At 42.3% G+C, this 57,671-nt stretch carries 43 protein-coding genes (2 of these 43 cut by a window edge); 28 read left to right on the top strand and 15 right to left on the bottom strand.

Going from position 1 to position 57,671, the window contains the following annotated elements; all coding sequences use genetic code 11:
* From FHS86_RS08225 to FHS86_RS08215, 3 genes are all read left to right on the top strand, one after another.
* Positions 1-1,273: the 3' portion of a Do family serine endopeptidase gene (locus FHS86_RS08225; RefSeq protein WP_429412519.1), read on the top strand. Its footprint begins 161 nt before the window's first position; 1,273 of the gene's 1,434 nt are visible here — the last part of the coding sequence; its start codon lies off the left edge, out of view; the stop codon is at positions 1,271-1,273.
* A gap of 88 nt (positions 1,274-1,361) precedes the next feature.
* On the top strand, positions 1,362-2,222 hold the full coding sequence (locus FHS86_RS08220) for a sigma-70 family RNA polymerase sigma factor (protein ID WP_429412518.1): 861 nt from the start codon (positions 1,362-1,364) through the stop codon (positions 2,220-2,222).
* Between the two features lie 174 nt (positions 2,223-2,396).
* Entirely contained in the window at positions 2,397-3,119 is a 723-nt protein-coding gene (locus tag FHS86_RS08215; RefSeq protein WP_429412517.1) for a nucleotidyltransferase family protein, read from the top strand.
* Positions 3,120-3,132: 13 nt separating this feature from the next.
* Here the strand turns inward: FHS86_RS08215 and FHS86_RS08210 are convergent, their stop codons facing one another.
* Both FHS86_RS08210 and FHS86_RS08205 read right to left on the bottom strand, forming a co-directional pair.
* On the bottom strand, positions 3,133-3,975 hold the full coding sequence (locus FHS86_RS08210) for an HAD hydrolase family protein (RefSeq protein ID WP_429412516.1): 843 nt from the start codon (positions 3,973-3,975) through the stop codon (positions 3,133-3,135).
* A 59-nt stretch (positions 3,976-4,034) separates the two neighbouring features.
* Positions 4,035-4,691, bottom strand: a complete 657-nt coding sequence (locus tag FHS86_RS08205; protein ID WP_429412515.1) for an MOSC domain-containing protein — start codon at positions 4,689-4,691, stop codon at positions 4,035-4,037.
* Between the two features lie 207 nt (positions 4,692-4,898).
* Here FHS86_RS08205 and FHS86_RS08200 point away from each other — a divergent pair, with 207 nt between their 5' ends.
* The 3 genes from FHS86_RS08200 to FHS86_RS08190 all read left to right on the top strand — a co-directional run bounded on the left by FHS86_RS08200 (position 4,899) and on the right by FHS86_RS08190 (position 9,332).
* Positions 4,899-5,291 (top strand): phosphoribosyl-AMP cyclohydrolase, encoded by a 393-nt coding sequence (locus FHS86_RS08200; RefSeq protein WP_429412514.1) that lies wholly within the window; start codon positions 4,899-4,901, stop codon positions 5,289-5,291.
* Positions 5,292-5,329: 38 nt separating this feature from the next.
* Positions 5,330-7,417: a type IA DNA topoisomerase gene (locus tag FHS86_RS08195; protein ID WP_429412513.1), complete on the top strand. Its 2,088-nt coding sequence runs from the start codon at positions 5,330-5,332 to the stop codon at positions 7,415-7,417.
* Between the two features lie 124 nt (positions 7,418-7,541).
* A complete protein-coding gene (locus tag FHS86_RS08190; RefSeq protein WP_429412512.1) occupies positions 7,542-9,332 on the top strand; it encodes a cation:proton antiporter in 1,791 nt (596 codons plus the stop codon).
* Positions 9,333-9,372: 40 nt separating this feature from the next.
* On the opposite strand, the gene FHS86_RS08185 is transcribed toward FHS86_RS08190, so the two are convergent.
* Positions 9,373-11,478 (bottom strand): S9 family peptidase, encoded by a 2,106-nt coding sequence (locus FHS86_RS08185; RefSeq protein WP_429412510.1) that lies wholly within the window; start codon positions 11,476-11,478, stop codon positions 9,373-9,375.
* A gap of 168 nt (positions 11,479-11,646) precedes the next feature.
* Positions 11,647-12,978 (bottom strand): Omp85 family outer membrane protein, encoded by a 1,332-nt coding sequence (gene omp85, locus FHS86_RS08180; RefSeq protein WP_429412509.1) that lies wholly within the window; start codon positions 12,976-12,978, stop codon positions 11,647-11,649.
* 189 nt (positions 12,979-13,167) lie between these two features.
* Between omp85 and FHS86_RS08175 the strand changes: the two genes are divergently transcribed.
* From FHS86_RS08175 to FHS86_RS08155, 5 genes are all read left to right on the top strand, one after another.
* On the top strand, positions 13,168-17,466 hold the full coding sequence (locus FHS86_RS08175) for a hypothetical protein (protein ID WP_429412508.1): 4,299 nt from the start codon (positions 13,168-13,170) through the stop codon (positions 17,464-17,466).
* An 80-nt stretch (positions 17,467-17,546) separates the two neighbouring features.
* Positions 17,547-18,122 (top strand): rubrerythrin, encoded by a 576-nt coding sequence (rbr, locus tag FHS86_RS08170; protein ID WP_429412507.1) that lies wholly within the window; start codon positions 17,547-17,549, stop codon positions 18,120-18,122.
* 251 nt (positions 18,123-18,373) lie between these two features.
* Positions 18,374-21,106, top strand: coding sequence for a 2-oxoglutarate dehydrogenase E1 component (locus tag FHS86_RS08165; RefSeq protein WP_429412506.1), 2,733 nt, complete (start codon positions 18,374-18,376; stop codon positions 21,104-21,106).
* A 20-nt stretch (positions 21,107-21,126) separates the two neighbouring features.
* Entirely contained in the window at positions 21,127-22,389 is a 1,263-nt protein-coding gene (gene odhB / locus FHS86_RS08160; protein WP_429412505.1) for a 2-oxoglutarate dehydrogenase complex dihydrolipoyllysine-residue succinyltransferase, read from the top strand.
* A gap of 86 nt (positions 22,390-22,475) precedes the next feature.
* Positions 22,476-23,633, top strand: coding sequence for an Lnb N-terminal periplasmic domain-containing protein (locus FHS86_RS08155; protein WP_429412504.1), 1,158 nt, complete (start codon positions 22,476-22,478; stop codon positions 23,631-23,633).
* A 97-nt stretch (positions 23,634-23,730) separates the two neighbouring features.
* Here the strand turns inward: FHS86_RS08155 and FHS86_RS08150 are convergent, their stop codons facing one another.
* The 4 genes from FHS86_RS08150 to FHS86_RS08135 form a co-directional block, all read right to left on the bottom strand.
* The gene (locus FHS86_RS08150) at positions 23,731-24,495 is read right to left on the bottom strand and encodes a FecR family protein (protein WP_429412502.1); all 765 of its coding nucleotides are present in this window, start codon (positions 24,493-24,495) and stop codon (positions 23,731-23,733) included.
* A 218-nt stretch (positions 24,496-24,713) separates the two neighbouring features.
* Positions 24,714-27,386, bottom strand: a complete 2,673-nt coding sequence (locus FHS86_RS08145) for a TonB-dependent receptor plug domain-containing protein (RefSeq protein ID WP_429412501.1) — start codon at positions 27,384-27,386, stop codon at positions 24,714-24,716.
* On the bottom strand, positions 27,361-28,233 hold the full coding sequence (locus FHS86_RS08140) for a FecR family protein (protein WP_429412500.1): 873 nt from the start codon (positions 28,231-28,233) through the stop codon (positions 27,361-27,363). The genes FHS86_RS08145 and FHS86_RS08140 overlap by 26 nt, the downstream gene beginning before the upstream one ends.
* Positions 28,234-28,239: 6 nt before the next feature.
* Positions 28,240-28,746, bottom strand: coding sequence for an RNA polymerase sigma factor (locus tag FHS86_RS08135; protein ID WP_429412499.1), 507 nt, complete (start codon positions 28,744-28,746; stop codon positions 28,240-28,242).
* A 365-nt stretch (positions 28,747-29,111) separates the two neighbouring features.
* Between FHS86_RS08135 and FHS86_RS08130 the strand changes: the two genes are divergently transcribed.
* Both FHS86_RS08130 and FHS86_RS08125 read left to right on the top strand, forming a co-directional pair.
* The gene (locus FHS86_RS08130) at positions 29,112-30,026 is read left to right on the top strand and encodes a Rossmann-fold NAD(P)-binding domain-containing protein (RefSeq protein WP_429412498.1); all 915 of its coding nucleotides are present in this window, start codon (positions 29,112-29,114) and stop codon (positions 30,024-30,026) included.
* A 118-nt stretch (positions 30,027-30,144) separates the two neighbouring features.
* A complete protein-coding gene (locus FHS86_RS08125; RefSeq protein ID WP_429412497.1) occupies positions 30,145-32,247 on the top strand; it encodes a M3 family metallopeptidase in 2,103 nt (700 codons plus the stop codon).
* A gap of 52 nt (positions 32,248-32,299) precedes the next feature.
* On the opposite strand, the gene FHS86_RS08120 is transcribed toward FHS86_RS08125, so the two are convergent.
* From FHS86_RS08120 to FHS86_RS08110, 3 genes are all read right to left on the bottom strand, one after another.
* Positions 32,300-33,517, bottom strand: coding sequence for a cation:proton antiporter domain-containing protein (locus FHS86_RS08120; RefSeq protein WP_429412496.1), 1,218 nt, complete (start codon positions 33,515-33,517; stop codon positions 32,300-32,302).
* Between the two features lie 76 nt (positions 33,518-33,593).
* Positions 33,594-34,679: a butyrate kinase gene (gene buk / locus FHS86_RS08115; protein WP_429412495.1), complete on the bottom strand. Its 1,086-nt coding sequence runs from the start codon at positions 34,677-34,679 to the stop codon at positions 33,594-33,596.
* Between the two features lie 16 nt (positions 34,680-34,695).
* Positions 34,696-35,619 (bottom strand): phosphate acyltransferase, encoded by a 924-nt coding sequence (locus tag FHS86_RS08110; RefSeq protein ID WP_429412494.1) that lies wholly within the window; start codon positions 35,617-35,619, stop codon positions 34,696-34,698.
* Between the two features lie 248 nt (positions 35,620-35,867).
* Between FHS86_RS08110 and FHS86_RS08105 the strand changes: the two genes are divergently transcribed.
* Both FHS86_RS08105 and FHS86_RS08100 read left to right on the top strand, forming a co-directional pair.
* Positions 35,868-36,518, top strand: coding sequence for a TatD family hydrolase (locus tag FHS86_RS08105; protein WP_429412493.1), 651 nt, complete (start codon positions 35,868-35,870; stop codon positions 36,516-36,518).
* 1 nt (position 36,519) lies between these two features.
* Positions 36,520-37,242 carry a tRNA threonylcarbamoyladenosine dehydratase gene (locus FHS86_RS08100; RefSeq protein WP_429412492.1) on the top strand — a complete coding sequence of 241 codons (723 nt, stop codon included), beginning with the start codon at positions 36,520-36,522 and terminating at the stop codon, positions 37,240-37,242.
* On the opposite strand, the gene FHS86_RS08095 is transcribed toward FHS86_RS08100, so the two are convergent.
* Positions 37,226-39,142, bottom strand: coding sequence for an OmpA family protein (locus FHS86_RS08095; protein ID WP_429412491.1), 1,917 nt, complete (start codon positions 39,140-39,142; stop codon positions 37,226-37,228). The genes FHS86_RS08100 and FHS86_RS08095 overlap by 17 nt on opposite strands.
* Before the next feature lie 11 nt (positions 39,143-39,153).
* On the bottom strand, positions 39,154-41,025 hold the full coding sequence (locus tag FHS86_RS08090; RefSeq protein ID WP_429412490.1) for an alpha-amylase family protein: 1,872 nt from the start codon (positions 41,023-41,025) through the stop codon (positions 39,154-39,156).
* Positions 41,026-41,393: 368 nt separating this feature from the next.
* Here FHS86_RS08090 and FHS86_RS08085 point away from each other — a divergent pair, with 368 nt between their 5' ends.
* The 8 genes from FHS86_RS08085 (at position 41,394) to FHS86_RS08050 (ending at position 48,976) form a co-directional block, all read left to right on the top strand.
* Positions 41,394-42,095, top strand: coding sequence for a hypothetical protein (locus FHS86_RS08085; RefSeq protein WP_429412489.1), 702 nt, complete (start codon positions 41,394-41,396; stop codon positions 42,093-42,095).
* Positions 42,096-42,502: 407 nt separating this feature from the next.
* Complete coding sequence (locus FHS86_RS08080; protein ID WP_429412488.1) at positions 42,503-43,090, top strand: RNA polymerase sigma factor; 588 nt, start codon at positions 42,503-42,505, stop codon at positions 43,088-43,090.
* Positions 43,080-44,555, top strand: coding sequence for a tetratricopeptide repeat protein (locus FHS86_RS08075; RefSeq protein ID WP_429412487.1), 1,476 nt, complete (start codon positions 43,080-43,082; stop codon positions 44,553-44,555). The genes FHS86_RS08080 and FHS86_RS08075 overlap by 11 nt, the downstream gene beginning before the upstream one ends.
* 276 nt (positions 44,556-44,831) lie before the next feature.
* Complete coding sequence (locus FHS86_RS08070) at positions 44,832-45,329, top strand: peptidylprolyl isomerase (protein WP_429412486.1); 498 nt, start codon at positions 44,832-44,834, stop codon at positions 45,327-45,329.
* 108 nt (positions 45,330-45,437) lie between these two features.
* Positions 45,438-45,911 (top strand): ATP-dependent zinc protease family protein, encoded by a 474-nt coding sequence (locus tag FHS86_RS08065; RefSeq protein WP_429412485.1) that lies wholly within the window; start codon positions 45,438-45,440, stop codon positions 45,909-45,911.
* A 22-nt stretch (positions 45,912-45,933) separates the two neighbouring features.
* Positions 45,934-46,809, top strand: coding sequence for a 30S ribosomal protein S6--L-glutamate ligase (rimK, locus tag FHS86_RS08060; protein ID WP_429412484.1), 876 nt, complete (start codon positions 45,934-45,936; stop codon positions 46,807-46,809).
* A gap of 33 nt (positions 46,810-46,842) precedes the next feature.
* Entirely contained in the window at positions 46,843-47,796 is a 954-nt protein-coding gene (locus FHS86_RS08055) for a succinylglutamate desuccinylase/aspartoacylase family protein (RefSeq protein WP_429412483.1), read from the top strand.
* Positions 47,797-47,875: 79 nt separating this feature from the next.
* A complete protein-coding gene (locus FHS86_RS08050) occupies positions 47,876-48,976 on the top strand; it encodes an SGNH/GDSL hydrolase family protein (RefSeq protein ID WP_429412482.1) in 1,101 nt (366 codons plus the stop codon).
* On the opposite strand, the gene FHS86_RS08045 is transcribed toward FHS86_RS08050, so the two are convergent.
* Positions 48,966-49,934 (bottom strand): TIGR01212 family radical SAM protein, encoded by a 969-nt coding sequence (locus FHS86_RS08045; protein ID WP_429412481.1) that lies wholly within the window; start codon positions 49,932-49,934, stop codon positions 48,966-48,968. The genes FHS86_RS08050 and FHS86_RS08045 overlap by 11 nt on opposite strands.
* 123 nt (positions 49,935-50,057) lie before the next feature.
* Between FHS86_RS08045 and FHS86_RS08040 the strand changes: the two genes are divergently transcribed.
* The 5 genes from FHS86_RS08040 to FHS86_RS08020 all read left to right on the top strand — a co-directional run bounded on the left by FHS86_RS08040 (position 50,058) and on the right by FHS86_RS08020 (position 55,908).
* Positions 50,058-51,539, top strand: a complete 1,482-nt coding sequence (locus FHS86_RS08040) for a DUF4301 family protein (protein WP_429412480.1) — start codon at positions 50,058-50,060, stop codon at positions 51,537-51,539.
* Positions 51,540-51,575: 36 nt separating this feature from the next.
* Positions 51,576-52,991, top strand: coding sequence for a tetratricopeptide repeat protein (locus tag FHS86_RS08035; protein WP_429412479.1), 1,416 nt, complete (start codon positions 51,576-51,578; stop codon positions 52,989-52,991).
* Between the two features lie 68 nt (positions 52,992-53,059).
* Positions 53,060-53,992, top strand: coding sequence for a DUF368 domain-containing protein (locus FHS86_RS08030; RefSeq protein ID WP_429412478.1), 933 nt, complete (start codon positions 53,060-53,062; stop codon positions 53,990-53,992).
* Between the two features lie 82 nt (positions 53,993-54,074).
* Positions 54,075-54,824, top strand: a complete 750-nt coding sequence (locus FHS86_RS08025) for a shikimate dehydrogenase family protein (RefSeq protein WP_429412477.1) — start codon at positions 54,075-54,077, stop codon at positions 54,822-54,824.
* A 295-nt stretch (positions 54,825-55,119) separates the two neighbouring features.
* Complete coding sequence (locus FHS86_RS08020; protein WP_429412475.1) at positions 55,120-55,908, top strand: hypothetical protein; 789 nt, start codon at positions 55,120-55,122, stop codon at positions 55,906-55,908.
* Positions 55,909-55,945: 37 nt separating this feature from the next.
* On the opposite strand, the gene FHS86_RS08015 is transcribed toward FHS86_RS08020, so the two are convergent.
* On the bottom strand, positions 55,946-57,671 hold the 3' portion of the coding sequence (locus FHS86_RS08015) for a CHAT domain-containing protein (RefSeq protein ID WP_429412474.1). It continues 1,094 nt past the right edge of the window; 1,726 of the gene's 2,820 nt are visible here — the last part of the coding sequence; its start codon lies off the right edge, out of view; the stop codon is at positions 55,946-55,948.

Raw genomic sequence — 57,671 nt, 5'->3', positions numbered from 1 at the left:
ACCTGATTTGACACTTGCAGCCGAAAATTCGGTAAAAGCGGTGGTTCACATTCAAACACAGTACCAGAGCCAGGTTTATCAGGGAGGAAATCCTTTTTACGATTTTTTCTTCGGGGATCCCTATCGTCAACAGGAACCTCGTATGCAACAAGCCTCGGGTTCGGGTGTTATCATTTCAGACGATGGCTATATCGTAACCAACAACCATGTAATTGAACGTTCAGAGCAGATCACCATCATCATGAATGACAAACGCGAGTACAAAGCCAGCCTGATAGGTACCGATCCATCGACCGACATTGCCCTGCTTAAAATTGACGAAAAAAATCTTCCGGCTGTTCGCTGGGGCGATTCTGATGCGCTTAAGCTGGGTGAATGGGTACTGGCCGTGGGAAATCCTTTTAATCTGACATCGACTGTGACAGCAGGTATCGTAAGTGCCAAATCGAGGGGCATTGGAATTATTAGCGGACAGTTGCCCATTGAATCGTTTATTCAAACCGACGCAGCTGTAAATCCCGGAAACAGCGGAGGTGCCTTGGTAAACACCCGTGGTGAACTGATAGGTATCAACACCGCCATTGCTTCACGCACCGGTTCTTACAGTGGTTATTCATTTGCTGTACCGGTAAGCATTGTTCGCAAGGTCGTTGACGACTTAAAAGAATTTGGAGAGGTACAGCGTGCCCTGCTTGGTGTTTCAATACAAACAGTCAATGCCGAACTGGCCAAGGAATTTGACCTTGATCAGATTGACGGTGTTTTTGTTGGCGGCCTTGCTGAAGACGGAGCAGCCATGGAGGCAGGCATTAAGGAAAACGACGTAATTATAGCAATTAACAACATAAAGGTCAGCACGGTAAGTGAGCTACAGGAGCAAATCAGCAAACACCGCCCAGGAGATAAAGTAGAAGTTTTAATAAAAAGAGACAATAAAGAGAAACTTTTAACAGCCACCCTGCGTAACATGAAAGGCGGTACAGGAGTGATAAAAAGCAGCCTGACCGTTTTGGGTGCCGAATTGGCCGAAGCCGATCGGGAAACACTCGAAAAACTGAACATCGAAAACGGTTTGATTGTTACTGATCTACTGGATGGAAAACTCAAAAATGCCGGCATTAAAAAAGGATTCATTATTACCCATGTAAACAAGCGTAAGGTGAATAGCATTGATGACATAAAAAACGTGATCAAGATGTCACGCGGCGGAGTACTCATCGAAGGCATCTATCCCAATGGAGAAGAAGCATATTACGTTTTCGGTCTTGATTAAAAAATGATCTTTTGCATTGCGCGCTGCACAAAGGTTTGAATAAGTTAGTTGAAAATTATATATTTGCGCGTTTTTTCAAAAGGAATACATGAGACAGCTAAAGATTACAAAATCAATTACTAATCGCGAAAGTGCTTCGTTGGATAAGTACTTACAAGAAATTGGTAAAGAAGAACTTATTACTGTTGAAGAAGAGGTTGAGTTGGCCCAGCGGATCAAAAAAGGTGATCACGCAGCCCTTGAAAAGCTCACCAGAGCCAACCTCCGTTTCGTAGTATCGGTTGCCAAACAGTATCAGAACCAGGGCCTGAGCCTTCCCGACCTCATTAATGAGGGCAATTTAGGTCTGATCAAAGCAGCTGAAAAGTTTGACGAAACCCGCGGTTTTAAGTTCATTTCTTACGCTGTATGGTGGATTCGTCAGTCAATTCTGCAGGCACTGGCAGAACAGTCGCGTATCGTGCGCCTTCCATTGAACCAGGTGGGTTCGTTGAACAAGATCAACAAGGCATTCTCTAAATTCGAACAGGAGCACGAACGCAAACCTTCGCCTGAAGAGTTGGCCGAGAGTCTGGATCTGCCTGCCGACAAGGTAGCAGATACCCTGAAAGTTTCGGGTCGCCACATATCAGTTGATGCACCATTTGTTGATGGTGAAGACAACAGCCTGCTTGATGTGCTGCCCAATACTGATTCACCCAATGCCGACAAATCGCTGATCAACGAATCGCTCTCACGGGAGATCGATCGTGCGCTGGCTACCTTAACCGAAAGGGAAAGCGACATTATCAGACTCTTTTTCGGCATCGGATGTCAGGACATGACCCTCGAGGAAATTGGCGAACGATTTGGACTAACCCGTGAAAGGGTGCGTCAGATCAAGGAAAAAGCCATACGTCGCCTGCGTCATACTTCGCGTAGTAAATTGCTGAAAACGTATCTTGGATAAGCCAATCTGAAGATAAAACTGAACCGCCTTCGAATACAAACCGAAGGCGGTTTTTTATTGCCCGCATTCTCAATCGTAGGGCAAATACACTAATTCGGCCAATTATAATTATTTTAGCCAATAAAAATGAAATTCCACTTCGGTGTAAAGCAATAACTCAAACAATAACAGCACATGAAAGCCATGATTTTTGCAGCGGGGCTGGGAACCCGGCTAAAACCACTCACCAATTACTGCCCGAAAGCGCTCGTAAAACTCAATGGTCAGACCTTGTTGTGGCATGCAATTCGCAAAATGACCGATCTAGGTGCAAGTTCCGTTGTAGTAAACATTCATCATTTTGGAGAACAGATCATAAATTACCTTCAAAATCAACACTTTGGAATTCCCGTATTCCTGTCTGACGAACGTCACCTCTTGCTCGATACCGGCGGAGGTCTGCTAAAAGCAGCGCCCTACCTGAAGGGAGACGAACCGGTTATTGCCTGCAATGTCGACGTGATTTCGAGTGTCAATCTCCATGAAGTAATGAAATATCATCAGCAGAGCGGAGCCCTGGCCAGCCTGGTGCTTCGACAGCGCGAAACGAGCCGCTACCTGCTGTTTGACGATAAAATGCTGCTTTCAGGCTGGATGAACAAAACAAGTGGAGAACAACGCATCGCCAATGCAAATTTCAACAAGTCACAAGCCTATGCCTTTAGCGGAATACAAATTTTATCTCCCGATTTTTTTGAACTCATTCATTTAAAAGGAAAGTTTTCACTCATCGATCTATACCTTGAACTAGCTGCTAAACATCCCATCGCCGGCTATCTCGATCGATCAGATTTTTGGCTCGACGTGGGAAAACCAGAACAGCTTCAAAAGGCCGAAGCGTATATGAAAGCGCATTAAAGCTTTTATCGCATTACAATCCAAACAGCTCAAGTACACGACTCACTCCGCTTTCATTGTTTGTAGCAGAAACGGTTTTTATTTCTTTCTTTAGCGCTTCAGCACCGTTGTTCAACAGGTATCCGTGTGCAACAAAGCCAAACATATCGAGGTCGTTAAAATCATTTCCAATCCCAAGGGTACCTTCCTGAGAAATGCCAAGCTGCGAGCACAGCCAGGCCAGTCCATGTCCTTTCGAGACCGTATCGGGAAAAATTTCAAGCCATGTATATTCAGGATTAACAGGCGAAGTTGCCCTGATTACTTTTACCCCAGAACAGGCTGCATAAATTTCGTGTTTCAAACTTTCAAAAAGGGCATCATCATTGGGTATTATCGCCATTAACTGACCAGCTTCACCTGGAAAATTATTTACATTGAAAGCTTGATAATCACCGGCATGGCGCCTCATATAATCCTCATACTCCGAGCAATAACCAGCCCCCTGATGATACCAAAATAAATTATTATCGGGTATAGGCCTGTAAACGAAAAAATTATAATCGGCAGACAGCAGGTGTTTACAAAGTTCGTCAATGACAGCTTTCCCGAAATGCTCACTGTGAAGAATTTTATTGTTTTTCCAGTCGTACACACCGCCACCCGAAGAAAATAGCACATAATCAAGTGGCACATCGGCAGGCAATACTTCTTTCACTTTAAATAAACTTCTTCCGGTGGCCGCCACCCGAACAATGCCCAGTTTACCAAGCCGTTCAAGCGAAGCATAATCATCGGTCGATATCATCTTTAAATCGTCAAGCAGGGTTCCATCCAGATCGCTGGCAAGTAGTTCGATTTTTGCTGATTTAATCATGTTTCAGGGCTGGTTTTTCGATTACAACTGTTGGCAATTTATTACAATTTATGCGTATATCAGTCCTGTTGCGGCTTGAAAATTTTATCCAGGTCTCGCCGGGCGCTTTCGGCCAGCCATTCATTGGCCATGGCTTCTTCATAACGGCCTTTGTCCGAATCACGATGCATCAGCATAGCAAATATTTCATCTAAAGCAGGCCCCGTTTTTATTTTCTCCATCAGCCTGATTTGATCTCCCGCAACTACAGCACCTGCTTTAAGTACCCTTACGTAAATTCCCGGATAAGGGGCACCGGCAAAGACTTTAACCATTTGGGGATCGTTGAAGCGAACGCCCAGTTTAAAACAGGGCTGACGTGGCTGGCTCACCTGAACAACGGCCGCTCCAATGCTCAGAATATCCCCCGGAAGCAGCGCTGATTCATGAAGTCCTTCGCTAGTCAGGTTCTCACCAAACATACCCCACTCCCATTTCAGCTCTCGATAGCGCTTTTTCCAATAGGCATAATGCTCCATGGGATAAATATAACAGGCTTTATCAGCGCCGCCATGGTAACGAACATCGATTACCTGATCGGTATCGACACCTGTCTCCCCAAGAAAAACAGGTCGGTTTACCGGATACTTATAGATTCCGGTGGCAACTGATTTTCCCTGGTATTCAATGGATACCTTTTCACCAATATTGGTCGAAATCACCTTTCCTATTGTCATCTTATTCTGAAATTAAATTGAGTGTGCTTCAAAATAGCTTCTTTGAAATTCAATTATCCCCAAAAAAAACTTAAATATTTTTACTTTTGCTTCTGTTGTCTGAAATTATTCTGCGCTTATTTTAGTAAAATGTATGTGAAACAGAAAGACTTTTTTCAGAATAAACCAAATTTAGGATCATTAACAAGATACAGCTAACAAATCATCATGGCGAAAGAATATACCAGTGAATTACAAATTGATTTTGGCCCCGACGGGAGAACATTATTGCCGGTAGTTACCCAGGATGCACATAGCAAGGAAGTATTGATTCTTTCATTTATTAACCGTGAAGCCTACGAGGAAACACTTCGCAGCGGCTATGCCACCTATTGGAGCCGAAGCAGGAATGAGCTTTGGAAAAAAGGACTTAGCAGTGGCGACCTGCTTAAACTTGTTGAAATCAGAATCAATTGTGAGCAGAACTCCTTTCTTTTCCTGGTTACTCCCGAAGGAAAGGGAGCATGTCATGCCAAACGGGAAAACGGCGATGCGCACACTTCGTGTTATTACCGTAAAGTGGATGAGCAACGTAATCAATTAATTTTTCTGGAAAAGTAATCCCTTATCGATTCTGTAAAGTACAAACCTGTCCAGCCATGAAAGTATGCATTGCCGAAAAACCAAGCGTAGCAAGGGAAATTGCCACCATTGTTGGTGCCCGCTCCCGTCATGATGGTTATTTCGAAGGCAGCGGTTATCAGGTAACCTGGACTTTCGGTCATCTTTGCACCCTGAAAGAACCACACGACTATCAGATGAGCTGGAAGCGCTGGAGTTTGTATACCCTTCCCATGATTCCGCCATCGTTTGGCATCAAACTGATAGAAAACGACGGGGTTGAAAAGCAGTTTAAAGTCATCGAAAAGCTGGTTAACAGTGCCGATGAGGTAATCAACTGTGGCGATGCAGGCCAGGAGGGTGAATTGATTCAGCGCTGGGTTTTGCATCTGGCCAATTGCCAAAAACCGGTTAAACGACTTTGGATTTCATCGCTCACAGAAGAAGCTATCAAGGAAGGTTTTGAGAAATTAAGGCCTGCCGAATCTTTCGCTAACCTGTATGCTGCTGGCAGCGCAAGAGCAATTGGAGACTGGCTGCTCGGTATGAATGCCACCCGCCTGTATTCACTAAAATATGGCGACGGCCGTACGGTACTTTCCATCGGGCGTGTTCAAACTCCCACCCTGGCCTTGATTGTTGATCGACAGCTTGAAATCGAAAATTTCGTACCTCAACCATACTGGGAATTGAAAACAGTTTATCGCGAAGTCACTTTTTCTGTTAAATCGGGTCGATTCAGCGATAAGGAAAATGCACTTCAACAGCTCGAAAGCATTAAAGATCATCCCTTCACCATTACCGACTACAGTACCAGAGACGGAAAAGAACAGCCGCCTAAACTTTTCGATTTAACTTCGTTGCAGGTTGAATGCAACCGAAAATTAAATTTGTCAGCAGAGCAGACATTGCGAATCATTCAGGCCCTGTACGAAAAAAAACTCACAACCTACCCACGGGTCGATACAAGCTGGTTACCCAACGACATGTATCCCAAAGTACCGGCAATACTCAAGGGGCTAGAACCTTACCAACAGCTTACTGCGCCTTTATTGCAGAAGAAAATCAAAAAATCGGGCAGGGTTTTCGACGACAAAAAAATTACCGATCACCATGCCATTGTTCCTACAGGGAAGTTTCACAGCGATTTAAGTCCCGACGAGAAGCGGGTTTACGACATGGTAGCCCGGCGCTTTATTTCGGTTTTCTATCCTGATTGTAAAGTTGCCAACACCAGTGTTGAAGGGGAATCAAATCTCATTGAATTCAAAACGACCGGAAAGCAGATTATCGAACCGGGCTGGCGCATTGTTTACCAAAACGACAAAGCGGTTAACGACGATGACAACATCCTGCCCTTTTTCGAAAAAGGAGAAAGCGGCCCTCACACCCCCGATCTGGCAGAAAAACAAACCAAACCTCCAAAGTATTACACCGAAGCATCACTGCTCAGGGCCATGGAAACTGCCGGCAAAACCGTCGACGACGACGAACTTCGGGAGCTCATGAAAGAAAACGGCATTGGCAGACCATCAACCCGGGCCAATATTATAGAAACACTGTTTAAGCGTCGTTACATTGTTCGAAACAGCAAACGCATTGTAGCCACAAAAACCGGCATCGAACTGATACAAACCATTCAGAATGATCTCTTAAAATCAGCAGAGCTCACCGGTATTTGGGAAAAGAAGATGCGCGATATTGAACTTGGAAAATACGACATCAGCCTGTTTATGAATGAGATGAAAGAAATGGTGACCGAGGTCGTATTGCAGGTAAAAAATGCAAAACACAAGTCAATCACCATTGTGGACAGCGAAAAACCAGAAAGCAAGAATAAAACGGAAAAGAAAAATAAAGCAGCTGCACCCCTAAACTGCCCTGCCTGTGGAAAAGGGCTGATAATTAAAGGAAAGACCGCCTGGGGGTGCAACGCTTTTAAGGACGGATGCAAGTTCAGAATCCCTTTTGAATTTATGGGTAAAAAAATTACCGACAAGCAGGCTGAAATGCTTGTTTTAAAAGGGAAAACAAACAAAATAAAAGGATTCAAAACCAGCGACCTGCAAATCAACGAAGGAAGGCTTTCCCTTGATGAAAACCATCAGCTTCAACTCCTATCCTGATAGTCTGCCGATCAAAAATACGCTAAGCCAAAAAAACTTTCACGTTTGCTATGGTGTTTATTAGTATTGTTTGTATTAAACAAAAAAATAACACAGCGGGCTTTGAGCCCCTCATACCGATACTATGGAAGCTTTTGAGATTAACATTCTGAACTTATTTGCCGTACTGGTAGCTGCATGGGCCGGTGGTAATGCTGCCCGCCGTTTGGGATATCCTGCAATTCTGGGAGAATTAATTATCGGAATCCTGCTGGGGCCGGGTTTACTTGGCCTGCTCGATTACACTGAAACCGTCAAAGTATTGTCTGAAATCGGGATCATTTTGCTGATGGTATACATCGGAATGGAAATTGAATTCACCGACCTTAAAAAGGCTTCATGGCCAGGCTTACTAGCTGCACTTGGAGGCTTCATTGTTCCTTTTGTACTTGGTTATTACATCATCATGCATTATGGCGGAACACCGGTATCGGCCCTGTTTGTGGCCATCGCCGTCGGAGTTACCTCACTGGCCACCAAAAGCAGAATTTTGGTCGATCTGAAGCTATTAAACACCCGCATTGCCTACGTACTAATGGCAGGTGCATTGATATCAGATACACTGGCACTGTTGATTTTTGCAGGCATCATTAGTTTTGCCGACAGTGGTGTATTCAACATGCAGGAACTGCTCGTTGTTGGTGGCAAAGCAGTGCTGTTCTTTGCGGTAACCATTTCCATCGGTTTGTACCTGCTGCCCTATGCAGGGAAGCAGCTTACGAAGCTAAAAATAAAAAGCAGCACCTTTTATTTCACGCTAATACTGATAATTACCTTTGCCTATGCCGAACTGGCTGAACTTGCAGGAATGCACAATATTCTGGGTGCTTTCATGGCCGGTTTATTCATCAGGGAAAACTTATTCCCTAAAAATGTATCCAAAGAAGTTACCAAAGCATTTTACGATGTATCGATTGGTTTTATGGCTCCCATATTTTTTGTCACCGCCGGTTTTTTTGTTGACATCAATGTATTTCAAACCGATCTTACGCTGCTCATCATTGTTGTAGTGGCTGCAATAATAGGAAAGATAGTGGGTACAGCGCTTTTTTATCTGCCCACAGGACACGGTTGGCGTGAAGGCATTGCCATTGGCTCAGGAATGAACGGACGTGGAGCTGTTGAGATCATCATTGCCGGTATCGGGCTCGAAATGGGAATTATCGATCAAACCATCTTTTCAATACTGGTTTTCATGGCCATCTTCACAACCATGACCGTTCCTGTACTTCTCAAATGGACCACCAACTGGCTGAAAAAACGGGGCGAGCTGGTTCATGTGAGCAAACGAAGTGGCCTCATTATTTTAGGGATTAATTCCATTAGCAGGATCATTGCACGGCATATGCATGCCCAATATCCGCTTGTGATGATTGACACCAACCGCGATGCTGTACTGGCTGGCAAAGATGATGGATTCAACTGTATTCAGGGAAATGCTCTGAAAGAAGATGTCATGGCAGAAGCAGCACCAGAATCGAAAACAACCTTTATCGGAATTACAGCCAACAGCGAAGTCAATATATTGGGAGCCCAGCTGGCCCGCGATAATTTTCTGGTTCCTGAGAGTCATGTTGCCATTTCGAAAAATGAAACAGGTGCAGGCATCGATCTTTTAAACAGCATCAAAGCAAATACCTTATTTGCAATGAAAGTGGATATTGAAGAGTGGATAAGAAAAACAGCCAATAATCAGGTAAATGAAAACAGTGCCGTGATTAAAGAAAAAACTTCGACCCGCCACTGGATCAAAGCCAACAAAACAGAAGCTAACAATGTATTGCCAATATTAATAAAGGGAAGTGAAGGAATACGCATTTACCGATACGACGACTGGATTTTACCCGGAGAAGAAATTATTTATCTGAGTTATTAAAAAAAGAGGAAAGCAAAACGCTTTCCTCTTTTTTTAAGGCTTATTCCTCGATTCCTTCTAGATAGAACATAAAGGCATATTCGAGTGCTACTTCACGATATTGTTCGAAACGTCCCGACGCACCTCCATGCCCTGCCTCCATGTTGGTATGCAGCAACAACAAATTGTCATCGGTCTTCATATCCCGAAGTTTGGCAACCCATTTGGCCGGTTCCCAATACTGTACCTGAGAATCAAATAAACCGGTTGTAACCAGCATGTGCGGATAAGCCATGGCACTCACATTATCGTATGGTGAATACGAAAGCATGTATTCATAAGCATCCTTTTCCTTAGGATTTCCCCATTCGTCGAATTCATTGGTAGTAAGTGGAATGGTCTCGTCAAGCATGGTTGAAACCACATCGACAAAAGGAACGGCAGCAATCATGCCGTTAAAAAGCCCGGGAGCCATATTGGCAACAGCCCCCATCAACAAACCTCCGGCGCTGCCCCCCATTGCATACAGGTGCCCGGCTGAAGTATAATTCCGATCAATTAGAGCACCAGCGCAGTCAATGTAATCATTAAATGTGTTGATTTTATTAAACATTTTTCCATCCTCGTACCATTCACGCCCCATGGCTTGTCCGCCCCTGATATGGGCAATGGCAAAGATGAATCCACGCTTGAGTAACGACAGTCTGGTTGATGAAAAATAAGGATCGATGGTACTACCATACGAACCATAAGCATAGAGCAACAAAGGAGCTTTGCCATCGAGTTTCGTTCCCTTCTGATAAACCAGCGACAAGGGAATTTGCTTACCATCGCGGCTTTCAATGGTGAGTCGTTCAGTTACGTAGGCTGCCGGATTGTGACCACCTACAACCTCCTGCTGTTTTTTCAGTTCGCGGCTGCGTTCTTCCATGTTGTAATCGTAAACCGAGGTCGGAGTAGTCAACGATGAATAGGAATACCGCAATATCGGCGTATCAAATTCAGGATTGGTAGAAATCCAGGCCACATAGGCGGTTTCTCCAAAATCGAGATAATGCTCTTCGTTGCTGTTTTGATTGATGATTCGCAAATTGGTGAGCGCATTTTCACGTTCACTTAACACCAGGTAATTGCTGAAGATTTCAATATTATCAATCAGCACTTCATCGCGATGAGCAAGTACTTCTTTCCAATTTTCTTTTGAAGTGGCATGCGCGGGCGTTTCCATCAACCTGAAATTTTTAGCATTCCAGTTTGTAACAATGTAGAATTTATCTTCATAATGGACAATGCTATATTCGTGTACTTCTTCGCGGGGAGTAAAATTCACCGGATCGCTTTCCGGCTGATTGGCGTCAATCAAATGGTAGTCTGTAGAGAGCGTACTGCTGTTCCATATAATCACATAGCGATTGGATTTAGATTTGTACACCCCGATATAATACGAAGGATCATTTTCCTCATACACCATTACATCCTTTTCAGGAGCAGAACCAACATGATGTCGCCAAATTTTATTTGATAAGAGGGAAACTTCGTCCTTTGAAGTATAGAAATAGGTAAGATTGTCGTTTCCCCAGGCACCGCCACCTGTTGTATTATCAATCTTATCGCTCAGCATTTCACCTGTTTCAAGGTTCTTAAAGCGAATGGTATACATGCGTCGGCTCAGCGTGTCTTCACCATAAGCAAGCAGCTTGTTATCGGGACTAACCTGCAATCCGCTTACCTGGTAATAACTGTATTCCTTAGCCAGTTCATTCACATCGAGCATTACTTCTTCCTCATTTTCCAACGAGCCTTTTTTTCTGCAGTACAATGGATATTCCTGCCCCTCGTTAAAGCGACTGTAATACCAGTAACCATTTTTGAAATAAGGCACCGATTCGTCGGTTTGCTTGATTCGTCCTATAATTTCATCATACAGTTTTTCCTGAAGCGCTTCGGTAGGCTCCATTACGGTTTTGGTGTAGGCGTTTTCAGCATTCAGGTAGTCAAGTACCTTTTGTGTTTGTTCATCGGGCTGTTCGGCCTGTTTTTGCTCATCAGTCAAACGCATCCAAAAGTAAGGGTCAACACGGGAATGACCGTGTATGCTTAAAACTGAATCATCTTTTTCTGCATCGGGTGCCGAAGTAAAATCTGATGCTTTTATAACTGTTTTCATCTTGGTATTATTACAACTTATCGCTACGATAAAAGAAAGTGTAAGAAAAAATAAATGTCTCGTGTTCATTTTATTGTGTTATTGGTTTGGGCATTTGAATTTGCTATCTCAAAAAGAAATAAAACCATCAAGCCCGGAAAAGTTTTCGGAGCATAAAAGTTACTGTACTTAAAACAAATAATTAAGACCAATGTAAATTCCACTTTTGCCATCCTGAGGATCGACGGCCCGGCCATAATCGGCTGCAATTACAAAGTTTTGATTCATCACAATGCGAAGACCGGCACCATAGCCGATATGAAATTTTTCGGTTCCCGGCGCAAAATAGTTGGCCGAATTTTCAATTTGAGCAATTTGCTTATCGATATCAATTTTCTTTGTTACTCTTCCAAAATCGGTAAAAGCATTGAGACCTATATAAAAATTATTGTTGATAAACCTAAATCGTACAGCTTTCCAACGCATCTCCAAGTTTCCATACATAAAACCATCGCCCACAACACGATTTCTATACAAACCACGAATAGATTTGGCTCCTCCCAAACCTTCGCTCAATGCTTCTAGTAAAATCGAAGTCATAACCTGCGGTTGATAGTAAAAGGGTACCTGCTTATCGCCTATAGTCGTTTGATATGCCAGCCTGTATGCAAAAGCTAAATCATCGGGGATAATTGTAAAGTACTGTCGATGAATAAGCGCAAACTTCGCAAACGAGGCTTCAGATCCAATAATCTTCGAAGTACCTTCAACAACTGCTTCGGTCCAAACCCCTTTCATTGGGTTGGTTTTTACATTTCGTGTATCGAATACAACCCCGGCTTTGAGAGTTGGAATAAATCCACCATCAGCTTCATCGTCGCTAATCAGCCCCCACTCCTGGTATTTTTCGTACAAACCATTTTGAGGAGGCAACAAGTCGCTTTCTTTTCCTTCATTCAGCTCATCTATATCGACCGACGAAATCACAAAATTTTGCAAATTGAAGCCTGTTACCCAGCGAATTTTGTTCCCAAGCAGTTTTCCCTGTACATCGAGTTTTGCACGAAACATTTTGCGGTTGTATTTATAGAAGGTACGCGAAATGTACTCACTATTATCATCGACATCGGATTTAAACCAGGAAGTATTTACTACAGCTTCGTAACCATTAAAACCATAAAAATCATATGCCTGATCGGTAAGATAACTTAAATCGAATGTTGTTTGAATACCTGGAATAAGCCTGTCTGAGTCGTAACTAAAACGATTTATTCCACTTCCTTTTGTAAAGCGCGAAACCTCGAAATAAAGCGATTGATTGTAATTCGGATATCGACTTCCGTCGCCGTAGTTGTACAAATTAACGAGTGCTCCATACTGGAAACCCAGATCAGTATCAAAAGTAATGGTTGGAAGTGCTCCAAAATTCCATCCTGTTTTTACCTGCTCGGCCGACTCGTCCTGGGCCTTTGCACCCACACACAACAACACGAGTACAAAAAAGAGTAAAGCTTGTTTCATTTAATTTTTGGTCTTAAGTTGCTAAATGCATTTATAACGATAAAGCTATAAAAAAATCCAATACCTCTGCCTACAAGCCTGTTTTCTTGCATCGAAGGAATTATTCAGCGCTAACTTGTTAAAAAAAGGATGGTAACATTTCCATTTATAATAGTAATAATTGTGATTTCTTACTATTTTGTTAGCACGATGTCGAAGAAAAAAAGCACTCATAAACCGCAGGTCAGGAGCATCATTCTTACCTTCTTTATTACCCTTCTGCTTGGAATTACAGCAGTGGGGACCTATTTTTTTTTCAACATCGAAAATCTGCTTAACAAACACTTATCTGATTTTGTATATGAAAAAACACAACACACCTATCGTTTTAGTTTTGACCAGTTGAATGTCGATTTGTCGGAACGTTCGCTTACCATCGACGGACTTTTACTTGCTCCCGATTCACTTCATGCAGATGATAGTACCCAAACACGCTACCGGCTCAACACGAGCAGGGTAAAGTTTTCTCACATTGAACTGTGGCCTTTTATCAGTGGTCGAAAAGTAAAAATTGGCCTGATCACCAGTACCGCTCCCGACATCAGGCTCAGCACAGGAGAGCAGCTGGAATTCAATCGCTTTTCAAAAAGCAAGCTAAACAAAGGAGATACTTTGAAACTGCCCTATCTTTCCGAAATATTTATTGACACACTGCGCATCGAGCGTGCCAGCTTTAACATCGACACCCTTTTCTCTGAAAATTATGAATTGCCCGAAATTAACATCGAAGCAAACCACTTTAAGCTGGGCGGTAAAAAATACACCGACAGCCCCTTCTTGTTCGATGTTTCAGATATCAGACTACTACTTGAAAACCTGAGCACCAGGCTTCCCGACAGCATACATCAAATGCATGTCGAAGCCATTGAGCTGTCGCTGATAAGGCAACAACTCAGCGCTACCAATGTGAACTTGCAGCCTTTAAGCGATACCACAGGCAATAGCGAAAACCAGTTTCGGATTTCAGTGCCTCAAATAGTAGTGAAAACCGGTCGGTTGCAGGAACTATTGCACAGCGACACCATCAGTTTTCAGTCGATGGAGTTGCTTGCCCCTTCGATGTCCATCAAATTTGGATCGAAAATTTTAAAAGGAACGCCCATTAACGAAGTCAATTTGTATCAGCTCATCGAGAACAAACTGCAATTGGTTAGCATTGATCATTTCAGCATCAGGGAAGCAGATCTCCAACTCATTCCCTCGAATAGCGACAGCGTTGTACAACACTTTGAAATGCTGGATGTGAATTTCTATGACTTCAAGGCAGACTCAACCGCCTACAAGGATCCAGAAAGAATTTTATCGTCGAAAGATTTTGATCTGAAGTTCAATAAATTTACGCTCAAACACATCGACGGACTGCACCAATTACTGATTCATCAGCTTGCAGCTTCATCACACAACAACAAAGTGCAAACCGGCCAGATTCGCTTTGTGCCGGTCGACTCCAACCGGGTCGAAAACATCAACACGGTGGTCGAAACAACCTGCCAAACAGTACAGTTTAACGGAATTGACTTTCATGAGTGGTATCATCACCAAACACTGCCCATGCAGGAGCTGATCATCGAAGCGCCCCACACTGAAATCAGTTTTGAAAATAAGCAGGTCAACCAAACTACGGGCAGGGATAAAAGCATCATTCTCGACAAAACCAAGGATTATCTCAGCGGTATTTATGTTGAAAAAACGAGCATTAATAAGGGAACGATTCAATACAATTACATCGACCACAACGAAGAATCGGGTTTCTTTAAAAGCAATTATCAATTTGCCTTGGATGAACTTTCGGTCGACAGTGCCACCTTTTACCAATCGGATAAAATTTTCTTTGCCGAAACTTTCGACCTGAATTTTTCCGATTTACAGCTACAACTGGCCGACGAAATGCATAATCTGAAAGTTGCCAGCCTTCATTTTTCAAGTAAGAATCAGATTGCCAGCATCGAAAACCTGAAAATTGAGCCGGCCAACGAACCTTTGCAAAATAAGTACGGCGAACAGCTCGAAGCGGCAACCTGGTTGCATATTGCATTTCCAAAAGTCAGTCTGCACGGTGCCAACCTGCATGATGCCTTTTTCAATAAAAAACTTCACATCGATCAGCTAACAGTTACTTCACCTGAATTCAACATACTCAGGCATGGGAAATGGGAAAAACAAAACAAAGCGGATCGTTTTAACTTTCAAACCGATTTGTATTCACTGATCGACGATTACATGCAACGCATTAGCATTAGCCGTTTGAACATTGTGAACGGAGAACTTAAGCTCACCCAGCAGCAAAACGATCAGGCCGATTTTAATTTATCAAATCTTTTTTCAGCAACACTGACCAATTTTACACTCGATGCATATACTGCGCGAAGAAAAAACCAGCTCCTGTTTTCCGACCAAATTGACCTGATCTTAAAAGAACATTCGTTTAGCCTGGCCGATGGAGTGCATAAGATTGATGCTGCTGAAATTGGACTTTTATCGTCTTCACGAAGGGTTTATATAAAAAATGCACGACTTTATCCCGATATATTAAGTAAGGGCTTTAAGAAGACCAAAACTTCATTTTTTGCAAATATTCCCGATTTACAAATTAGCAATGCCAATATTTTCAGGCTTTTTAACGAAGGGATGCTGACAATGGATGAAGTGATTTTTAATCAACCCCACATCAGCCTGTTAATTCAGAAAGATGCTGGTGTTAATCAGAAGCAAAACAGTGATAATACTGAGCAGCCTCCGATGCTTGACCAGCTTCATTCGATTTCGGCCAATGCGATAAAAATTAATGACGGGGAACTTGAACTGGCACGTTATGAAAATTTTGAGAAGAAAGTTTTATTTACAAGCACTGTGAATTTCGGCCTAAACAAGCTGGAGATTAATCATCAAAACGACGATTTCGCTTTCAATTATTACGATTTTAACTTCCTGCTCGACGATCTGCATTTTCAGCTAGCCGACAAAGTGCATACAAGCACCATAGAACACCTGACGTATCAGCATCGAAAGAAGTACCTGTTCATCGATAATTTGTTAGTAAAACCTGCTGAAAGCATTAGCGGCAATGAAAAAAAAATAACAAGCCGTGCCAGGATTCCGGCACTTTCGCTCGAAGGTTTTGATTTGGTCAGGCTGATTGAAGAAAAAACTTTTCACTCCGATCAGCTCATCATGCATGCACCGGAAATTTACATCCGTGATAAAAGGATTGAGAAAGAAAGCAATTTCAGCCCTTACACCACAGGGCTATATTCAAAAATCAGGCAAATAGCCAAAAAAGTTCAGATTGATCGTTTCAGTGCCGGCAATATTTCGCTTACCCTCGACTATACAAAAAAGAGGGTATTCGATCGGCTGCAAATCGATCTTCACAATTTTCTGATCGATGAAAAAGGAACCAACGACGGTCGCCTGCTGAACGCCGAATCGGTCAGTTTGAGCATTGAACAACTCGGAGGAAAAACACCACAGGGATTTTATCGCTACCAAACCCGGGGCATCAAAGTACACAGCGATGGCCGGTTTAAAATTGACGAAGTACAGCTCACCCCCCTCTTATCGAGAAAAGAATTTGCACGGGCAAAGCGCTACCAGGCTGACTATTTCACTATTGAACCTTCCAGTTTTTCGGGTTCGGGGCTCAACCTGAGAGCATTGTTTGAAGAAAATAAATGGCAAGTTGAGTCTCTCGACGGCCATTTCAGCAGGGTAAGTATCTTCAGGGATAAAACCTATCCGCTCGATCCGGCCCAGCTTCGTAAAATGCCACAACAGGCCCTGCGCGATCTGAACATTGATTTAAGTATTGACACAGCCCGGCTTAATGCCACTCGTTTCGACTACTGGGAAATTGAGCCCGATGCCGTCGATCTTAGCCATGTTTTTGTAAACGATATTCAGGCCGAAATTACAGATATATCGAATGAAAGTCACCGGCTTGCCTCCCGACCAATCATGAAAGCTTCGATTAATGGCCTTTTGATGGGCAAAGGTGCCACTCAGATAAAAATGAATTTCAACATCCCGTCGTTTGGTAACGAATTTACCTTCGACGGTACAGTAAGCAATATGCAGCTCGCCGAATTTAATCCCATTACCGAACCCGGATTAAAGCTTTCGATCAAGGAAGGTTACACACCTTCGATGCAGGTTTTTTTCGAAGCCAACGGTGATTCAGCCATCGGACAAATGCGCTTCTATTACAACGATTTGAAAATTTCGCTTTTGAATAAAAAAGGAGGTACATTGAAAGAAGGCAAACTGGCCAGCTTTCTTGTTAATTCAATAGCCTTAAAATCGGATAATCCACGTCACGGGAATCTGATATTACCTACAAAATTTGTAAAACACCGCGACAAACAGCGTTCGGTGGTTGGCTATTGCTGGCAATCGGTTTATGCCGGCATCAAATCAACACTGGGTATTAAAGAAAAGGACGAAGCAAAATAGAGTATTTCTATATTAGGCTGCAAGCCTTGCCCTGTCTCCTATTTTCACTATTTTTATCATAAAATCAAAAAGCATATACCATGTCAAGTTTGAAAGGAACAAAAACAGAACAAAACCTGCTGAAGGCCTTTGCAGGTGAATCACAGGCAAGAAACCGCTATACTTTTTTTGCGAAACAGGCTAAAAAAGACGGATTGGAACAAATTGCAGCCATGTTTGAAGAAACAGCCCTTAACGAGCAGGAACATGCCAAACGTTTCTTTAAATTTCTTGAAGGAGGAATGGTGGAGATTACCGCAACTTTTCCGGCAGGAGTAATCGGCAGCACATTGGAGAATCTGAAAGCAGCTGCTGACGGTGAAAACGAAGAATGGACGGAACTCTATCCTGAATTTGCCAAAACAGCCGAAGAAGAAGGATTCAAGGAAATTGCCATGGCCTTTAAGTTGATCGCCAAAGTTGAAAAACACCACGAAGAGCGCTATCGTAAACTCTACGAAAACCTTGAAGCCGGGAAAGTCTTTAAGCGCGACAATAAAGTAGTTTGGAAATGTCGTAACTGTGGATTCCTTCATGAAGGAATGGTCGCTCCTAAAATTTGTCCGGCCTGTCAGCATCCACAATCTTACTTCGAGATCAACGAAGAGAATTATTGATTTTTACCATAAAACAAATCAGGGAAGGACGACTAAGCATGTTGTCCTTCTTTGTTTTATAAGCCTTTTTTCTCATCCGTCTGTCCCTCCCGTTTGCTTAGTAACAAAACAAATATCAGGCGATTCATTTTAAATATTCAGTTTTCTGTCTTTTTTCTAATCATTTCTTTCAGATTATTGTTAATTAAATTAAACAAAAGGCACATTTCGAATGTCATTTATTCTTATTTTAAAAAAGAATTAACTAACCGTTGGGAGAAACCGATATGCACTACGATTCGCCATTAAGCAATCTCGATACCGATGCTGTAGAAGCGCTGTATCAACAATATTTAAGCAACCCGGCATCACTCGATCAAAGCTGGATCAATTTCTTTAAAGGCTTTGAACTGGCTGCCGGCCGAACCCCATCAGCAAACAACCAACGTGGGACCGGCATCGAACTGGATAAAGAATTTAAAATACTGAGTTTAATTCAAGGCTACCGGCAGCGGGGTCATCTGTTTACCCGAACCAATCCGGTTCGAACACGCCGTCAGTACACCCCCTCCCTCGAAATTAACAACTTTGGTCTGGAAGATGGTGACCTGGATAAGATATTTGAAGCTGGTTCAGAAATAGGACTGGGGCCATCCACTTTGAAACAAATCATCGCTCACTTACAGGATACTTATTGTGAATCGGTAGGTGCCGAATACCTGTACATGCGCGATCCCGAGGTGGTGAGCTGGTTGAAACACAAGATGGAAAGCAGCCGTAACCGACAGGAATTCACTGCCGATCAGCAAAAGCACATCTACGATCATCTGAAGCAGGCCGTTGGCTTTGAAAACTTCATTCACAGAAAGTTTGTCGGACAAAAACGCTTTTCACTCGAGGGAAGTGAAGCGATGATTCCTGCGCTTGATGCCCTTATTGAGAAAGGAGCTGAATTAGGTATTTCAGAATTCATATTCGGGATGGCACATCGCGGTCGTCTGAATGTACTCGCCAATATTCTTAAAAAGCCGTATCAAAATATTTTCAGGGAATTTTTTGGAAAAGAATACTCTGGCGACATTTCGCTTGGCGACGTAAAATACCATCTAGGCTATGAAAACGAGATCATAACACACAACAAGCAAAAAGTTAAGTTAAGCCTCTTACCCAACCCATCGCACCTCGAAGCAGCCACCCCGGTTGCCGAGGGAATGGCCCGTTCGCGCATCGATTCGTTTTATGATGGCGACTGTAGTAAGGTAGCCCCCGTTATCATTCACGGAGATGCTGCCATTGCCGGACAGGGTGTGGTTTATGAGGTTGTTCAGATGGCCAACCTCACCGGATACAAAACGGGTGGAACCATTCACATAGTTATCAACAATCAGGTTGGTTTTACCACCAACTACCTCGAAGCCCGATCGAGTACCTATTGTACCGATATTGCCAAGGTAACACGTTCGCCTGTATTTCACGTGAACGGCGACGATGTGGAAGCACTGATTTATACAGTCAGACTGGCCATCGAATTCCGCCAGCGTTACCAGAGCGATGTTTTTATCGACGTACTTTCCTATCGGAAATATGGTCATAACGAAGGTGATGAACCACGCTTCACGCAACCTTTATTGTATAAACAAATAGAAAACCACCCTAACCCGGGAGCCATTTATGCTGAAAAACTGATCGGGAAGAAAATATTTACCAAAGAAGATGTTAAAAAACGAGACAACGAATTTGAACAGCTTTTAGACGAAGAACTGAATGAATCGAGAAAAGATCACAAACTCGATATTACCAACTTTTTGGTCAATGAATACAAAGCATACAAAAATCCCCTGAAGGGCGATCTCTTTGTGCCGGTAAAAACGGCTGTTTCGGAGAAAAATTTGAAAGAAATTGCTAAGTTGTTACTGAATCTGCCCAAAGAAAAAAAATTCTACCGAAAAGCATTAAAACTGGTTGAAATGCGCCAGCAGATGGTCGAAGACAACCGGCTCGACTGGGCAATGTGCGAATTCCTGGCATACGGAAGTCTGGTAAATGATGGTTTCCCGGTGCGTCTCAGCGGACAGGATTCCCAACGGGGTACCTTTGCTCACCGGCATGCAGCCCTGGTGGAAGAAGATACCGGGAAAAAATATTTTCCTTTAAATGATTTGAAAAAAGGGCTGCCACACATTCATGTATTTAACTCTCCCCTTTCGGAATACGGAGTGCTGGGTTTTGAATATGGTTATGCACTGGCCATGCCAAAGGTACTCACCATTTGGGAAGCTCAGTTTGGCGATTTCAGTAACGTTGGTCAGGTAATCATCGATCAGTACATCACTTCGGCACTTGAAAAATGGGGACTTTACAACGGCCTGGTGTTGTATTTGCCCCATGGCTATGAAGGCCAGGGCCCCGAACATTCAAGTGCCCGTATCGAGCGTTTTATTGCACAGGCAACAGGAAACAACATGCAGCTGATGAACCTGACAACACCAGCCAACCTCTTTCATGCACTTCGACGCCAGATGCTCTGGGATTATCGTATTCCCATGGTAATTTTTACCCCGAAAAGTTTGTTGCGTCACCCCGAAGTAGTGAGCACCTTTGAGGAGCTGAACCAGGGCTTTAAGGAAACAATTGATGACCCGCATGCCGATCCTGAAAAAATTAGCACCATGGTGCTTACCACCGGGAAGATATATTATCAGCTGGAAGAAATCAGAAAAGAAAAACAACGCGACGACATCGCATTGATAAGGGTCGAACAATTGTACCCCTTCCCTGCAAAACAAGTGGAAAACTACATTGCCAAATATAAAAATGCAAAACGAAAAGTATGGGCCCAGGACGAACCGGTTAACATGGGAGCCTGGCCTTATGTTGGTCGTAATTTTCCTGAATTTGAACTGGAAGTGGCAGCACGAAAAGAAAGTGCAAGTCCGGCAGGCGGTCTGATGGAACAACACAACAGACGTTTTCAGAAAATTGTAAGCGAAATATTTGAGTCGTAAAACGAATTCAACCCATCGATATGATTAAAGAATATAAAATTCCCAGTCCGGGAGAATCGATTAGTGAAGTAGAACTGGCCAGCTGGCTGGTTGAAGATGGAAGCTATGTTGATAAAAATGACGAAGTTGCCGAGGTCGAATCAGATAAAGCAACCTTGATGCTGGTGGCTGAAGAAAGTGGAAAAATCAGCATAAAATTACAAGCTGGCGAAACAGTAAAAGTAGGCACAGTAGCATTTACCATCGACACCGAAGCGGAGGCGCCTGAACAAAAAGAAGGTGACAAGCAGGAAGCAGGTAAAAAGCGCAACGAAGAGGAAGAGCAAGCGGATGAAAAAGATACAACACAGGATCAACACAACGAAGAGGAAACAAAACAACCGAAGGTAACTCCGCTTGCAGCCAAAATAATGGATGAGAACCACCTTAATGTCGACGACATTATTCAGGGACTGCGCCGCATTGGAAAAAGCGAGGTGGAAGCGGTAATGAATGCAGCAAAATCAGGCAAACCGACAAGCCCTTCCCAAGCCAGTGGAACAGCGCTTTTTTCGCGCGACCAGGAACGAAATAAAATGAGCATGTTGCGCCGAAGACTGAGTGAAAGGCTGGTAAGCGTTAAAAATGAAACGGCCATGTTAACCACCTTTAACGAGGTCGATATGAGTGCCGTGATGAATTTGCGTAAGCAAATGCAAAACCGCTTTGTTGAAAAACACGGTTTTAAACTTGGCTTCATGGGTTTTTTCACCAAAGCTGTAAGCATAGCTGCCCAGCTTTACCCGGCTGTCAACTCACAAATTGATGGTGAAGAAATCATTTCGCCTTCTTATGTCGATGTGGGAATTGCAGTACAAACACCCAAGGGACTCATGGTCCCCAACCTTCGAAATGTTGAATCGAAAAGTATTGCCAGCATCGAAAAAGAAATCAAAGACCTTGCACAAAAAGCCAGAGACAAGAAAATAAGCATCGAAGATCTTTCAGGTGGCACCATTTCTATTACCAACGGCGGAGTATTTGGCTCACTTCTGTCAACTCCCATACTCAATCCTCCGCAGTCGGCCATTCTTGGCATGCACAACATTGTTGACCGACCGGTTGCTGTTGATGGACAGGTAGTAATCCGCCCAATGATGTATCTTGCCCTTTCGTACGACCACCGGATCATCGACGGGAAAGACTCGGTCGGTTTTCTGAAAACAGTTAAAGAGCTGATTGAAACACCCGAAAACATGCTCTTTAATGGGATTAACCCACTGCATGCCTTGCTCGATTTATAGCAACAACACAGAATAATTGCAGGGATGATTGCGCAAGGTGATCATCCTTTTTTTTGATATATTCGTGGCCTGACAACAATAACATCATGTTTAAAAGAACAGTAATAATACTTATCACATTGTTCTTTGCTTTTTTTTCTGAAGCAAGGGAACAGTCGCTTTCACCCAATGCAAGGGTGGTAATGTTTACCTGTGGACCGGGAGCAGAATTATACGCCGGATTTGGCCACAGTGCCTTGTGGATCAATGATCAGACCACCGGAGTCGACCGGCTGTACAACTATGGAACCTTCGATTTCAACACACCTAACTTTTACTGGAAATTCATCCGGGGCCGGCTCGACTATATGCTTACGGTAACAACGGCAAGTCGCTTTATGGCTGAATACAACCACCGTAAAATTGCAGTGAACGGTCAAGCACTTCACCTGACTTTGGATGAAAAACAAAAGCTGTTTTCCTTACTGGAAGAAAATCTGGAACCCGAAAACCGTTTTTACAAATACGATTTCTTTTATGATAATTGTGCTACCCGCATTCGCGACATTGTGGAAGAAGCAGCCAGCGACTCCATTGTATTCAACGGAAGAGCAAACCATCAATCGTTCAGGGAATTGCTTTTCCCCTATCTTGAGCATACCCCCTGGACCCGCTTTGGAATTAACCTCATCCTTGGCTTAAGCGCCGACAAAACAGCAAGTCCCTATCAAACCATGTACTTACCCCGCCACATGGAAAGTCATTTCGATAGTGCAAGTATCCGCCACAGCGAAAAGGAAGCCAGATTGGTTCAATCGAAGCAGGTCTACCTCACATCGAAACTTCAGTTCACCAATAAGCAATACGATGATCCAATTGTTGTTTTTTCACTGATCTTAATGTTGATTGCACTTCTTACTTATTTTGAACAAAAAAAGAAGATCAATCTGAAATGGCTCGATTACTTAATAAACACAATTGCTGTACTGGCAGGTTTATTTCTGCTTTTTATGTGGGTCGGAACCGATCATTCGGCTACCAATTATAACATGAATATTTTGTGGTTACTACCGGCGCAGCTGGCATTTTTAATAGCACTCAGGTGCGGTATTAAACTTCAAACGCTTATTAAAAAGGCATCCTTAATCTGGATACTTGCAGTTACGCTGGCGATGTTGTTCTGGCCTCAGGAGCTTGAAGCTTCATTTATTCTCATTACACTTACGTTTGCCTTGCGTTACATTTTCAGCCTGCGCTTAAAATAAAAAACCGGACCTTTCATTGAAAAGTCCGGCATTGCTTAATCGTTGATCATTCCAGTACGCACACGGCAGAGTGATGAGCCATGTGGCTGCAAAAAAATTAGTTTTGTTCTAAAATTATCTTTCCGTCTTTAATTTCAAAATTAAGGTCCATTGAAGTACAGATAATCTCCATCACTTCGTTGATATTACCAGTGTTAATCGATCCGGTAAATGACTTATCAAGTAGCTGATTGCTAACAATATCTAGTCCGAAAAAGTTTTCTACAACAGGCCATACTTCCTGTAAGGGCATGTTATTGCAATTGAACGAAAAACGTGCAAATGAAGGATAATCGACTGACTGGTTTTTCTTTATAGTAAATGAACTGTTTTCGCCATACATCTGCATACCACCTTCCAGTTTAATTCTTTTATTTGCATAATCAACGCCAACAATTCCTTCATAGCAATGTACCTTTAATGCCTTATTCAAATCGTTTACACTGAAACGGGTTCCAAAAACAGTAATTGAACCATTTCGGGTTTTTACATAAAAATCACTACCCGATTCCACCTCAAAATAAGCTTTTCCTTCAACTTTAACATTTCGCTTAAAAAACAGTTTTGAATAGGAAATTGTGGCGTTTTCATCAAGAACAACCCTTGAATTATCGGGGAGAAAAAACACATTGGCCGCACTACTGCTACCAGTGTATTCTTCAAAGCCAAATGAAAAGTATATGGTAAACAAAACCAGAATGGCAGCAGCTGCAGAACCCAGCTGATAATAAAGTTTTCGTACTTTGCCACGGTGCATCCTTACACTGCTATGCTCGTTGATTTCCTGAAGTAAAAAGTTCAGGACATCCGCCTTTGCTTTCACGGCCGGAACCTGTAAGTACCGAATTGATTGATCGATTTTCTGCTCTTTTGCAAAATCGTCTGTGGTTCCGTTTCTATGTTTTAAATTTGGATGCCTGAACATAATCCTATCTTTATTACTCGACTATACTACAAATTAAACGGCGATCACCCTACCCGAAAAAATAAAAAAAAATAAAAAACTGATAAAGCACTCAAGCGAAGTTTAAACGAACAGAATTACTCGTAGCGCAGATTGACATAAAACAAAGGAGAAAAAGCAGTAGCTGTGGTGCTTGCCGAGACCTGATGTTGAGCAGGTCCTTCACTCAGCAAATAATGATGCACCCATAATTCGTTCCGGCGATTCAGAATATTTAATATAGAAATCCCGATGTCGGCATAAAAATATTTAAAATCGAATTGCTTAACTACTGAAGCATCCAACTGAGAAAAATAAGGTAATACGCCAAAAAGCAGCTGACTTTGATCGGAATTTGCCTTCATATAGGGAAGGCCACTGGCTACATGCCAGTTGAGCGACAGGGTCCAGCCACTCCAGTCGTACATTTCGGTAAGTCGCAGCCGATGTTGCTGATGATCGGTCGAAGGGAAAAAGCGGTTTTCATTGATTCCGTTGATTTGTTCAACCGACTCCGACAATGAATAGGCCAACAGGTGCTTAAAGCGCTTTGAACGATACTGCATAAAAAAATCGATTCCCCTGTTAATTTCCACTCCGCTAAAATCCTGATAATTGACCACATTGAGCCCACCCTGCATTTCGGGTGTACCAATAAAATACACTTTATTTCTATTTTGTTTCAGGTAACCTTCAACGTTAAGGTTAAACTTTGAATACTCCAGTTTTACACCTGCCACATGATGAGAAGCATCAAGGTTCTGATTAAGTGCCTCGGGTATAAACCAGACTGATGAAATGTTTTTGTACGAATCCATTCTGTAAGTAAGATATACGTGCTGAACATAACGACCGGTTGAATAGTTAAATCGCAGATGATCACCGCTGCTTACTTCCAGACCAAAGCGGGGTTGAACGGTAAAAACCTCTTCATTAATATGGTAGAGGCCCCGGGTGCCCCCTCGAAGGTAAAGCCATGGAAAAGGTTTTAAAGAAAGTTGATAAAAACCGTATACCAGACCCGCACTGGCGTTCGACGCGATGGAATCGTTAAAATTGTTGGCCCCCGTTATTTTTACTTCGTGATTTTCATAGCGGTAATCAATTGCATCGTAATTATATCCCGCACCCAACTGATGTCCAAACATACGGTGTCTGTTTTCCGATTTCCAGGCCATTCGTAAGGTTTGAAGGTTTTCGCTATCGGCATCAAAATAGTTTTTTACAGGCTGGTCGGCAATAAGCGCTTCCTTGCCGTGCTCCGACTGACTAAAACTGCTCATGCTGTTATAGCCGGCACTTAGAGAATGTAGCCAGGCATTTCTTGATTGGTTTTTCAAATTAAAACTATAACCGGTTGTACGCACCTTGTTGTTGTTTTTTTGAAAATACGTTTCACTGTCGTCGAAAACATAATTACGCTGCTGACTATCAAAACTATCAAAAAAATTGAAGTTGATTTCCCTGCGTCGGGTGGGATGAATGCTAAGTTTTAGATTTACATCGGAATAGTTAATCAGCGTTTCATCAACCGTTCCGTTAAAAGTTTCTGTTCCGTCAACTTGCAGTATTTTATTCTCGAGCGCAAACTGATCGATGAGCAGTTGAGGCCAGACATCGACAAATGATTTCTTGAATGCTCCGGTAAGTGAACTTTTTTCATTGATTGGAATTCCAACATAAATATTGGTATGCAGCAGGTTGGCCGTAAAATCTACTTCTGCCACCTTACTGTTCACTGTTTTACCGGAGAGATCGACAATGCCCGAAGTTCTGCCTCCGTATTCAGCACCAAAACCACCTCGCGAAACGAAAACCTGCTGTACGTATTTGGCATTTAAGATGCTCAGATTTCCCATCAAATGATTGGTTTCGAAAACAGGGATTCCATCAAGCAGTACGAGATTGTCGGAAGGAGCTCCCCCCCTGATCGAAAGACCGGTGTCGGTTCCTTTCAGATAATTGATCCCGGGAATAATGGTGAGCGATGAAATCAGGTCATTCGATTCAACAGCGGGAAGCTGAAAGTTATTACGGGCCTCAATAAGCATCATGTCGGGAACCTGAGGTAATTCAATCATGAATCGTACAGGTCGTGAACTTCGTCCTTTGAGGTTTTCAAGCAAGGGCAAAGGCTTTAGTTCGAAGACCAGGAATTCATTCTCACCAGGAACCAGTGTTGTATCGCTTGATAAAAAACCTGAACGCTCAATGGAAACTTTAACCGTATCGTGCTTTAAAGCCTCAAAGCTAAAATATCCCATATCGTTGGTAAATCCACTTTCAACACCATTTACGCGTACAATGGCATATTTTAGTTGCTCTCCGGTACGCTTATTTTTAACAATCGTTTCCATTAATAGTATCCTGTTTTCTGTTTCAGTAAAAACAGGAACTTCAACTTGTTGTGAAGAATCGGGTAAGGTTGGCAAACTGGCTTGAATGGCCTCAGTTATTTTAACTTCATCATCGACATAAAACACATAGGTTCCGGCTATTAAGCGGTATTTTAATCCATAATGTTCAGCTACCTGATTCAAGAATTGTTCAAGCCTGATGTTGTTGTATTGAAAAGTAACACGAATTTGTGCAAGCAGGTCATCATCGAAAGCAAAACGGACGCTATTATCCCTGGCAATGTTGTTTAACACCACACTCAGTTGCTGATCTGCCACATCGACTGAAATTCGCTGTTGCGGAAGCGCTTTCTGCGTGAGCAAAAGGAACAAGCTCAAAAACAAATATTTAATCAGCTTCTGACTCTTTTGCATCTACTTTGATTGTTTGCCTTTCGTGGTCGACCGTGAATTGTAAATCCATTGCAAATGCTATGATATCCAAAGCATTGTCCAGATCGGACAAATCGATTTTACCTGAAAAATTTCGTTCTCCCTGATATTGGCTGTATGTTAATTGATAGGCAAATCGCTTTCCGATGAAATAAAGCAATTCTTCAACCGGCACCCTGTTCCAGTAATACCTGCCCTGCATTCTTTTAAGAATCAGTTCCGGTTCAATCAGCTCCTTCACCGGTGCATTGCCATTGAAAACCTTTAGCGTTTCGCCTTCACGAAGTAAGAAATTCTTTCGTTTGAGATCAACCTTTATTCTTCCTGAAATGCAGGCAAAATGAAGATAATTTTCATCATAAGCCACCACATTGAACGCTGTACCATCTACCTTTATCGATCCACCGGCAAAATCAACGGTAAATTTTTTCCCATCCTTAACGCTGAAATAAGCCTCACCTGAGAGCAATACATTCCGTTCGCCGGTTAACTTGTTGTAATGGTACCTGACATTTGAATTCGAATTGAGTACCACCAGGCTGCTATCAGGCAAAATGAGTTGATCAACCTGCTCTACTGCTGTCACCAGGGGTGTCGAATATTTACCGGTATTAAACATTCCGATATACAATATCACCAAAAAAACAGCAGCCGCAGCACTTGATCCTATAAACAAACTGATCTTTACACGCTTTTGCCTGTTAGTGTATGATTGAGGACGTTCAAGCCTTTCACTCAGGGCCAACCAGGCATCTTCCTTCGACTTTGAAACAGGAACCGCATAATGACTGGTCAGATGATCGATATGTCCCAACAGATCGTGTTTCATACCAATTTAAACTTTGTATTCAATGTTTTGTCTGAGCAGCTTCAGTGCTTTGCTTATTTGCTTTTCAACGGCCTTAACGCTTATTTTCAAACTTTCTGCAATCTCGTGATATTTCATTTCATCGATGCGGCTCATCAGAAAAATCGTACGACAGTGTTCGGGTAAATTGGAGATTGATTTCTGAAGTTTGCTATCAAACTCCTTCAACTCCATAAGGTATTCTGGCGATTCATGTTCCTTTTCGACCAACACATTATTGATAAAACGCAGATCGAGCATGCGCCTTTTATGGGTATTAAAATAGAGATTGCGGGCAATTTTAAAAAGTAAAGGTTTAACAGTGGCTTCCTGAATCGTATCGCGAACCTCCCATACTTTCATAAAAACATCCTGCACTATATCCTCAGAAACAGCGATATCGCCTGATAAATAGTACAGATAATTCCTGACAAACTCGTAATGTTCATCAAAAATACCTTTAAACCAATCTTTTCCTTTTGATGTATCTACCATAAATGGTTCTACCAATTTAATGACCCTGCTAATGGGCAGCTACAAATCTACAAATTTTAAGCAAATAGCATTTGCATGCCCAAAAAAGTATGTCGATTTAATTAAATAATATAGCAGCGGCCCTTTAGAATTTGAAAACTTACATATTAACAAAGCTATTTAACAGTAGTAGCTACAAAGATCAATAAAAAACATTACAAGGTGCAATACTTAATTTATACCGATACCCACAACCAAGATTATGTTAATTTTAAATCTTCAACAAGATCATTTTTAAATAAATACGAATGGCTATTATCAAAATATTTTATTAAATTTGGCTAAAACAATGCGATACCCTTTCAAACTAAAAAAGCAAATTTACCATGCAAACAATCCTAGGATCAGGAGGGAGCATCGGTGCAGAACTGGCAAGAGTACTCCCGCAATATACCAGCAAAATCAGGTTGGTTAGCCGAAATCCCAAAAAAATTAATCAAAACGATGAGCTACTGGCAGTTGACCTGAGCAAGCGAAACAATATTTTCAATGCGATTAAAGGATCCAAAATCGTTTATGTAACCATAGGGTTTCCCTATAGAACCAAAGAATGGGAAAGGCTTTGGCCTGCGTTTATTCATCATGTAATCAATGCATGCATCTTCTATCATGCCAAACTGGTGTTCCTCGACAACATGTATCTGTATTCGCCTGAAAGCTATTCATGCATGACCGAAGATGCCTTAATTAATCCCCCATCGGAAAAAGGCAAAATCAGGGCTCAGGTTGCCTGTAAACTGAGTAATCAATTCACAAACCCCAAAATTGACTTGCTAATTGCGAGGGCACCCGATTTTATTGGCTGCAACAACAGTATCTTCAACGCCTTGATTTACGACAGGCTGAAAAAAGGCAAAAAAGCCAACTGGCTGATCAACCCAAAGGCCGTCCACAATGGCATTGCACCTGTTGATGCTGCAAAAGCTTTAGCCATTTTAGCTAACGATCCATCGGCCTATAAACAAATCTGGCATCTTCCTTCGCTTCATGAAAAACTAAACGGTGAAGAATGGACCCAACTTTTTGCACAACATTTGCATGTGAGTCCCCGTTTTAAGCTTATTACTAAGTCGATGTTGAAAATAGGCACTTATCTGAAACCCATATTAAAAGAGTTGTACGATATTCGGCATCAGTACGAAGTAGATTATTTCTTCGACAGCACAAAATTTGAAAAGCATTACAATTATCAGGCTCTGAGTGCCGAACAGTTGATAAAAAGTATGATTGAGAAAGAGTAAATAGAAATAAATTCAGGAAAACAGCCACCGACAGCTGATATTTATCAAACTTTCTGCCATCAGTTTTATTAATTTAGAGCCTTCAAATTTGCAGATTATTAACTTAAAAGAGAAAATTGTGAATATTAAAATCTTACCATTATTAATTGTTGTTACTATGCTTGCATCGTGCACGAATACTGAAAAAGAAGAAAATCCGTTCTTTACAGAATACGATACTCCTTATGGAGTTGCTCCGTTCGATAAAATCAAAACCGAACATTACCTTCCTGCATTCAACAAAGGTATTGAAGAACAAAAAGCTGAAATTGATAAAATTGTCAACAGCAGCGAAGCTCCCACTTTCGAAAATACCATTGTTGCCATGGAATACACCGGTGCTCTTCTTCAGAAAACAAGCAGTGTTTTTGGCAACCTGCTAAGTGCCGACACCAACGATGAGATGCAGGAAATCGCTAAAGAAGTATACCCAAGGCTTTCAAAGCATCAGGATGAAATTTATCTGAACAATGAACTGTTCGTTCGGGTAAAAGCAGTTTACGATCAGAAAGAGACCCTGGGACTCAATTCAGAATCGCTGATGCTGCTTGAAGAGGTCTACAAAGATTTTCTGCGTAGCGGTGCCAACCTTCCGGCCGAAAAGAAAGAAGAACTAAAGAAAATTAACGAGGAATTGTCCTTGCTTTCGCTTCAGTTTGGTGAGAACCTGCTGGCCGAAACCAACAACTTTAAGCTGGTAATCGACAAGCAGGAAGATCTAAGCGGACTTCCCGAATCGGTGATCTCAGCTGCCGCCGAAGCTGCCGGTGAAGAAGGAAAATGGGTTTTCACGCTACACCAACCCAGCTGGATACCGTTTTTACAGTATGCCGACAAGCGCGAACTACGTGAAAAACTCTACAAAGCCATGTACATGAGAGGAAACAATGGCAATGAATTCGACAACAAGGAAATCATTCAGAAAATTCTTCACTTGCGAACACAAAGAGCCAATATCATGGGTTTTGATAACCATGCAGCCTTTGTTCTTGACGATCGCATGGCCAAAACTCCCGAAAATGTTTATGAGCTGCTATATAAGCTGTGGACACCGGCCCTTGAAATGGCGAAACAGGAAGCAGCCGACATGCAGGCCATGATTGACCGTGAAGGAGGCAACTTTCAACTCGAAAGCTGGGACTGGTGGTATTATACCGAAAAAATCAGAAAAGAAAAGTACGACCTGGATGACTCGGAAATCCGTCCGTATTTTGAATTAAACAACGTACGCAACGGCGCCTTCCTGTTGGCCAACAAGCTATGGGGCCTTCAGTTTAGTGAAATTGAAAACATACCGGTTCCTCACCCCGAAGCAAAGGCTTTCGAAGTAAAAGAAGCTGACGGAACCCACATTGGTGTGCTTTACACCGATTATTTCCCCAGAGCCAGCAAGCGTGGTGGTGCCTGGATGAACAGCTACCGCAAGCAACATCAAAGCATCGATGGCGTACACGTAGCTCCGGTAATTACCAATGTTTGTAATTTCTCAAAACCAACCGGCGATAAGCCCGCTTTGCTTAGCTTTGATGAAGTTAGCACCCTGTTCCACGAATTTGGACATGGCTTGCATGGATTGCTTTCAAACTGCCGTTATCATAGTCTGTCAGGCACTTCGGTGCCCCGCGATTTTGTTGAACTGCCTTCACAAATCATGGAAAACTGGTGTTCAAAACCCGAAATGCTCAGGCTTTTTGCCAAACATTATGAAACCGGTGAAGTAATACCTCAGGAACTGATCGACAAACTGGTAGCCTCATCGCAGTTTAACCAGGGCTTTGCCACCGTTGAATACCTGGCAGCCTCCATACTTGATATGGACTACCATACCACTGCCAACACAGAAAACATCGATGTTGAAGCCTTCGAAAATGAAAGTATGCAGCGCATTGGATTGCCCTCGTCGATTATTCCACGTTACAAGTCAAGCTATTTCAACCACATTTGGGCCAGCGGCTATTCTGCAGGCTACTACAGCTACATATGGGCCGAAGTACTCGATGCCGATGCCTTTGCATCGTTTGTTGAATCGGGCGACCTGTTTAACAAGGAAATTGCTGCCTCGTACCGCAAGAACATCGTGTCAAAAGGCGGCACCATCGATGCCATGACCATGTACCGTAATTTCAGGGGCCAGGAACCATCGATCGAACCACTGCTGATAAAAAGAGGTTTGCTTAATTAGAATAACAGAAAAAAATAACAGAGAGGTTGTCCCCATAAGGGCAGCCTCTTTTTTATTGTTCCAGGGGAAGGTTTACATCCTCATGGTCCTCGCGCTTTCCCTTTCGCTCAATCATGAGCGATACGGCCATAATGAGTGCGGTGCCAAGTATCACCACAAACAAAACTCCGCTTTCGAAATCTGAAATCACAAATTCTTCAGGAATGGCGAAAAACAAAAGAATGGAAATCAGCCCTCTTGGAGCAATCCACACCGAAGGATATTTTTTCTTTGGATTGATGGTAGCAAACAAAACAAAACGCACGATAAAGAGAATGAGCAAAACAAGCAGACTAAGCATCCATACCTTGCCACCTCCCAGTGACTCGACCGACATACTCATTCCAAAAAACACAAAGAAAAAGGTGCGGACAAAAAAGGAGGTTTCGGCTGTAAACAGTTTAAAATCGTCCATCAGGCGGGCAACTCCTCTTCGGGTGGTGAGCTTGCTCAGGCGTCCTCTGAAAAAAACAGTCCGGTTATTGAGTATCAGACCGAAAATAAGAATGATAAGCAAGGACGAAATATGCATCATCTTACCCACCGAATACAGTAGGATCAGAATGGCAAGTATCAGAAAGAATTTTACTCCACCGCGCAGTGCCTGAAGCGCCATTACCAGCAAATAACCCAATACAAGCGACACAACAATGGTTGTTAGCAGACTGGTTGAAACATTGATTGCAATTTCCTGAAGTCCATTGGAATTTACATTCCCCAGTACATAATAGAAAAGCATGATCCCGAAGATGTCGGAAAAGGTACTTTCATAAACCATGAATTCACGCTTGTCTTCGGATAAATTGACAACACTTGGGATGATGATGGCGCTGCTCATAATGGAGAGCGGAATTGCGTAGATAAAACCGGTAAGAAAGTCAATATTGGGAATAAAAAACCTGAAAAGATAAGTTATGATAATAGAGCTGATAACCAGCCCCAATAAGGCGATGATCATCGATTTGATGATTAAGGTACGTTTTTCCTTTCGCAGTTCCAGATCAAGTGCAGCTTCAAGCACGATCATGATCAAACCAATTACGCCCAATACTTCGAGTACCGGAAAAAGATTGACATCAATTTCTGAACTTTCGAGGACAGCACGTATTGCAATACCAAGGCCAATCAACAACAAAACACTTGGGAAGCTGGTACGTTTGGCCAGTATGTTAAAAAGTGAAGAAAGAACGATGACTATGCTGGCAGCTATAATCAGAGAATATGTATCCATAAATGTTTCTTTGCAAGCTGGAGCAAAGATAACTTTTTAGCTCCATTGCCTGAAACAATCAGGAAAAAACACAAAATCAGTGTGGATATTTTTCAGCTTGCAGATCTCCTTTCAGCATTAATCGGGCATTCATTGCCATGGCTTCCATTTCATCTTCACCGGGATAGGTAATTACCGGAGCAATAAAATCTGTTTTTCTGGTAAGGGCTTCCACAATATGACTGCTGTGAGCAATTCCACCAGTGAGCAGAATTGCATCAACCTGCCCTTCCAGTACGACCGACATCTCTCCTATGGCTTTAGCTACCTGGTAAACAAATGCTTCAATCAGCACCTTGTATTGCTCCTCTCCCTGAGAGGCATGTTGTTCAATGTCGAGCATACTATTGGTCCCCAGATAAGCCACCATCCCCCCTTCTCCAACCACCATCTGCCGTATTTCGTCTTTTGTAAAATTACCGCTAAAACAAGCTTCAATCAACTGTCCCACAGGGAGGGTCCCACTTCGTTCAGGACTAAACGGACCTTCACCGTCGAGGGCATTGTTCACATCGATTACCTGTCCATGTTGATGAACGCCAACCGAAACGCCTCCCCCCATGTGTACTACAATGAGGTTCAACTTTTCATAGGGCTGTCCTACTTTGGCAGCATGAACCCGGGCAATGGCTTTTTGATTCAGGGCATGAAAAATAGAACGACGCTCGAAGCGTGGATGCCCGCTTATTCGTGCAATCGCACTCAGCTCATCGGTAACCACCGGATCGGCAATATAAGCCTTTGCATTCCCACATTCGCGGGCAATGGCATGCGCCAGTATGGGGCCCAGGTTCGATGCATGTTTGCCCAATACCCCTTTTCGAACATGCGTAAGCATTCGGTCATCAACCTCATAAATACCCGATTTCAGGGGATAGGTTAAGCCCCCCCGCCCCATCACAATTCCTATATCATTGAGCTCAACTCCTTCAAGTTCGAGGGTTCCCAGAATAATATCCTTGCGAAATTCGTACTGGTCGATGATATCATGGTAATGAATCAGGTCGTCGAGGAAATGCCGTATGGTCTCGTTTAATAGGCATTTCTCGCCCTGATAAACAGCTATTTTTGTAGAAGTCGATCCGGGATTGATGACCAGAATTTTCGTAATGTTGTTCTTCATTCGCTTTATGAGCTGATTAATCTTTTGTGGCATTGGTGCTGCCAATAAGGGCTGCCAGCGCTATTGAATTCAACTTGGTATCCACACTGTCGCCTCTCGATGAAAGAACAACCGGCACCTTTGTTCCCATAACAATAGCCGCCATCTCGCTTTTACACCACTTGGCATTCGTCTTATAAAACACATTACCGGCTTCAATGTTGGGAAAAAGCAAACAATCGGCATCGCCCGCCACCTGCGATGCAAAATTTTTAATGAGGGCTGCCTCCTTGTCGATTGCCAGATCGATGCCCATCGGTCCATCGCAGAAAGAAGAGCCAAACCAACCGGCTTCCCACTTCAACTTTAAGGTATAAGCATCGGAACAGGCAGGCATCTTTTCTATAACTTTCTCGGTTGCTGCAATGAAAGCCACCTTGGGCCGATCGATTCCAAAACTACGGGCTACATCAATCAAATAACGGGTTATCACAGTTTTTTGATCGAGCGTGGGTAGAGGAATAATGGCCACATCGCTAAAAAAAAGCGGCTTATGATAATTCCTGCTTTTCATCATACTCATATGGGCCAGTAAGGCGCCCGGAGACAATATTCCATAGGTTTTATTAAGTATGGCTTTCATGAAAACATCGGTATTCAGCAAGCCTTTCATAATTAAATCGGCCTCGCCCGAGCGGGCAAGATCAACAGCCATGGCTGCTGCTTCCTTATCGTCCGAACAATTTCTCACCTCATATTTATCCGATGGAATACCAAGCCGTCTGCATTCTTCATGAATTAGGGACGCATCGCCTGTAATAATGACGGTAACAAGATTTTTGCTGATTGCTCGCGCCACTGCTTCAAGGGAATGTATATCGACACCATTGGCCACAACCAAACGGCGTTGCGGCTGGTTTTTCACTTTCTCAAACAATTCAGAAAATAACGATTGATCCATAACAATTTTTTATGGTAAAATACCCTATAATTCATGAAAAATCAACTAATAAAGATCAGTATTTCTTAATGAAAATGCTTTATTATTCTGCTTTTGTTTTCCTTTTTATACATTAAAAGAAGTTCCAATGCTGAAGTAAAAATCCAAAAGTTTAAACCTTAATTTTATTGCTATTTATTAGTACCCGGCCATATCGTTTTGATAAAAATCATACATTTATTTTTTCTTTGTAAGCAAAGCCTGAGAGAATGATTCCATTTATTGACATACACACGCATAAAAAGGCTTCCGTTTCAAATCAGATAGCCATCATAAATACCATGCTGCACGAAGCAGGGAGCAATGAGCTGAATTCTGTTTCTGCAGGGTGGCATCCCTGGCATCTTGCAGGACACCAACCCGACGAGATGTTTACCCGGCTTAAACTGAAAGCCCAAAGCGACGAGGTGCTTGCCATTGGTGAATGTGGCATCGACCGAACCATTGATTATCCGATGGAGAAGCAGGTCGGGATTTTTACAATCCATATCGACATCGCCGAGAAATATCGGAAACCAGTCATTGTACACTGTGTAAAAGCTTATTCCGACCTGCTTCATGTTCTTAAAAACAGAAAACCCAAAGTTCCGCTCATTCTTCATGGTTACAACGGAAATCTTCAACAGACCCAACAATTGCTGAAACACAATGTTTTCTTCTCATTTGGAGAACTTTTGTTCAAACCCCGACGGCAAACAGTTCAGGTCTTAAATGAAATTCCCATGAAGCAAATATTTCTCGAAAGCGATGAGTCGGCGATATCAATAGAAAAAATATATCTTCGTGCCGCTGAAATTTTAGCCTGTTCAATGTCAGCATTAAAAAAACAGATTTACGAAAATTATATAAGCATCTTTTGAAATGAGTTGGTTAAGCCGAACGGAACTATTGCTGGGGAAGAATGATCTTGAATACCTGAAAAAATGCCATGTTTTGGTGGTAGGCCTTGGTGGGGTTGGTGCCTATGCTGCCGAAATGCTGTGTCGTGCCGGCATTGGTCGCCTGACCATTGTCGACGGTGATGCGGTTGAAGAAAGCAATATCAACCGGCAGCTTCCTGCCACCCGAAGCAACATTGGTAAAATGAAAGCAGATATACTGGCTTCGCGTTTTCTTGACATCAATCCTGAACTTCAACTGGAAGTCATTAATGAATATCTTAAGGATGAAAGGATGAAAGAAGTACTAAAGATGGCAGCTTACGATTATGTTGTTGATGCCATCGACACACTGGCTCCCAAGGTCTACCTGATTTACCATTCAATACAACTAAAACTCAGGATTGTAAGCTCAATGGGGGCAGGTGGTAAAATGAATCCCGGACTGGTACAAAGCACCGACCTGTCAAACTCTTACAATTGCAAACTTGCCCGTATGATTCGCAAACGTTTGGGGAAACTGGGAATAAGAAAAGGAATCACGGTGGTATTCTCTCCGGAGGAAGTACCCGATGAAGCGGTAAAAGCCGAAGAAGGTCAAAACAAAAAATCGGCAGTTGGCACCATTTCCTACCTGCCGGCTGTATTTGGCTGTCACATGGCTGCGGTGGTAATTAACAATCTGTTGGCTAGTAATCAACAATAGTTAATTCAGAGCGTCGGTTCCTCTTACGCGCTTCCTCCGAATCATTATCCGTCAAGGGAAATCGTGCACCATAACCTTTTGAGCTTAACCGAGCAGTCGGTATTTTCTTCGACAGGTATTCAACGATGACCGCTGCCCTTTTTTCCGATAGTTGCTGGTTATAGTCATCGTTCCCTACATTGTCGGTATGACCGGCAATTTCAACTTTCACCCCTGGATTCATTTCCATAAAATGAATTACATCGTTCAACTCCGTTTCGGATGCCTTGTCGAGCACTGCCTTGTCAAATTCGAAGAAAATATTCTCCAGTACTACCGACTTCCCTTTTCCGATAGGCATAAGCGATATTGTTAAAGCCTGTACCTTTTGAAAATCAATTGAATCGGCAAACTCATAATGCTTCGAGAAAAACAAATAACCTTTTTTGTTGATGCTCAACGCATATTGGCTACTTCCAGCCACTGTTGTCAGAAAGCCCTGATCTGCTTCGGCTTTTATAAGTTCAGACTGCCCATTATCAAGGCGGGTTAAAGTGATTTCGGCATCGAGTGGCTGCTTTGTTGATGCATCAATTACAAGGCCCTTGATATAGCCGGCCGGCCGGGGGAGAAATGTTTCAGGCAGCTCCAACTGATACAAATCACGCGCGCTGCTACCAACCCGGTTGGAAGACAGAAAGGCAAGACTTCCTGAAGGCGAAACCACCAGCGCTTCGTCATCGGCAATGCTGTTGATCGGATACCCGAGATTACTTACTTCCGAAAAAACACCATTTTCCTGTTTCGCCATAAAAAGATCGCTCCTGCCAAGACCGAAATGACCGTCGGAAGCAAAGTACAGACTGACTCCATCGGCATGAATAAAGGGTGAAAAGTCGTTTTCGCTGGTGTTGACCCGATTACCTGCATTTTGAGCCGGAGCAAAAACAAGTTGCCCGTTTCGCTGCTTATAAACCTTCGAATACCAAATGTCTCTTTTGCCTGCTCCTCCCTCGCGGTTCGACGACCAGTATAGATAAGCTCCATTGGGTGCAATCGAGGGCTGTGAATCCCACATGGCCGTATTGACATTTCTGCCTGCATTTAATGGTGCGCTCCAACCGGTATCATCCTTGTACATGTAAAAGATGTCACAACTTCCATATGCATCGCTTTTACCACAAACAGTAAAAAATAGATACCGTTGATCAGCCGTCATACTAAACGTTCCCTCATTGACTTCGTTTGTATGATCGGGCATGAAACGTTTGGCCGCTTTCCAGCCTGCACCGTCTTTTTCAGCATAATAAATCCGTTCGAATGCATAAGGTTTTTCATCCCGTATGAGTCGTGTAAAATACAAAGTGGCATCATCGGCCGAAACGAAAGGCCAATATTCATCCAAAGCGGTATTGATTGCACTGTCGAGCAAATCAATAGTAACATCCATACTATCACTCATAATTTCGATGGCAGCCCTGCATTGATTTATTTCCCTTAAAACCTTTATCGAATCCGGTCCATGTTGAATAAGGTGCGAATATTGATCGAGCGCCTCTTGAAACAAGCCCTGCTCATAAAGTAGTTTACCCAGAATTTTGTGTGCTTTGGGAAATTTAGAAGGATATTGTTTTGTAACACTCGTTAAGCTTGCTGTTTGAAGCTTTTGATCTCCCTTTTCGCTGGCAATATCGGCAAGCAACAAGAAGGCCTTTGGGTAAGTGGAATCACTTTCAATCGCTTTGGTCACCCACTGTTCTGCCTGCTCCAAATCACCTTGCGAATAGGAAATCAGCGCTTTATCGAACTGTTTTTCGGCTTTTCTGCGATTAACATTATCGGCATAGGCGCTCAGAGAGAATTGCAGCAGCAACAATACTGCAAGCCCTGATAAGCGAAGGGATTGCCTGCTTCTGGACATGGTAAGGAATCTTAGTCAACGATCAAACGGGCATAACCACCCTGTGGTATTTCGATACTGGCAACACCATTTTTAAATCTCAAACTTCCCCGGGTAAAATAAGTGCCTTTGTGATCATAACTGATGAAATCAACTTTATTTGGCGGATTCCCGGATAAGGAGATGTAATCAGAATCGGATGAATTGATCAGATCAGCATCAGCAAACTCAAATTCACCAAGGGAATACGGCCTGACTCTGTTATAAAAAACAATGATTCTTTTTTGCTCATTTCCTGCATCAATCACCGGATAACGCTGTACCGGATTATCAGCTTTAAATCCGCTTTCGATGAGGTATTCATAATTTTTATCCCAGTAAGCAATCCAAAACTTAAGTGTTTGCTTAACATCATCGGGTAAGGTATAACTGAAGAAAGAAACATAGGGAGTTGCAAACATGATCGAATGAAACTTGCGCGCCACATCAACTGCCGGATCTTTGGGATGAATGCCCATTACCTCGATAAATGGTGAATAATCGCCATACATTAGCCGGTTATTGACCATTTTCTCCCTAACTTCACTCAACACGGTGGTTCCTAAAAATCCGTTGATTGTCTTTGTGTTGGATCCAACCAAAGGACCAACTGCCCTATAGCTTTGGTTAATAGAAAGGTCAGCCTGACCCTCTAACATCTCAACTTCCATATAACTCCGCAACGAATCAAGTGCTTTTCTAACAGAAATAAAGTCTCGTCCAAGGTCTTCGGTGATGATAATATTTTCGTCGGGATAATAACTATTCAAAAAATTAAACCATATGCCCGATAAATCCCACTCACTTACGATGCTTGAATACATATCGCTTAAGTACTGTCTTACCTCAGGATAGCGAATATCGAGCAAAGGCTGGCTCGAAGTGCGGTATTGCAGGTATTTCCCTTCGAACTTTTTAAACACATAATTATGGGCACCTAAAAATGGCTGACTGTACCACAAGGCCACTTTCATGTCCGACTTACGGGCAATATCCATGAACGATTTCACTGAGTTAATTTTTGAGGGATCCCATTTGCCATCCTGATCGACCTCAAAACGAACCACGTTTTGCCAGCCATCGTCGAATAAAATGGATCGGAATCCTAAGGAGGAAATAGAGTCGAAATAATGAGTGACCCCTTCGAGTGGAATATTTTGATCCATGGGATACCACAGTGAATAAACCGGCTTAAGCGACGATTCAATATTGGTGGGTGACTTGCCTTCCTCATTGTCGAGTCGCCACTGTGCCGATGCCCTGACAGACTCGGAATAATGAACTTCTTGTAAATCTACCAGAACCGTTGCCTTGTACTCCAGTATTTCAACATCGGGTGCCGCGTCGTTAAAAAAGTTAAATGAAAACACCAGTGAGTCGGGAGCATGCTGTACATCGAGCTGCGTGTACTGGCTTTTAAAATCGTCGAACGATGCCAAAGTAATCCGGTTCTGATAATTGGATGCAAGCGCTGAAAGTACATTGTAGTCTGACTGAAGGCGTGCGTAATTGGCAATATTGATGTATGATAAGTTGGACCAGGTACGCGAACTCCACAAGGCATCGACCATGTTACGCGGGTACTTCAGTTTAAATTTAAAACGAGGAAGTGATGAAGGGAAATCGGTGTACAGAGTGAAATGGATCAGATAAAGATTTTCAGCCAGCGTATCAATTCGTATTTCTTTATTAAAGGGCTGCACATCACCCTCCACCTCAATCTGATTCATTTTAAGTGCGACATTGGGACTTATTGTTTCAGCTACAGATCCATCATTATAACTGGATGAACCACAGCCATAAAGTAAAAATGCACCCAAAATAAAATAAATTCCGCTTCTAATTTTTTCCCTAAAACTGTCCATAGACCATATACAAAAATTATATTCCAAAACAGTTCGATCCCTTAATGATCAGCTACTGTTTTATTTCACCCTTAAATACAAGGTATGTAATGCACATTCCCAATGCCACAACAAATCTTTGAACTGGACAGAACTGTCTTACACACACCACTGCTTTGCGAAGCTTTCGCTTCATGAAGTTCTCCATTACAAATATTCAATTTTTTTTTCAACCGCCACCAACATTCTTTGATAAATATTCAGCCAGAGCCAATAAACAGGTAAAATTCTTTCCTGTTGGCTTTTTTACTCTAAATGTTTGTCAATGTTCATGAAGTAAAAACACTTTTTGTTCTGCAACACACCCACCCTTTTTCTATATTTGCCACATGTTTAAGCCGGGCAACATATACAACAAATACAAAAACGGAATTATCTTCACACTCGTTTTTCATATTGTTGTATTCATTTTACTCAATATTAGCCAGTTTAAGATCAAACAGGAGTTTGTCGAAGCCGAAATACTTATTGACCTGCCTGAAATAGCCGATCCCGAAATTCTTCAACAAGAATCTGAACGAACACCAGAACAAGGGCCATCGCTTCTTAAGACCAATGTTGCTTCAAATCGGGCAATCGAAAATCCCGATCAGTCCGTCGATCAGGAATATCTTAAAGAACTGGAAGCTGCTCGCAACCTGGTTAAAGAGGTAAGTGAACAACTTTCACGCGATATACCTACCATCGATGATTTGCAAATGCCCGAAGAGACAAGTGAAGGAATGGACCCCGACTCCATCCTGAAGAAACTGTATACCGGCGACAGCAATGTTGAATATTTCCTCGATAATCGCTATCACACCGTATTGCCCATTCCTGTTTATCTTACGCAACATGCAGGTACCGTTACGGTGGATATTGAAGTAGCTGCTTCAGGAAAAGTAATCAGGGCCGAACCTCGTTTGAATGATCAAGTAAACAGGCTGATGCTCTCCTATGCAAAAACAGCTGCCTTACGTACCCGCTTTAATTCAGTCGGTGCTAATTCAGTTCAAAGTGGATACATTCGCTATCATTTCATAGCCCAGTAAGCGCAATTGTTAATTCACTGTAAATTCTCATTTTTATTAACATCAATTAACAAAAATAACTTTAGAATTTATGTTCTATAACATATCTTTGCCTCAGGTTTATTTTTCATAGTTTTAGGTTTAGTTAGATTAGTTAGGTTAGTTAGTTAGTACGAGAAAAGGATGGATCAAGGGATCTGTCCTTTCTTTTTATTATGATTAATAATCATCGCTCTTCATGGTCTGTTTTTTACAACAGTACAAATTTTCTGAAATATTTTGCATTTAATTGGTAACCTTTTCCTAATTTTCGGAATTAACAGATGAAACCAACATGAATTTCGAAATTCAAAAAATAAAAATCAAAATTGAAATTCATCGGAAGTTGCATATGATACCTTTGAAAAATGAAAATTTAATCATATGAAATGGCAAGTTACAGTAACGAAGAATTGCTCAGAGGGATTCTGAGAAATAACAGCACGATATTACGACATATTTACAAAAGTTATTATCACATGATCAATGCATTTGTTATCCGGAATAAAGGAGACGAAAGCAATGCAAATGACATTTTTCAGGAAGCAATTATTGTAATTTATCGTAAATTAAAAAGCGACCGACTGATGATAGAAACCTGTACTTTTGAAACTTATTTATATTCGGTGGCTCGCTTATTATGGCTAAAGCAGCTCGAAAGACGAAAGAACGACATTGTTAAGGTAGAAGAGGTTCATCATTTTTCGGATCAAATATACGACGACGAACTTGTAGAGCTGGCGCGGAAAAATGACCGTTACAGGTTGTTTCAGGAGCATTTTCAAAAACTGGGCAAAGATTGCAAGCAAATTTTGCAACTCTTTTTTGATAAACTGACCTTCAAACAAATAGCCGACACCTTGGGCTATACCAGTGAAAGTTATGCGAAAAAACGCAAACACCAGTGTAAAGAATACCTGGTACGCAGTATTAAACAGGATGAAGAATTTAAAAAAATTATTGAAAATGACTATTAACTTAAACCATCTGATTGATGACTTTATTCTCGACAGAATTAAAGGAGCCGAATTACAGAAATTCCAGCTTGCAATGGATCATTCGCCTGAATTCAACGCCGAGATTAAGTTAAGTGAAGCAATTGCGGATGCAATTCAGGAGAACGATGTTATGGATCTGCGATCGAACCTGAAGGAAATAATTAATTTTAATGTCAAAAAGAAAAACAGCCCACGCGATTTTTTCGATTTGGCCCAAAATCTCGACAAAGCGGGCACCGGGAACAAGCAAAAAATGGATTTATCCTTTGCTAATTCACTTCAACTGATTCATTTTGAAAATTACAAGAAGAGCAAAACGGAGCGAATTCATCAAATTAAATCAGACAATAACCCTGGTGAGAAAAAAATGACCCCCGCAACTCAAAGCAGCCAAATTTGGAAAGAAATTGGCGAAGCTATTTCGGAAAACGACATTATCGATCTTCGCAACAATATAAGCCAGATTATGCATTCAGGGGCCGGTTTAGTCAGCGACTTTGAACTGGATCAATACTTAAATAACGAGTTAAGTCCCGAAGAACAGCAGCATATTAACAATCTGGCTAATGAAACCAGTACGCTGCAGCAACAAATCAGGCTTCATCAGGAAATCGACCTTGCACTTTCAGAAAACGACATCAATGCGCTGCGTACTTCCATTGAAAAAATAATTGACGAAGAACAAAGCATCAGTTATACTGAATTAAAACGCATCGATGACTATTTGCTCAATTATCTCAAGCCCGAAGAAGAGGATGTGTTTGAAGAAGAACTGGCTGAAAATCTGCGCTTAGCCAATGAGACAAGGCTAAACAGGGATATCAACGAATCACTTGTCGAACGGGATGTAATGAAATTACGAAGTTCGATGCAAGACATCATGAACGAACAGAAGAAGGAAAGCAATATCCGTCAGTTCATTCCTTCCGGTTTAAAACAAAAACGCACAAGGGTTTTGGGTGTCGCAGCCTCGCTGGCCGCCGTAATTTCGGCCGGAACCATTGCATTGTCGCAACAAAAAACTTCGGCCGAAGCCATTTACCAGCAAAATTTTAAACCTTACGAAGCAACAGGTCTTTATCGTTCGGGGGCCGAAGTTACCCCCGAGGTAAAGGGGATCGAGCTTTACAACAAGCAGCAATACAGTGAAGCACTGCTGGCATTTAAAACAGTACTGGCTGAAAATCCTGAACATCCAACCTGCAATTTCTATTCAGGTCTTTGCCTTCAGGAAACCGGAAACTTCAAAGAAGCTGTGGCAGTTTACCAAAAAGTTATCGACGAAAAGGACAACCTTTTTATCGAACAGGCTCAATGGTATCAGGCCCTTTGCATGATACAAACAAAAAATACGAAACAAGCATATCAGGCTTTCAACAAAATAGCCAACCAAGGTGGATATTACAGTAAGGATGCCTTGTCGATTATCAAAAAAATAAAATAACAGCCCGAAAAGTTAACACAATTTTGGCCTTCACTAATTTTGACCAACTTTTCGACCTTCAGTATTTTAAGTGTGAAAAAGCTGATAGAAAATGAATAGACTGTAATAAAGAAAGAAATATTCATTTTTAACGACTCGTTTCATCCTTTTTAAAGGAATAAATTTATTTTAGCAGAATAATTTTATTCCATGTCATTACGTTTATTTATCACATTTTCAGTACTTCTGACAATTTTTACCTGCTGTAAAAAATCGTCTCAAACAGTTAATGTCGTCATGTACACCAGTGCAGGCAACATCTATCTTGAACTTTATCAGGAACAGGCTCCTGTTACGGTGGCTAATTTTTTAAGGTATACCGACAGTACTTACTACGACAATGCTGAATTTTACCGGGTGGTAAAGCCCGGCAATCAACCCGATAACAACATTAAAATTGAAGTGATACAAGGCGGACCCGGTGAGCGTGATTTCATCGAATTTCCTCCCATTACTCATGAAAATACCATACAAACCGGAATCAAACACCTCGATGGAACCATCAGCATGGCAAGAGCCGATACCGGGACAGTGACATCCGACTTTTTCATTTGTATAGGCAAACAACCAGCGCTCGACTACGGAGGAAAAAGAAATCCCGACGGACAGGGCTTTGCTGCTTTTGGACGAGTGACACACGGAAGCGAGGTAGTAAAACACATACAAAAGCTTCCCCAGGACAGGCAATTACTCAGGCAGGCAGTTAGGATCGACAGCATCCGCAGAGTTAATTAAAACGCAGTTACGAACACCATATCGCGCGCCAAGGCAGGCTTAAACAAGTTGGCGACCCCAATCAAACGAAGGAAATATCGGATAACAGAATTGTAAAAGAAAACAGAATTGACAAACGAAATAAACGAAAAAAGAATTATCGGGAGGAAAGATATTGCTGACTTTCCCGACCTCGACCTTTTCAATATTGCGGTGAAAATCGACACAGGAGCCTACACTTCTTCGATTCATTGTCATCACATCAGCGAAATCGAAGTGGAGGGAAAGAAAGCCATTCGCTTTAGTTTGCTTGATCCGGGACATCCTAATTTCAACAATAAACAACTGATTTGCACCAACTACCGGCTAAAAAAAATCAAAAGTTCTACCGGGCACAGCCAGATCAGATACATCATTACAACCAATATTGTACTTTTTAATCAAAGCTACCTGGCCGAACTTTCACTAAGCGAACGTTCTGCCATGAAATATCCGGTACTGCTAGGCCGAAAGTTACTGAAGAAACGTTTTATAGTCGACCCGGCAAAAATCAACCTATCGTTCAGAAACAAGCTGAAGAACAAAGACATCAACATTCATTAAGAAAACGAGAAAAAATTTAAAAATGAAAATTGTAGTACTATCACGCAATTCAAAACTTTATTCAACCATCCGACTGGTTGAAGCCGGACAAAGCCGGGGACATGAAATGTTAGTTCTCGATCATACGAAATGCGACATCATTATTGAGAAGAAAAAACCACAGGTATTTTTCAATGGCGAAAGCATTCAGGATGTTGATGCCGTCATTCCGCGCATAGGGGCTTCAGTTACCTTTTATGGCTCATCGGTTGTCCGTCAGTTTGAAATGATGAAGGTTTTTACAGCCAATGAATCACAGGCGCTGATCAGATCGCGCGATAAATTGCGCAGCCTTCAAATTCTCTCACGCGCCGGACTGGGACTCCCCAAAACTGCATTCACCAACTATTCAAAGGATGTTGACGGAGTAATAGACCAGGTAGGCGGGGCACCCTGTATCATTAAACTACTCGAAGGAACCCAGGGCGTTGGCGTGGTCCTTGCCGAAACACGAAGTGCTGCCACTTCGGTACTCGAAGCTTTTCACGGCCTGCAGGCGCGGGTGATTGTGCAGGAATTCATTAAAGAATCGAAAGGAGCCGACATCAGAGCCTTTGTGGTCGATGGGGTGGTTGTTGGCGCTATGAAACGTCAGGGTAAAAAAGGAGAATTTCGTTCGAACCTGCATCGTGGAGGAAGTGCTTCACTTTACGAACTAAGCGAAGACGAAGAAAACGCAGCGCTTAAAGCGGCAAGAGTGCTAGGTCTTGGAGTGGCTGGTGTAGATATGCTCCAGTCGAACAATGGACCAAAAATAATGGAAGTCAATTCATCTCCCGGACTCGAAGGAATTGAAAAGGCAACTGGAAAAGACATTGCCAAAAGCATTATTCGTTATGTTGAACGTCATGTTGACTGATTCTTTTTTTCCCGAATCATTGTTGTGAAGCTTATGAGAATTTTAGGAAAAGACATTTTGCCCGGAAAAAGCGTGCAACTCAATATGGTAATTGCCCGTTTGCACACACATACCATGATCGAAGTACCGGTCATTATTGAAAGGGCGAAGGAAGAAGGCCCCTGTTTGCTTTTTTTAGGGGGTATCCATGGAAACGAAATCAATGGTGTTGAGATTGTACGCAAACTGGTTGCCAGTGGTCTCAATAAACCTGAAAGAGGCTGCACCATTACCATTCCTGTATTGAACGTATTCGGATTCTTAAATCAACAACGCGAATTTCCCGACGGACGGGACCTCAACCGGGTTTTTCCGGGCTCGGCTGCCGGCTCACTGGCCAGCCGCTTTGCTCACATCATGATGACGGAAATTATTCCCCACATCGATTACTGTATCGACTACCATACCGGTGGTGATGGCCGTTTCAACTACCCACAGCTGCGTATCGGCGAAAACGATGAAGAAACCCTGCAACTGGCCAGGGCTTTTGGGGTAAAGTTCATCAAGTTTGCCAAACAACGTGAAAAATCATTTCGCGAAATCACTTACAAACTGGGTAAAAAAATTCTGCTTTTCGAGGGGGGCAAAACGCTACACCTCGATAACAAAGTGACACAAACAGGGGTACGGGGAGCAATCAACATCATGCAACACCTGAACATGCGAAACTTCTATCCTGAAAAACTTGAAGAGCTCCTGCTAAGTGAACCCGTCATCATTAAAAGCTCTACCTGGATCAGGGCGAAATACTCAGGCATGTTCCGATCGTTTGTCGAGCTGGGCTCCCTGGTAAAAAAGGGTGAAGTACTTGGAAGTATTTCCGATCCTTTCGGCGATTTTGAACGTATGGTAAAGGCACCTAACAGCGGCTACATTATTTGTTGCGAACATTCTCCCATTGTGAACCAGGGAAGTGCCCTGATTCACATTACAACTTCGCTTCAATAAGCAGTAGAACCCATATCATTCCAACTGTCAAAACCAGCTTAAACAGTAAAACAATTTTGTTATCTTTCAAAATAAAAACATGAAACGATTCCTCTACCTGATCACCTTGTTTCTGATTTCACTGAGCATAAGCTCCTGCTCCGGCGAAAAACTCAAAAAATACCAGGCCTCCAACAGCAGCATCAGTTATTCGGGGCACATCGACAGGCTGGAAAACGAGGTGGTACTTATTGGTTCAGCATCGTCGGCCACAGCCTGGTTTACAGGCGACAGCTGTGTTGTTTACCTTCGCAACTATCATCCCAACGGACAGCATAACTATTATTCTATTGAGCTCGACGGGGAAGATCTGGGGCGTTTTCGCATCGAAGGCGAACAAATGCAGGCCATTCCCGTAAGTGTGGTTTTTCAACGCGAACTGCACCAGATCAGTATTTACAAATCGACCGAAGCCGCCAATGGCTACATCAACTTTGGAGGCATCGCCTGCAAGAAATTAGAAAAAGCAGAAGCTGGCCAGAAAAAACTTATTGAGTTTATAGGGAATTCAATAAGCTGCGGAATGGGCAACGACACCACCCTTCTTCCCTGTCATGCCGATGTATGGTACGATCAGCACAACGCGTACTGGGCATACGGTCCAACTGTTTCGCGGGCACTTGGAGTCGATTTTCTCCTCAGCTCGGTTTCAGGTATCGGCGTTTACCGGAACTGGAACAGCGACGGTCCGGTAATGCCCCAGGTATACAACAACTTGTACCTGAATACCGATGAAAGCAAAAAGCGGAATTTTGATTTACACCAACCCGATATTGTTAGCATCTGCCTTGGCACCAACGATTTATCAAAAGGCGATGGAAGCAAGGAGCGGCTTCCTTTCGATGAACAACAGTTTACTGAAAGTTATATTGATTTTGTTGACGGAATTATTGAGCATTATCCCGAAACACAGATCGCCCTGCTTTGCAGCCCCATGATCGATGGTGCCGAACATGAAATATTGCTCAGCTGCCTCGAAAAAGTCAAAGCTCATTTTGACCCTTTACTGAAAAGTCCCGTCGAAATTTTTCAATTTGAAAACATTGTACCTCACGGCTGCGACTATCATCCCGACATCAATGATCATATCATGATGGCCGATCAGCTTTATCCTTTTTACAGAAAATTGCTTAAACTTTAACAGGATCAACATACAAACGCCCCTGCCATGTGTTTCGTTCAAGCAGCCGCTTCTCAAGCATGGCAGTGAATTCGAAGTTTTTTAAGCCCCAGCGGGGAGCAACGAGCAATTCGGGAGGTGACTGACTGATGAAACGTTCGACAATTATTTCGGGGCGTAACAATTCAAGGTAGTCAGCCATCAGCTCAATGTAAGGCGCCACATTGTCGTACAACTCAAACTCATCCGGATTTTTGCGATACTGTCGTTCCATGATGGTTCCTTTGTGTATCTGTAGTTGGTGAAGTTTTAGATTCTCAACCGGAAGTTCTGAGATTTTTGCCGCCTGCTTTAATACCAGCTCACGGTTTTCGCCAGGTAAGCCGGCAATCAGATGTACACAATTATGAATGCCCCGTTTGGCCAGTTGTTTCACAGCCACCTGCGATTCGTGCCAGGTGTGCCCCCTGTTAATTCGAAGCAAGGTTTCATCTTCACACGACTCCAGTCCCAATTCCACCATTACATAACATTGCCTCGATTTTTCCATCAGATAATCAAGCACTTCCTCTGGCAAGCAATCAGGACGAGTGGCAATAACCAGGCCGATTATCTCAGGATGAGCCAATGCCTCCTCATACAAACTGATCAGATTTTCAAGAGGAGCATAAGTATTGGTATAGGCCTGAAAATAGGCAAGATAGGCAATTGAATGGTATCGTTCGCTAAAAAAGCGAATTCCTCGTTCAATCTGAGCACTTACCGAGGTTTCAAGATTACAGTAACTTGGCTTAAACGAAGTGTTGTTGCAATAGGTACAGCCTCCTCTTCCCTTTGTACCATCACGGTTGGGACAGGTAAATCCGGCATCGATCGATACCTTTTGTACCCTTTTGTTAAACATTCTTTTGAAATGGGATGCGAAATCGTTGTACCTTTTTTCGCCGCCCCATATTTGTGGCTTCATTACTTGTTGCATGCTGCAAAGCTAATGAATGATTGCTAATATTAATTGTTGAAAATTTTTTGATTGAAATTGACCGGATCGATTTTGAATTGTACTTTTGTTTTTTACTTTTAATGCATTGGAACAAAACAAATTATGTTTACAAACAATAATCTGGAACAGATACGAAATCAGGGCCTTACAGTTGAGCTTATTGAAGAACAACTCAATAATTTCAGACAGGGATTTCCTCCCATGCGCCTTATTGCACCTGCAATTCCCCAAAATGGCATTAAAATTTTATCGGAAGATGAAGAAAGCCGGTACATTTCCATTTTTGAGAATTCCCTTTCATCGGGCTTAAACACCATGAAATTTGTACCGGCATCGGGTGCTGCCAGCCGCATGTTTAAAGATTTGTACGAATTTTTGGAGACTGGTGAAGAAAACGACTTCATGAATGATTTCTTTACAAATCTCAAAAAATTTGCTTTTCATGATGAATTGAAGAGCCTGGCGACTACCGACGACAAAAAAGAGCTGATCGCACTTTTACTCAACAGCGAAGGGCTTAATTTTGGTAATCTGCCCAAGGGCTTACTTCCTTTTCACAAATACAACGGTTTTTACCGAACCCCGTTTGAAGAACATCTGATCGAAGCAGCCTCGTATTGCACAGGCAATAATGGCAATGCCAAAATACACTTTACCATTTCACCCGAGCATGAAGAAGGGTTTAACAGACTGGCCGAAAAAATTGTTCCATCGTATCAGAAAAAACTGGGGGTCAGGTTTGATATTGGTTTTTCATTTCAGCACCCATCAACCGATACCATCGCTGCCAATACCGACAATACTCCGTTCATCGACAACGAAGGCAGGCTGCTGTTCAGACCTGGTGGCCATGGGGCGTTAATTGAAAATCTGAGTGAACTTGATGCTGATCTGATTTTCATCAAAAACATCGATAATGTAGTTCCCGACCGTTTGAAGCATTACACCAAACGATACAAAAAGGCACTCGCTGGTATGCTCGTCGAATTGCGTAATAAGCTGTTTGCTTATCTCGAAAAACTTGATAAGCCCAATGCAGCTACCGATGATGACCTGTTGAAAAACATCGAAATGTTTATGAAAAAGGAGCTGGGAATTCAGTTCGACACTTCAAACATGGATCCAAAGACCAGGGTTTTGTTTTTACAAAAGAAACTCAACCGTCCTATTCGCATTTGTGGCATGGTTAAAAACGAAGGAGAGCCCGGAGGAGGTCCTTTCTGGGCTGAAAATACCGACCAAACGGTATCGCTGCAAATTGTCGAAAAAGTGCAGATCGATCTGAACGATCCCAAACAGGCTGAACTGTTAAATCAGTCAACCCACTTCAATCCCGTTGATTTAATTTGCAGCATAAAAAATTACAAAGGAGAGAAATTTGAACTGGTCGCTTTCCGTGATCCTCAAACCGGATTTATTTCAAGCAAGTCGAAAGACGGTGTAAGCATCAAGGCGCTTGAGCTTCCCGGCCTATGGAATGGAGCAATGAGCGACTGGAATACCGTTTTTGTAGAGGTTCCCGTTGAAACCTTCAATCCGGTAAAAACAATCAACGACCTGTTGCGAAACGAGCATCAGCAATAGAAATTGATCGAAAACAGTTGAAAAATTCATTAGATAGTGAACAGGGAAGCAGGAAATTTTCAAGAGGAACAAGAGATTAATGAAGCATTGCAGCGTTACGAAGAGATGCTGAAAAACGGAGCAAAAAGATATTTTGACGTTTTTCAAATCGAACTCATTGCTGAACGCTTCATCGAGGAAGGCAAAATCCACCCTGCACTTCAGGCTGTTGATATGGGCATAGAACAACACCCCACATCCATTCCACTGAAAGTCAGGAAAGTGAACATACTTTTCAATTTGGGAGAACTGGATCGTACGCTGTCGATGGCCGAGGAGCTGTTAATGATCGAAGCCTCCAATCATGAACTTCATTTGATGAAAGGATCGGCTCATTTGTTGCTGGGCAACCGAAATGAGGCCCTGCACTCGTTTAACCGCTCCCTGCAATTTTCAATCGACGACCGTGACGAGACGCTTTTCAACATCGGGTATACTTACGAGCAAAATGGCGATTTCAACCAGGCCATTCCTTATCTTGAGGAAGCCGTACTGCTCAACCCTGAAAACGAAGCAGCCTTGTACGAACTTGCCTTTTGCTATGAGAAAATCGATGAAAATGAAAAGAGTATCCAATACTACAACCGCTATCTCGATCTGGATACCTTTTCTGATTCAGCATGGTTTAATCTGGGTATTCTGTATACCAAAACAAAGCAATACGAAGCTTCGGTTGAAGCTTATGAATATGCACTGGCCATCAACGATGCCTTTCCAAATGCCTGGTTTAACCTGGGACACGCTTACATGCTTTGGAAAAAATATGAACAGGCGCTGAATTCCTTTAAGACCTACATCGAATTCGAAGAAGACAACGATGAAATATACTGTTTAATGGGCGACTGTCAGTTAAAACTGAAACGCTACACCGAAGCAGCAAAAAACTTCCGTCGTGCGGTGAAATTAAACAAACACAACGCCCGGGCCTGGTACAGCATTGGACTTATCAAGAAAATTGAAAGCAAATACAACGAAGCTCTCAAACATTTAAGGTTGGCTGTAAAATACGACGAAGAGAAAAGTGAATACTGGTTTCAACTGGCCAAAGTGAATGCCCGTTTAAACGACCTTAGCCAATCAATCAATGCATACGAGGCTGCATGTGAGCTGAGCCCTGAAAATCTCACCTACTGGCTCAGTTTTGGAGGAATGCTATTCAAAAAAGGAATGGTCGTTAAAGCGATTGAGTTACTTAATACAGCCCTTGAATTTCATCCCGACAATGCCTTGATTAATTACCGTATAGCTGCCTACCTGCTTGAATCGGACAAGGAAAAAGACGCTGTTCAGTACCTTGAACAGGCATTAAAAAACGATTACAGTAATTATCGTTATCTGTTCGAAAGTTACCCTGATGCCCGCTACAGCGAATCAGTGAATCAGCTAATTAGTAAATACAATACCATTGAATAAAATACAGTACACTACACAAAACAAAATTATCTCCATTGATCAAGCCAGGTGCCAAATAAATAAGAAAAATGAATAAGTACGTTAGCCTTTTTTTAAAAGGAATGGGAATGGGAGCAGCCAACGTGGTGCCAGGAGTTTCTGGTGGAACCATTGCGCTGATAACCGGAATCTTTGAAAAGCTCATCGACTCGATAAAAGCAGTCGACCTGCAGGCAGTTAAGCTTTTGTTCACAGGAAAATTCAGTGGCTTTGCCCGTAAAATCAACCTCGATTTCCTGGTAGCCGTTTTTCTTGGCGTAGTAGTAAGCATATTGTCAATCGCCAAACTCTTTGGTTTTCTGCTCATCCATTATCCGGTTTACATCATGGCCTTTTTCTTTGGTCTGATTCTGGCCTCAATTTATTTTGTTGCAAAAACCGTCACCCGATGGAACCTGACTGTAATCATCAGTTTTGCCATCGGAACCGTGGTGGCCATCCTGCTTTCTATACTTGAGCCGGCACAGGAAAACAGTTCAATGCTGTACCTCTTTGTTTGCGGCATTGTAGCCACCTGCAGCATGATATTACCCGGACTTTCGGGTTCTTTTGTTCTAATCCTTTTGGGTAATTATCAACTGGTCATGATCGATGCAGTGAATCAGTTGGACCTGAAAATTCTTTTGCCGGTAGTTGTGGGAGCTGTTGCCGGTTTGGTCTTTTTTGCCAATCTGTTATCATGGGTATTTAAAAAATTCAGGAATCCCACGATCTCACTGCTTTCAGGTTTTATTCTTGGATCATTGGGCATAATATGGCCCTGGAAAAATGAAATTCCTGCCACCAACAGTGCCGGTGAACTGATTTTAAAGGATGGAGAACCCATCATTACCGCTTACGATTGGTTTGTACCTGAAAGAATGAACACCGAAGTAATCATCGCCATCGGATTGATCTTGTTGGGAATACTAATTATCTGGGCAACGGAGTTGCTGGCCTCACGCAAACCGCAAAAACAATAGGAAGCAACAGCTTAAAATTTAATATCATCATCCGACATTTTTTTTAATGTACAGGCAGTAAGCATTTGAAACAATAGCAATTATGAAAACATTCGGACTTATCGGTTATCCACTTGGACATTCATTTTCAAAAAAATTTTTTAGTGAGAAATTTGAAAAAGAAGGCCTGAACGACCATCAATACCTCAATTTCGAAATTGACTCCATTGCACGTTTTCCTTCAATTTTCGATCAACATGAGCAAATCATAGGACTCAACTGCACCATACCATACAAACAGCAAATCATGCAGTTTTTAAACGAAATTGATGTAGAAGCTGAAAAGGTAGGAGCGGTGAATACCATTAAGGTGGTTCAGGCGAATGAAGGAATGCGACTCAAAGGCTACAATACCGATGTCATCGGGTTTGAACGTTCATTAAGCCCGATGCTGAAAGAGCACCACAAAAAAGCAATTGTTTTGGGAACAGGCGGTGCCTCAAAGGCGGTAAAATATGTTCTTCAAAAACTGGGTATTGAATTCGTTTCTGCCTCAATTGAGGAACAACTCTTTGACAACGAAATTAGGTACGAAGAAATTGATGAAGCCATGATAGCAACACGTCAGGTAATTATCAACGCCACACCGCTGGGAACCTATCCTAAGGTAGATCAGTGCCCGCCTCTTCCCTACCATGCCATTGGGCCGAAACACGTGCTTTTCGACCTGGTTTACAATCCCGAAAAAACACTGTTCATGAAAAAAGGCTCAGAACAAGGAGCTCAGTGTAAAAACGGACTTGAAATGCTGCATGAACAGGCCAAAGCAGCATGGGAAATATGGAACAGATAATATGATCAGTTGAATAAAGTGCTTCTAAATAAAGCACTTTATTTTTGGCTTTTTTCCGGATTAAATGAAATTTCATTCACTACAAACCTTCATGTGGGCAGCCTTTCAAGCTGTCTACTTTATTGTAAAATAGGCAAATAAAAGTTTCACGACTCACTGTTTAATGAAAATAAATATTATATTTGGCTTGTGTTGCGGAGAAAATTAAACTGATTAAGCACACTTCTGTTTAAGCTCCCGCTCATTTTTTTGATTTAAGAATGCTTACGATTTATTTGATTTAAAAATTTAAATCATGGGGAAATTATATCTAAGTAGCCTGTTGTTTTTCATAGCCGGAATCCTTAGCTCAGTAAATGCCCGTACAATTGGCGATTTTAAAAGTTATCGTCAGCTGACAGACAAAGAGGTTTTAATAGAAACAACCAGGGATGCCTGTATTCTGCTTACGGCCTACAATCACTACGCGCTTGGTGTTACTGTTCTCAGTGCGCATGAAGCAGAACTACTCACTTCGCCTGACAAAATCCATCTTCGAACCGAACTATCCGGATCGATTTATGTAGAAGAGTTGGATGAGTTAATGCAGATTACCACTACCGTGAGCGATGGCATTGTCATCAAAATCGAGAAAGAACCACTACGTTTGAGCTATATTAACAAGGCGGACAATGCCGTGCTGTTTGAAGAAGAAAAGGGGGTGAAATTTGGCAATAAAGAAACAGAAACAGCCTTCAGCATTGGCACCGGTGAAAATATAAACCTGGTAGCCGGAAATCACCTTAACAGTATCTCACAACAACTCGGCGCCGGAGAAATTTACACAAACGAAACGGTTAACGGTTTTCTTTTCGAAGGAAATGACATTTGTGTTGTTTCTTCAAAAGGTTATGCAGTTGTGCTCGAAGCAGATCAGTCCTATCAGATTGATTTATCTAAAAAGGAACAACTTAAAATCAGCCACAATCAGCTGAAAGCAGATAAATTGGAATACCTGATTCTTTATGGTCAACAACAACCTGAAATGATTGAGAAATATGCTTTTCATGTAAAACAGGAAAACAAACAGATGACTCAGAGATAAGTAATATAAAAACTAAAAGATACCAAAGCTGTAACCTTTAACGGGTTGCAGCTTTTCTTTTTTTAAGCGAAAGGGAACACCAAACGGCAATGAGGAAAAAAACGATGACCGATACAAACACAATTACACCAATTATTACACCATTGCTGAATTTGATGGGCGAAGGATCACCTACAAAGATATATCCTAGCCAGAAATAGGGATGTGCCTTTAAAGGATCAGCATTTCTAATGTGTTCAAGTTTTGCCATTCGCAAGGCCTCTGGCTTTGTTCTTCCTGAAAAGAGGTGCTGATAAAAATTCATCATCAATTGAGCGCTCACCTTGTCTTCTACTTCCCACAATGTCATAACGATTGAAGGACAGCCGGCATATAAAAATGCCCGCGACATACTCATTACGCCCTCTCCTCTGCGCATGACTCCTGAACCGGTATTACAGGCACTTAATACCGTTAGTCTGGCATTAAGCTTCATATTGTAAATCTCCTGTGTATTGAGGAGGCCATCTTCGATGCTGTCGCTTTCGGGAGCAAAAACCAGCTTTGAATACATTGGGATCGAATCGTTAATGATGGTATGCATGGCCAGATGAAGCAGGTCGTAAGCAGCCGCTTTTTCCTTAAAAACCGACTCGGTAGCTGCATCACCCATCAATATTTCACTGTTGTTAAAATCGGCCAGTTGCATTACTTCTTCCCTTGCGCCTGGTAAGGGACGTAAAACAGCCCTGTTAGCCTGACGGTGACGATAAGCCTCCTGGTACAAATCAAACTCGCTAAAATGGTATTCAGGAGCCAGGGCAAGTATCTTTCGGCTTTTACGTTGCCTGCTCTTAAAATAGTCGAATTGAAGGGTTGCTGAATAAGAATAGGTAATATTATAATGATAAACCAGATAGTCGAGCGAACGATAATCGATTGTTTCCGAAAGCGTACGACTTGCTATCAATGCATCAAAAGGCAAATAAGCAAGCCGGCCGTGCGGAATAATGATCAAATCGTCGGTTGATTCAGGTAAGTTCATTCCATCGATCAAGATTTTGTGCAAACGACTGGCTGCATTCAGGTAACCGGTATATTTCGCTTTATTGGTATCTCCAATGTTTTTATCGGTCAGGTGGTAATAACAGGTTTCCAAATCGCTCATGTACTGCCAGCCAATCGGATGTTGATAAAACAAATAGCCTTCGTGATCGAAAACCATGGCATAAACCATCCCCGAATCGGCATAATTTACCGGCTCGTCGACGAAATATTCAACTACCACCTGATTTCTTTTAAGCTTTCCGCTTATCTGCGACGGCGTGATTGTTGTTTTCCTGTATTTCAAAGCATAATAATCGGGGTAGTCACGCTCAAAAAGGAAGACCATGTCGTCGTGTAGGGTTTGAAGATCAAAGATCTTTCTTTCCCATTCAGCCATCAGCACATGATCTGCATCTTCGCGGGCTTTCTCGTTGTATAACAACTGGTTCAGATTGGCCAGTTGCATTTTCAACTCCCGTTCGCCCTGTACAAGCGTATCAGGAATACCCCCAAACTTTCTGGCTTTTACATCGTTAAGCGCAGCCAGCAGCGAAGCCGACTTTCCTGCTTCAGAAAAATCGAGCATTTTCTCAAAGTATTTATTTAGTTGGGTTTTCTGATAAAGTGCTGAGGCAATCTTAAAACCCTCGAGGTAAACATTATCGTATTGTTCCGATAACTCCAGCCGGCTTTCTTCTTCCAAAAAACTGATCCTGAAGTCGTATAAAAATTCCATG

This window comes from Roseimarinus sediminis, from assembly GCF_050433125.1.
In the GTDB taxonomy this organism is placed as follows: Bacteria; Bacteroidota; Bacteroidia; order Bacteroidales; family Prolixibacteraceae; genus Roseimarinus; species Roseimarinus sediminis.
Note: the sequence above shows the minus strand (reverse complement) of the source record. Positions and strands in the feature narration are given on the sequence as shown.

What these genes read in the sequence shown, in the direction of transcription:
- FHS86_RS08215 (WP_429412517.1), top strand. Translation starts at nt 2,397, where the DNA reads ATGAAAGCCATGATTTTTGCAGCGGGGCTGGGAACCCGGCTAAAACCA.
- FHS86_RS08120 (WP_429412496.1), bottom strand. Translation starts at nt 33,517, where the DNA reads ATGGATACATATTCTCTGATTATAGCTGCCAGCATAGTCATCGTTCTT.
- FHS86_RS08020 (WP_429412475.1), top strand. Translation starts at nt 55,120, where the DNA reads ATGGGGAAATTATATCTAAGTAGCCTGTTGTTTTTCATAGCCGGAATC.
- buk (WP_429412495.1), bottom strand. Translation starts at nt 34,679, where the DNA reads ATGAAGAACAACATTACGAAAATTCTGGTCATCAATCCCGGATCGACT.
- FHS86_RS08090 (WP_429412490.1), bottom strand. Translation starts at nt 41,025, where the DNA reads ATGGACAGTTTTAGGGAAAAAATTAGAAGCGGAATTTATTTTATTTTG.
- omp85 (WP_429412509.1), bottom strand. Translation starts at nt 12,978, where the DNA reads ATGAAACAAGCTTTACTCTTTTTTGTACTCGTGTTGTTGTGTGTGGGT.
- FHS86_RS08135 (WP_429412499.1), bottom strand. Translation starts at nt 28,746, where the DNA reads ATGGTAGATACATCAAAAGGAAAAGATTGGTTTAAAGGTATTTTTGAT.
- FHS86_RS08145 (WP_429412501.1), bottom strand. Translation starts at nt 27,386, where the DNA reads ATGCAAAAGAGTCAGAAGCTGATTAAATATTTGTTTTTGAGCTTGTTC.
- FHS86_RS08210 (WP_429412516.1), bottom strand. Translation starts at nt 3,975, where the DNA reads ATGATTAAATCAGCAAAAATCGAACTACTTGCCAGCGATCTGGATGGA.
- FHS86_RS08130 (WP_429412498.1), top strand. Translation starts at nt 29,112, where the DNA reads ATGCAAACAATCCTAGGATCAGGAGGGAGCATCGGTGCAGAACTGGCA.
- FHS86_RS08110 (WP_429412494.1), bottom strand. Translation starts at nt 35,619, where the DNA reads ATGGATCAATCGTTATTTTCTGAATTGTTTGAGAAAGTGAAAAACCAG.
- FHS86_RS08070 (WP_429412486.1), top strand. Translation starts at nt 44,832, where the DNA reads ATGTACACCAGTGCAGGCAACATCTATCTTGAACTTTATCAGGAACAG.
- FHS86_RS08045 (WP_429412481.1), bottom strand. Translation starts at nt 49,934, where the DNA reads ATGCAACAAGTAATGAAGCCACAAATATGGGGCGGCGAAAAAAGGTAC.
- FHS86_RS08040 (WP_429412480.1), top strand. Translation starts at nt 50,058, where the DNA reads ATGTTTACAAACAATAATCTGGAACAGATACGAAATCAGGGCCTTACA.
- FHS86_RS08220 (WP_429412518.1), top strand. Translation starts at nt 1,362, where the DNA reads ATGAGACAGCTAAAGATTACAAAATCAATTACTAATCGCGAAAGTGCT.
- FHS86_RS08085 (WP_429412489.1), top strand. Translation starts at nt 41,394, where the DNA reads ATGTTTAAGCCGGGCAACATATACAACAAATACAAAAACGGAATTATC.
- FHS86_RS08025 (WP_429412477.1), top strand. Translation starts at nt 54,075, where the DNA reads ATGAAAACATTCGGACTTATCGGTTATCCACTTGGACATTCATTTTCA.
- FHS86_RS08055 (WP_429412483.1), top strand. Translation starts at nt 46,843, where the DNA reads ATGAGAATTTTAGGAAAAGACATTTTGCCCGGAAAAAGCGTGCAACTC.
- FHS86_RS08105 (WP_429412493.1), top strand. Translation starts at nt 35,868, where the DNA reads ATGATTCCATTTATTGACATACACACGCATAAAAAGGCTTCCGTTTCA.
- FHS86_RS08195 (WP_429412513.1), top strand. Translation starts at nt 5,330, where the DNA reads ATGAAAGTATGCATTGCCGAAAAACCAAGCGTAGCAAGGGAAATTGCC.
- FHS86_RS08200 (WP_429412514.1), top strand. Translation starts at nt 4,899, where the DNA reads ATGGCGAAAGAATATACCAGTGAATTACAAATTGATTTTGGCCCCGAC.
- odhB (WP_429412505.1), top strand. Translation starts at nt 21,127, where the DNA reads ATGATTAAAGAATATAAAATTCCCAGTCCGGGAGAATCGATTAGTGAA.
- FHS86_RS08140 (WP_429412500.1), bottom strand. Translation starts at nt 28,233, where the DNA reads ATGAAACACGATCTGTTGGGACATATCGATCATCTGACCAGTCATTAT.
- FHS86_RS08185 (WP_429412510.1), bottom strand. Translation starts at nt 11,478, where the DNA reads ATGAAAACAGTTATAAAAGCATCAGATTTTACTTCGGCACCCGATGCA.
- FHS86_RS08050 (WP_429412482.1), top strand. Translation starts at nt 47,876, where the DNA reads ATGAAACGATTCCTCTACCTGATCACCTTGTTTCTGATTTCACTGAGC.
- FHS86_RS08075 (WP_429412487.1), top strand. Translation starts at nt 43,080, where the DNA reads ATGACTATTAACTTAAACCATCTGATTGATGACTTTATTCTCGACAGA.
- rimK (WP_429412484.1), top strand. Translation starts at nt 45,934, where the DNA reads ATGAAAATTGTAGTACTATCACGCAATTCAAAACTTTATTCAACCATC.
- rbr (WP_429412507.1), top strand. Translation starts at nt 17,547, where the DNA reads ATGTCAAGTTTGAAAGGAACAAAAACAGAACAAAACCTGCTGAAGGCC.
- FHS86_RS08205 (WP_429412515.1), bottom strand. Translation starts at nt 4,691, where the DNA reads ATGACAATAGGAAAGGTGATTTCGACCAATATTGGTGAAAAGGTATCC.
- FHS86_RS08030 (WP_429412478.1), top strand. Translation starts at nt 53,060, where the DNA reads ATGAATAAGTACGTTAGCCTTTTTTTAAAAGGAATGGGAATGGGAGCA.
- FHS86_RS08175 (WP_429412508.1), top strand. Translation starts at nt 13,168, where the DNA reads ATGTCGAAGAAAAAAAGCACTCATAAACCGCAGGTCAGGAGCATCATT.
- FHS86_RS08100 (WP_429412492.1), top strand. Translation starts at nt 36,520, where the DNA reads ATGAGTTGGTTAAGCCGAACGGAACTATTGCTGGGGAAGAATGATCTT.
- FHS86_RS08155 (WP_429412504.1), top strand. Translation starts at nt 22,476, where the DNA reads ATGTTTAAAAGAACAGTAATAATACTTATCACATTGTTCTTTGCTTTT.
- FHS86_RS08095 (WP_429412491.1), bottom strand. Translation starts at nt 39,142, where the DNA reads ATGTCCAGAAGCAGGCAATCCCTTCGCTTATCAGGGCTTGCAGTATTG.
- FHS86_RS08080 (WP_429412488.1), top strand. Translation starts at nt 42,503, where the DNA reads ATGGCAAGTTACAGTAACGAAGAATTGCTCAGAGGGATTCTGAGAAAT.
- FHS86_RS08190 (WP_429412512.1), top strand. Translation starts at nt 7,542, where the DNA reads ATGGAAGCTTTTGAGATTAACATTCTGAACTTATTTGCCGTACTGGTA.